Source organism: Anaerorudis cellulosivorans (assembly GCF_025943985.1).
In the GTDB taxonomy this organism is placed as follows: Bacteria; Bacteroidota; Bacteroidia; order Bacteroidales; family Dysgonomonadaceae; genus Anaerorudis; species Anaerorudis cellulosivorans.
Map to the genome: position 1 here is coordinate 115,344 of NZ_JAPCWE010000006.1, position 57,671 is coordinate 173,014.

At 40.2% G+C, this 57,671-nt stretch carries 37 protein-coding genes and 1 tRNA gene (1 of these 38 only partly in view); 17 read left to right on the forward strand and 21 right to left on the reverse strand.

Annotated elements, in window-relative coordinates:
- From alaS to OLM34_RS04985, 3 genes are all read left to right on the forward strand, one after another.
- Positions 1-1,802, forward strand: the 3' portion of a protein-coding gene (gene alaS, locus OLM34_RS04975; protein ID WP_264405649.1) for an alanine--tRNA ligase. The gene continues 817 nt to the left of window position 1, outside the view; the window shows 1,802 of its 2,619 coding nt (coding positions 818-2,619); its start codon lies beyond the left edge, outside the window; it ends in the stop codon at positions 1,800-1,802.
- Between the two features lie 101 nt (positions 1,803-1,903).
- On the forward strand, positions 1,904-2,917 hold the full coding sequence (locus tag OLM34_RS04980; protein ID WP_264405650.1) for a LacI family DNA-binding transcriptional regulator: 1,014 nt from the start codon (positions 1,904-1,906) through the stop codon (positions 2,915-2,917).
- Between the two features lie 136 nt (positions 2,918-3,053).
- Positions 3,054-4,589 (forward strand): MFS transporter, encoded by a 1,536-nt coding sequence (locus OLM34_RS04985; protein WP_264405651.1) that lies wholly within the window; start codon positions 3,054-3,056, stop codon positions 4,587-4,589.
- 98 nt (positions 4,590-4,687) lie between these two features.
- Here the strand turns inward: OLM34_RS04985 and OLM34_RS04990 are convergent, their stop codons facing one another.
- The 6 genes from OLM34_RS04990 to OLM34_RS05015 form a co-directional block, all read right to left on the reverse strand.
- Positions 4,688-4,909: a DUF2795 domain-containing protein gene (locus tag OLM34_RS04990; RefSeq protein WP_264405652.1), complete on the reverse strand. Its 222-nt coding sequence runs from the start codon at positions 4,907-4,909 to the stop codon at positions 4,688-4,690.
- Positions 4,910-4,979: 70 nt separating this feature from the next.
- Positions 4,980-5,531: a cob(I)yrinic acid a,c-diamide adenosyltransferase gene (locus OLM34_RS04995; RefSeq protein ID WP_264405654.1), complete on the reverse strand. Its 552-nt coding sequence runs from the start codon at positions 5,529-5,531 to the stop codon at positions 4,980-4,982.
- Between the two features lie 24 nt (positions 5,532-5,555).
- Positions 5,556-6,194 (reverse strand): O-methyltransferase, encoded by a 639-nt coding sequence (locus OLM34_RS05000; protein WP_264405655.1) that lies wholly within the window; start codon positions 6,192-6,194, stop codon positions 5,556-5,558.
- A 14-nt stretch (positions 6,195-6,208) separates the two neighbouring features.
- Positions 6,209-6,688 (reverse strand): 2-C-methyl-D-erythritol 2,4-cyclodiphosphate synthase, encoded by a 480-nt coding sequence (ispF, locus tag OLM34_RS05005; RefSeq protein ID WP_264405656.1) that lies wholly within the window; start codon positions 6,686-6,688, stop codon positions 6,209-6,211.
- A 99-nt stretch (positions 6,689-6,787) separates the two neighbouring features.
- The gene (locus tag OLM34_RS05010) at positions 6,788-7,402 is read right to left on the reverse strand and encodes a fumarylacetoacetate hydrolase family protein (RefSeq protein ID WP_264405657.1); all 615 of its coding nucleotides are present in this window, start codon (positions 7,400-7,402) and stop codon (positions 6,788-6,790) included.
- Between the two features lie 11 nt (positions 7,403-7,413).
- On the reverse strand, positions 7,414-8,064 hold the full coding sequence (locus OLM34_RS05015; RefSeq protein WP_264405658.1) for a redox-sensing transcriptional repressor Rex: 651 nt from the start codon (positions 8,062-8,064) through the stop codon (positions 7,414-7,416).
- A 126-nt stretch (positions 8,065-8,190) separates the two neighbouring features.
- Between OLM34_RS05015 and OLM34_RS05020 the strand changes: the two genes are divergently transcribed.
- Positions 8,191-8,781, forward strand: a complete 591-nt coding sequence (locus OLM34_RS05020; RefSeq protein WP_264405660.1) for a uracil-DNA glycosylase family protein — start codon at positions 8,191-8,193, stop codon at positions 8,779-8,781.
- Here the strand turns inward: OLM34_RS05020 and OLM34_RS05025 are convergent.
- The 4 genes from OLM34_RS05025 to OLM34_RS05040 form a co-directional block, all read right to left on the reverse strand.
- Positions 8,778-9,203, reverse strand: coding sequence for a putative quinol monooxygenase (locus OLM34_RS05025; protein WP_264405661.1), 426 nt, complete (start codon positions 9,201-9,203; stop codon positions 8,778-8,780). The genes OLM34_RS05020 and OLM34_RS05025 overlap by 4 nt on opposite strands.
- A gap of 17 nt (positions 9,204-9,220) precedes the next feature.
- A complete protein-coding gene (locus OLM34_RS05030) occupies positions 9,221-10,030 on the reverse strand; it encodes a DUF3108 domain-containing protein (protein ID WP_264405662.1) in 810 nt (269 codons plus the stop codon).
- A 46-nt stretch (positions 10,031-10,076) separates the two neighbouring features.
- Positions 10,077-11,996 (reverse strand): Ig-like domain-containing domain, encoded by a 1,920-nt coding sequence (locus tag OLM34_RS05035; RefSeq protein ID WP_264405663.1) that lies wholly within the window; start codon positions 11,994-11,996, stop codon positions 10,077-10,079.
- A gap of 98 nt (positions 11,997-12,094) precedes the next feature.
- Positions 12,095-13,369, reverse strand: a complete 1,275-nt coding sequence (locus OLM34_RS05040) for a DUF2851 family protein (RefSeq protein ID WP_264405664.1) — start codon at positions 13,367-13,369, stop codon at positions 12,095-12,097.
- 154 nt (positions 13,370-13,523) lie between these two features.
- Here OLM34_RS05040 and gpmA point away from each other — a divergent pair, with 154 nt between their 5' ends.
- A complete protein-coding gene (gene gpmA, locus OLM34_RS05045) occupies positions 13,524-14,270 on the forward strand; it encodes a 2,3-diphosphoglycerate-dependent phosphoglycerate mutase (protein ID WP_264405665.1) in 747 nt (248 codons plus the stop codon).
- A 38-nt stretch (positions 14,271-14,308) separates the two neighbouring features.
- Here gpmA and OLM34_RS05050 read toward each other — a convergent pair whose 3' ends face one another.
- From OLM34_RS05050 to OLM34_RS05090, 9 genes are all read right to left on the reverse strand, one after another.
- Positions 14,309-18,118 (reverse strand): family 78 glycoside hydrolase catalytic domain, encoded by a 3,810-nt coding sequence (locus OLM34_RS05050; protein WP_264405667.1) that lies wholly within the window; start codon positions 18,116-18,118, stop codon positions 14,309-14,311.
- Positions 18,119-18,142: 24 nt separating this feature from the next.
- The gene (locus tag OLM34_RS05055) at positions 18,143-19,600 is read right to left on the reverse strand and encodes a glycoside hydrolase family 140 protein (protein ID WP_264405668.1); all 1,458 of its coding nucleotides are present in this window, start codon (positions 19,598-19,600) and stop codon (positions 18,143-18,145) included.
- An 8-nt stretch (positions 19,601-19,608) separates the two neighbouring features.
- Entirely contained in the window at positions 19,609-20,817 is a 1,209-nt protein-coding gene (locus OLM34_RS05060) for a glycoside hydrolase family 88/105 protein (protein ID WP_413777192.1), read from the reverse strand.
- 13 nt (positions 20,818-20,830) lie between these two features.
- Positions 20,831-23,284 carry a glycoside hydrolase family 95 protein gene (locus OLM34_RS05065; RefSeq protein ID WP_264405670.1) on the reverse strand — a complete coding sequence of 818 codons (2,454 nt, stop codon included), beginning with the start codon at positions 23,282-23,284 and terminating at the stop codon, positions 20,831-20,833.
- Between the two features lie 8 nt (positions 23,285-23,292).
- Complete coding sequence (locus tag OLM34_RS05070) at positions 23,293-25,236, reverse strand: 6-O-methylesterase (protein ID WP_264405693.1); 1,944 nt, start codon at positions 25,234-25,236, stop codon at positions 23,293-23,295.
- Between the two features lie 60 nt (positions 25,237-25,296).
- On the reverse strand, positions 25,297-26,889 hold the full coding sequence (locus tag OLM34_RS05075) for a glycoside hydrolase family 28 protein (RefSeq protein ID WP_413777193.1): 1,593 nt from the start codon (positions 26,887-26,889) through the stop codon (positions 25,297-25,299).
- A gap of 24 nt (positions 26,890-26,913) precedes the next feature.
- Complete coding sequence (locus tag OLM34_RS05080) at positions 26,914-29,616, reverse strand: glycoside hydrolase family 78 protein (protein ID WP_264405671.1); 2,703 nt, start codon at positions 29,614-29,616, stop codon at positions 26,914-26,916.
- A gap of 14 nt (positions 29,617-29,630) precedes the next feature.
- On the reverse strand, positions 29,631-32,900 hold the full coding sequence (locus OLM34_RS05085; protein ID WP_264405694.1) for an MGH1-like glycoside hydrolase domain-containing protein: 3,270 nt from the start codon (positions 32,898-32,900) through the stop codon (positions 29,631-29,633).
- Positions 32,901-32,986: 86 nt separating this feature from the next.
- Positions 32,987-33,922: a glycoside hydrolase family 43 protein gene (locus OLM34_RS05090; RefSeq protein WP_264405672.1), complete on the reverse strand. Its 936-nt coding sequence runs from the start codon at positions 33,920-33,922 to the stop codon at positions 32,987-32,989.
- A gap of 287 nt (positions 33,923-34,209) precedes the next feature.
- Here OLM34_RS05090 and OLM34_RS05095 point away from each other — a divergent pair, with 287 nt between their 5' ends.
- The 4 genes from OLM34_RS05095 (at position 34,210) to OLM34_RS05110 (ending at position 42,440) form a co-directional block, all read left to right on the forward strand.
- Complete coding sequence (locus OLM34_RS05095; protein ID WP_264405673.1) at positions 34,210-37,635, forward strand: SusC/RagA family TonB-linked outer membrane protein; 3,426 nt, start codon at positions 34,210-34,212, stop codon at positions 37,633-37,635.
- Positions 37,636-37,670: 35 nt separating this feature from the next.
- On the forward strand, positions 37,671-39,917 hold the full coding sequence (locus OLM34_RS05100) for a RagB/SusD family nutrient uptake outer membrane protein (RefSeq protein ID WP_264405674.1): 2,247 nt from the start codon (positions 37,671-37,673) through the stop codon (positions 39,915-39,917).
- Between the two features lie 149 nt (positions 39,918-40,066).
- The gene (locus tag OLM34_RS05105) at positions 40,067-41,758 is read left to right on the forward strand and encodes a polysaccharide lyase (RefSeq protein ID WP_413777194.1); all 1,692 of its coding nucleotides are present in this window, start codon (positions 40,067-40,069) and stop codon (positions 41,756-41,758) included.
- Positions 41,759-41,771: 13 nt separating this feature from the next.
- Positions 41,772-42,440, forward strand: a complete 669-nt coding sequence (locus tag OLM34_RS05110) for a DUF3826 domain-containing protein (protein ID WP_264405675.1) — start codon at positions 41,772-41,774, stop codon at positions 42,438-42,440.
- Positions 42,441-42,588: 148 nt separating this feature from the next.
- Here OLM34_RS05110 and OLM34_RS05115 read toward each other — a convergent pair.
- Both OLM34_RS05115 and OLM34_RS05120 read right to left on the reverse strand, forming a co-directional pair.
- Positions 42,589-42,661: transfer RNA gene (locus tag OLM34_RS05115), tRNA-Gly, on the reverse strand.
- Between the two features lie 178 nt (positions 42,662-42,839).
- Positions 42,840-43,793 carry an aldo/keto reductase gene (locus tag OLM34_RS05120; protein WP_264405676.1) on the reverse strand — a complete coding sequence of 318 codons (954 nt, stop codon included), beginning with the start codon at positions 43,791-43,793 and terminating at the stop codon, positions 42,840-42,842.
- 358 nt (positions 43,794-44,151) lie between these two features.
- Here OLM34_RS05120 and OLM34_RS05125 point away from each other — a divergent pair, with 358 nt between their 5' ends.
- The 8 genes from OLM34_RS05125 to OLM34_RS05160 all read left to right on the forward strand — a co-directional run bounded on the left by OLM34_RS05125 (position 44,152) and on the right by OLM34_RS05160 (position 57,619).
- A complete protein-coding gene (locus tag OLM34_RS05125; RefSeq protein ID WP_264405678.1) occupies positions 44,152-44,751 on the forward strand; it encodes an RNA polymerase sigma-70 factor in 600 nt (199 codons plus the stop codon).
- Between the two features lie 121 nt (positions 44,752-44,872).
- On the forward strand, positions 44,873-45,895 hold the full coding sequence (locus OLM34_RS05130) for a FecR domain-containing protein (RefSeq protein WP_264405679.1): 1,023 nt from the start codon (positions 44,873-44,875) through the stop codon (positions 45,893-45,895).
- A 186-nt stretch (positions 45,896-46,081) separates the two neighbouring features.
- The gene (locus OLM34_RS05135) at positions 46,082-49,429 is read left to right on the forward strand and encodes a TonB-dependent receptor (protein WP_264405680.1); all 3,348 of its coding nucleotides are present in this window, start codon (positions 46,082-46,084) and stop codon (positions 49,427-49,429) included.
- Positions 49,430-49,450: 21 nt separating this feature from the next.
- The gene (locus tag OLM34_RS05140; protein WP_264405682.1) at positions 49,451-51,115 is read left to right on the forward strand and encodes a RagB/SusD family nutrient uptake outer membrane protein; all 1,665 of its coding nucleotides are present in this window, start codon (positions 49,451-49,453) and stop codon (positions 51,113-51,115) included.
- A 157-nt stretch (positions 51,116-51,272) separates the two neighbouring features.
- Positions 51,273-52,805, forward strand: coding sequence for a hypothetical protein (locus OLM34_RS05145; protein ID WP_264405683.1), 1,533 nt, complete (start codon positions 51,273-51,275; stop codon positions 52,803-52,805).
- An 86-nt stretch (positions 52,806-52,891) separates the two neighbouring features.
- Complete coding sequence (locus tag OLM34_RS05150; RefSeq protein ID WP_264405696.1) at positions 52,892-54,052, forward strand: glycoside hydrolase family 27 protein; 1,161 nt, start codon at positions 52,892-52,894, stop codon at positions 54,050-54,052.
- 400 nt (positions 54,053-54,452) lie between these two features.
- Positions 54,453-56,504: an alpha-galactosidase gene (locus OLM34_RS05155; protein WP_264405684.1), complete on the forward strand. Its 2,052-nt coding sequence runs from the start codon at positions 54,453-54,455 to the stop codon at positions 56,502-56,504.
- 155 nt (positions 56,505-56,659) lie between these two features.
- On the forward strand, positions 56,660-57,619 hold the full coding sequence (locus tag OLM34_RS05160; RefSeq protein WP_264405686.1) for an IS4 family transposase: 960 nt from the start codon (positions 56,660-56,662) through the stop codon (positions 57,617-57,619).
- Positions 57,620-57,671: the final 52 nt, after the last annotated feature.

Genomic DNA, 57,671 nt, shown 5'->3' on the forward strand with positions numbered 1-57,671 from the left:
GATATGGAGAGGACCCTCAAAAAGATGTTGCTATGCGGGTCGTTTCAGACCATGTTCGTGCCATTGCTTTTTCCATTACAGACGGACAATTGCCTTCTAACGCCAAGGCGGGTTATGTGATACGTCGAATTTTGCGTCGTGCTGTTCGGTATGGTTATACCTTTTTGGGAATGAAAGAACCTTTCATGTACAAACTTATTCCTACCCTTATTGATGTAATGGGTGAGGCATATCCCGAATTGATAGCACAACAGAAGCTGGTAGAGAGAGTGATTAACGAAGAGGAGGAATCTTTTTTGCGGACGCTTGAAACCGGTATGCGCCTGCTTGATAAACAGATAGAAGAGCACAAGGCTGCAGGTAAAACCCAACTTGAAGGAGCAGTAGCTTTTCAGCTTTACGATACCTATGGTTTTCCGCTCGATCTTACTGAACTGATTCTTCGCGAGCACAGCATGACGGTGGATACTCAAGGGTTCAATTTGGAGATGAAGAAACAAAAAGATCGTGCGCGCAATGCTGCTGTCATTGAAACAGGCGACTGGGTGCAAGTTCATGAGGGTGAACCGGAATTTGTAGGTTATGATTTGACAGCTTGTGAATCCCGGATCTTGCGTTATCGAAAGGTTAAACAAAAAAATAAGCAGTTTTATCAGGTCGTTTTCGAAAAGTCCCCATTCTATGCCGAAATGGGTGGGCAAGTTGGGGATAGCGGTGTCTTTATTGATAAAGACGGGAAAGTATTCCGGATTTTCGATACGAAAAGGGAAACCAATTTGGCTGTGCATTTGTGCAATGAAATTCCGGCTGATCCTACCGGTATCTTTCATTTAGAAGTTGATATTGAAAAACGTACGGCAACCGAGTGTAATCACACGGCCACACACCTTCTTCATGAAGCGCTTCGCGAAGTGCTGGGTAAGCATGTTGAACAAAAAGGATCATATGTATCGCCCGATGTGTTGCGTTTTGATTTTTCGCATTTTCGAAAAATGACCCCTGAAGAAATTCGAGAGGTGGAACGACGTGTGACAGAAAAAATTCGGCAAGATCTCAAGCTGGAAGAGCATCGCCATGTTTCTATTGATGAGGCTAAGGCTTCCGGGGCAATGGCTCTCTTTGGAGAAAAGTACGGAGATGAAGTTCGTACGGTTCGTTTTGGTACATCGATTGAATTGTGTGGAGGAACCCACATTTCCTCTACGGGACGTATCGGCACATTTCGTATTGTGAGCGAAAGCGCTATTGCTGCGGGAGTGCGGCGTATCGAAGCCGTTACCGCAAAAAAATGCGAAGAATATCTTTACGCTATGGAAGATACCCTGAAAAGCGTTAAAAATATGTTGAACAATCCACCCGATGTAGCGCAGGCATTGCAGCGATTATTGGATGAAAACATCGAGATGAAAAAAACGATTCAGGAGTTCGTGAAGGAAAAAGCAGAACAGCTGAAACAAGCTGTTATTGCGGACAAGGAAATCATTAACGACATTGCTGTTTTCAAGCTTACCGGATCCGATATCTCTCCCGATGTGGTTAAAGATATTGCCTTTCAGCTGAAAGGGCAATTTCCTGAAAAAATGTTTTTTGTTGCCGGAACTTCAATGAAAAGCAAAGCCAATATTACTGTTATGCTCAGCGATGATTTGGTGAAAAAAGGTCTGCATGCCGGAAATTTAGTTCGTCAGGTTGCAAAGTTTATTGAGGGTGGGGGTGGAGGACAACCTCATTTTGCTACAGCCGGAGGTAAAAATGTCGATGGGCTGTCAGCAGCTATGCAATTGATACTGAAAAATCTGTGAAATTAATTTTAATCGTGAATAGCGGGAAACGATCGTTTTCCGCTATTTTTTTGTCCTTTTGTAGGTTTTTTTGTTTATTTTTGAAGAAAATACGTTTTACTATGGATAAACGGCGAATCACGCTCAAAGATATTGCCAAGGCGTTGAATTTATCGCCATCTACCGTTTCAAGGGCAATGAAAAATCATCCGGCAATTAGCCTGGAGACGAGGGATCTTGTGCAAAAATATGCCGAAGAACACAAATACAAGCCTAATCCAATGGCTATGCGCTTACGCATGAATCGAAATAACGTTATAGGGGTCATTGTTCCCGAAATTGTTCATTACTTTTTTTCCACGGTTCTTGCCGGAATTCAGGAAGAAGCTGAGAGACAAAACTACAATATTCTCATCTGCCATTCCAATGAAAATTACGATCGTGAAGTGAAGAGTATCGAAATGTTGCTGGATGCCGGTGTAGATGGTATTTTAGTTTCGCAATCGAAAAGTACCGTAAAATATGATCATTTTCAGGAAATTATTGATAATGGCATTCATTTAGTTTTCTTCGACCGTATTTGCACAGGGATCAATACCGATAAAGTGGTTGTGGATGATTATGTTGGAGCATTCCATGCAGTTAACTATCTCATTGAGACAGGTTGCAATCGGATTGTTTTTCTCGGTGCTAATCCCCATCTTCCGATTTCAACCAATCGCAAAATGGGTTACGAGGATGCACTGCGAAACCATCGGTTGCCGCTAGAAAATGAGTTTATAGCCGTATGTGATACGCCGGATCTCGTTCAGGAAGTTGTCCCTCGGATGTTAAGCAGACAACCTGTTCCCGATGCCTTTTTCTGCATTAATGATGAAGTTGCGGCTTATTGTCTTCAATTGATTAAATCAGCAGGGTTTCGTGTACCTGATGATATCTCGATTTGCGGATTTACCAATTCTTACATTACAGAAGTAACCTCTCCAACCTTGACCAGCGTTGACCAACATGGTTTTGAAATGGGAAAAGAATCTGCCCGTCTTTTGATTAACCGCATAAGTGGATTGGAAACCAAAAGTGGTGTGGTCAGTAGAGTTATCAAAACGGATCTAGTGGTCAGGGAATCTACACGATAATTAGAGAAAATAGATATGGGTGCAAGGTATTGTTTTATGCAATCGTTTGCATAAAAAATCCCGAGTTAAATTTTGCATTGTATGTCAATAAGATAAGAAGCATTGTAAATTTGTTCAATAACATATCTGGATATACATGGAAAAAAGACGTTTGTCCTTTTGGGAAATTTGGAATATGAGTTTCGGATTCTTGGGAATTCAATTTGGTTTTGCTTTGCAGAATGCTAATGTTAGTCGTATTTTCGAAACTTTGGGTGCAAAAGTAGAAGATATCCCTATTTTATGGATTGCCGCTCCTATTACCGGCTTGATCGTTCAACCTATCATTGGGCATTATAGCGATAAAACGTGGAACCGGTTCGGTCGGCGTCGTCCCTATTTCACTGTTGGAGCCATTTTTACCACACTGGCATTGTTCATTATGCCTAATTCGCCCGTTCTTTGGGTAGCAGCCGGTATGTTGTGGATTATGGATGCCTCCATCAATATTTCCATGGAACCTTTTCGTGCCTTTGTGGGTGATAATCTGCCAACGGAGCAACGCACAATGGGTTTTGCCATGCAGAGTTTTTTTATCGGTACGGGAGCAGTGATTGCCTCAATTTTGCCTTATGTACTTACCAACTGGTTCGGCGTTTCCAATATAGCGCCCGAGGGTGTTATTCCGAAATCCGTTAAGCTTTCGTTTTACATCGGTGGATTCTTTTTGTTGAGTGCTGTTCTTTACACTGTTTTCACTACGAAGGAATATTCCCCTGAAGAATTGGTTGCTTTTGAAAAGCATAAAGAAATAGCTACCGGGATAAAAATCGAACATAAACTGCCTGTAACTTCTTCGCAATTCATAAAAAACGGGATATCTTGGAGTGCTATTGGTTTAATCATTACGTTGCTGATTACTGCTTTCCATCTTGATGTTCAACTTTACATTATTTCCGGATTGTTGCTAATTTTCGGCCTTATTTTGCTCATTTCGGGTTTGATTGCAAAGAATAATGACAAACCTCAAGGAATGACTGTTATTATGAACGACTTGCTACACATGCCGAAGACCATGGCGCAACTGGCCATCGTTCAATTTTTTTCGTGGTTGGCTTTTTATGCGATGTGGATCTATACGACTCCTGCTATAACTCAACATGTTTATGGGGCCACGGATTCAGCTTCGGAGCTTTACAATCAGGGAGCCAATTGGGTAGGTGTTTTGTTCGGTGTATATAACGGAGTTTCGGCTGTATTCGCTTTTTTGCTGCCGTTGCTTGCGAAACAAATCGGGAGGAAAGCCACCCATGCTTTTGCCCTTACCATTGGCGGAATTTCCTTTATTTCATTTTTCTTTATTCATGATCCTTTGGTTTTGCTTATTCCGATGATCGGTATCGGATTTGCATGGGGGAGCATTCTTTCCATGCCATATGCTATTCTTACAGGTTCTCTTCCTGCAGATAAAATGGGGACGTATATGGGAATTTTCAATTTTTTTATCGTTATTCCACAGATTCTTGCAGCAAGCATTTTGGGATTCGTTACCCGTGATATTTTTGGCGGAAAAGTAATTTTTACGATGGTTCTCGCAGGATGTTCACTTATTTTGGGCGCATTGTCCGTATTTTTTGTGCAGGATAAAGACGATGTTTTCCGCTTAAAAAAAGGGAAGGCCAAGAGTTATTAATGCAAAAAAACCTGCACTTATAGGAGGGCAGGTTTTTGTTTGCTATCTATATTGCTCGATGGTATTCTATTGAGGATTAGCTTCACTCTCCGGCACGATTAGTATTCGTCTTCGTTGAAAAAGAAATCTTCTTTGCTCGGATAATCCGGCCATATGTCTTCGATAGACTCGAAGATTTCTGTATCTTCTTCAATTTCCTGCAAATTTTCGATAACTTCCAACGGAGCACCAGAGCGTTGGGCATAATCAATTAACTCATCTTTAGTGGCAGGCCATGGAGCATCTTCCAGTTTTGAAGCTAATTCTAATGTCCAGTACATATGCTATTAATTTTTTTAATAAACAGTCGTTTTTTATAATAGGCGCAAATATAATAAAATTACCCATAGATTATTGTTCCCAATACATTTCTTTACCCGATTTATGATTTTCTGTTCGGGCAAGGACAAAAAAATAGTCGGAGAGACGATTTATAAAACTCAGAATATATTGATCTACGGTATATTTCTCTTTCAGTCGGTAGATTTCTCTTTCGGCACGACGGCATACCGTTCGACAGATATGTGCTCTTGCGGCTGCCTCGTTTCCTCCCGGAAGAACAAATCGTCGGAGTTTGGGTAGCAAGGCGTCCAATTGATCAATCTCTTTCTCTATGGTGGAAATATCATCGGCGGTAATTCCACATTTCCTTTCGACGGGTGGATTTTCTATGTCCGTTGCCAGATAAGAGCTTACATTAAAAAGCTTGTGTTGGATTAACGACAGGAAATCCTTAGTTTCCTTTTCTTCTATTTCACACATTAACCATCCGATGAAACTGTTGAGCTCGTCAATCGTTCCATATGATTCAATCCGGATGTGTGTTTTTGGGACGCGGTTGCCGCCTACAAGCGACGTTTTTCCGTCATCTCCGGTTTTTGTGTACAACATACTCTTCCCCATTATTCTCGAATGATAAGATTATGATCAGATCAAATAGTTTAATTTCTGATATTCGGAATTTAATATAACGATACCAAAATGTTTCTTGTCAAAAGAGAGTCTTGTTCTCTCATCAATTTTGATTTTTCTCCAAATTGCCTTTGTCGCTTTGTTTTTATCGATGTTCATTATCAGCCAAAATGTCTGATTATGGCTGTGTTCAATAAGCAATTTCACCAGATCGACACTTTTCTGCACTTTGTAATCCAAATTGCAGAAAATAGCGTCAAAAGTACAGTTCGGTATTGCATTTTTTATCTCGGTTTGATTTTTTTTATGATATTGCAATTTTTGTGCCACCGCAATTTTGTCGAAATCGGTCTCAATGCTGACGCAAGTGATTTTATTGGAAGGAGCAATGAGAAAAAGTGTATTAATTCCTTTTCCGGAACCTATTTCTAAAATATTCTTAGGATGAAAAAAGTTTACCAATCGAAACGAGAGATAATGAATTTCAGAAATCTCTTTTGGTCCGATGTTGTTTTTCGTAAGGTGATTGTGGATATCGAAATAGGCATTGTAGGGCAGTTTTTCATTGATAACTTTGGTAATGAAGGAAAAAGCAAAAGGAGAGTGCACTCCGAAGCCTTTTGCCGTTCGTTTTCGTTTTAAAAAAGCGAGCATTGTGATAAATTTTCTTACTTTTTACGGATTAAAGTCACTGCATATGCTGCTATGCCTTCTTCTCTTCCTACGAATCCCATTTTTTCAGATGTTGTGGCTTTAATGGAGATATTATCTACATCGGTTTCAAGAATTGCAGCGAGAGTTTGTTGCATTTGTGGGATATATGGATTCAGTTTAGGTTGTTCGGCACATACTGTTACATCAATATTACCGAGCTGATAACCTTTTTCTTGAATAAGACGATAGGTTTCTTTCAACAGGATTTTGCTGTCGATATCTTCATATTCCCCGGATGAGTCAGGAAAGTGAAATCCGATATCGCGCTGGTTGGCTGCTCCAAGTAGAGCATCGCAAATGGCATGGATGAGGACATCGGCATCGGAATGTCCCGCTAATCCCCTTTCGTGTTCAATTTTTATTCCCCCTAGCCACAGTTCTCTGCCTTTTTGCAGACGGTGCATGTCGTATCCAAAACCGATTCGTAGATCCATTGTATTTAACGTAATAAGTTTTTTGATTTTACCGGTGTTTCAGTAAATGATGCAAAATCAATTTATTTGTTTCGTTGTAAATTGATTGTAAGTAATGGTTTATTTAATCCTGAAATTGAGTAATTTTTCGTTCCCGATATACCCCTCGAGGTGATCATTTATGGCAACAGGTCCTATTCCGGCAGGCGTACCCGTAAAGATGAGATCGCCTATCTTTAATGTAAAGAACTTGCTGATATATGAAATAATTTTGTCCACAGAAAAGATCATGCCGTCGGTATTCCCTTGTTGAACCGTCTTTCCGTTGATATTGAGGTGGAAATTGATGTTTTGCATATCGGGAAATTTCTCCTTTGGGACAAAATTGCCGACAGGAGCAGAGCCATCGAAACTTTTAGATATTTCCCAAGGCAAGCCCAATTGTTTTTGGCGTCGCTGAAGATCGCGTGCTGTGAAATCGATGCCTACTGTAAGTTCTTCATAATATCGATATGCAAATTGTTCTGCAATATTTTTCCCTAGTCGGTTGATTTTTATTACGATTTCGGTTTCATAATGAATCTCGTTTGAAAAATCGGGAAGAAAAAATGGCTTCCCGTCTTTTAATAAAGCTGTATCGGGTTTCATGAAGATAACCGGTTCGTCACTTTCGAAAATGGATTTCATTTCCTCATTATGAGAGGCGTAATTGAGTCCGATAGCAAAAATCTTCATGTTATTTAATTTTATTCCGGCAACTGTTTTAAACGATTGAACATAACTGCCAAATGAGCATATATCGATGTGTTTTGCAACACAATGCCCTCAGGTACACGAATGCGAAATGGAGTAAAATTCCATATTCCGCGAATGCCTCCTTCTATTAAAAAATCGGCTGTTTGTTGTGCAATATCTGCCGGTACTGTCAATACGCCGATTTCTGCCTTTATGGTTTTTGTATTTCTCTCCACAAATTCATTGGCATGATAAACCGGGATATGATTGATCATAGTGTTTACGACTGCATCTTTAACATCGAAACCGGCTAAGATTTTCAATCCATATTGTTCCAATCCCGAATCGGCCAGTAAGGCTGCACCTAGGCTCCCTACTCCAAATAAAACGGCTTTATGAACGTATCTGAATCCGAGAAATTCTTCCAAAACATTGATAAGTTGGTCAATCTCATATCCTACACGTGTTTTGCCGGATATATTCACATAGGAAAGGTCTTTAGCTATTTGGGTAGGAGACACATTGATTTTTTTTGCTATTTGTGTTGAAGATACGTACGATTCCCCCTGTTTTTTTAAGAGCTTTACATACGCAAGATACCATGGGAGTCTGCGTAGTGCAGGTTCCGGAATATTTCGGTGAAATGGAGTAGGATCAACCATAAGATGATTGTTAAACTTGTGCAAAGATATGTTTTTTTGTGGATTTTAGGTAAAAAACGAGCACAATTTGCGATGAATAGGATGTTCTTTTTAAATTGCTTATCTTTGCGATGAATAATAAGTTTTATGATTGGTTTTCAGAAAGAAATTCATCCGTTTGAACCATTTTTGCCGGAAAAAGCAAAGGCATTGATGCTGGGGAGTTTTCCTCCACCAAAGGCAAAATGGAAAATGGATTTTTATTACCCAAACTTTCAAAACGATATGTGGCGAATATTCGGGTTGGCATTTTCCGACGATAAAGATCATTTTCTCACAAATGATAAAACATCATTCGATAAGCAACGTATCACTGTTTTTCTTAATGAAAAGGGAATTGCTCTTTATGATGTAGCTTTTGAGATTGTTCGGTTGAGAGACAATGCTTCTGATAATTTTTTGGAGATTGTTCAGCCGATTGATCTTTATGCAGTGTTGGCAAGGATTCCTTTGTGTCGAACGTTGGTAACAACCGGTGAGAAAGCGACTAACACGTTATGGTCGCTTTTGCCGGTTAAAATTGAAAAACCTTCTATTGGGTGTTACGAAAAAATTGAACTCGATGGAAAGATTTATCGGTTCTACCGTATGCCTTCCTCTTCAAGGGCTTATCCAAAGCCTTTATCGGAGAAAACTGAAATCTACAAACATTTTTTCGCCGAAATAGGCTTGTGCTAAGGCTCTTCATCAATGAATCCTTCTAGCTCTTCATTTACAACAGGGTATAATTTTATTATTTTGCTTCCTTTGATATATCGGGGTAATTTGTTAGAAACAATTTCCTTATAATAAGGAGAGTTATTGTGCTTTTTTTGAGCTTGTGTATTTTCATAGTTTTCATACAGAAAAATTTTGTTGGGTTGTTCATCGCTTAATAAAATATCATAGGCAATGCAACCTTCCTCATTTTCCAGCGTTCTAATCTGCATTTCTTTCAGTAAAGCGAGTGCTGTTTCCATATTTTTTTGATCCAATTCGAACTCCACAAAAAGGACCACACCTTTTTCGTCATTCAGCGTGACTTGTGCAAGCGAAGGAGAGACGTTAATTAATGCAATAGCAAGGGCAACTAAAGCAATTTTAAAAATCTGTTGTTTCATAAAACCTGAATATAAAGTTAATTAATTGGATATCTAATACCGGAATAATCGTTAAGGACAACACGCATAGCGCCGATTTTTAAGTTTATTTCGATAATGAGCGGCATTCGGTTAAGATCGTTTGTCAAAGAAACCTTCATTGCTTCTTCCTGATCGGCAAAAGCTTTGTCAAGAATCATTAGCGACAATTGGATAGCATCATACGTTTTTCCGTCATTTGCTTTGACCGATGTTATACCCTGATAGCGGATATACATGTTTACAATTTTTCTACCCGAAATAAATTGGATATGTGTATTTTCACCCGGCTTCATGTCGGAATAATCGAGATTTCGGGCATAGTTCAGAACCGACACATAATCGTAGGTACAATTTTCGGTTGTCACGGTTTCATCAAACGCTTGTTTGCCTTTTTTATACCGTATAACCCGAATAGCTATCTTCCCATTTTCGTATGAATAGGATTGTCGTTCGATACGGTAGTCGCCACCTTCATGAGTTTCTTTCGTAAAAAGAAGAGGTACCAACTTCATGTCCATGTACCCGGTAAGCGTATCGTGAATGGAATACATGTTATCGGCAAAACCTGAAGTATTTGCTCTTAACTGTGTTTTGTAAACGCTTTTGCCATTTAGGTTAGTTGTTGTTGTGTTTAGAGTGCCGGTGCCGGCTTTTGCGTTGATGACGCCCAGTTTGTAGTATAAATCATAGATAATTTTTTCTCCGCTTTGAAAAGCAGTATTGTCTATTTCACATTGTGCGAATATATATTGTACAAAAAGGACGGACATCAAAACAGGTAAAATGAATATTAATTTTCGATTCATTATTTTGTCTTATTGATTGTTTTTAAAACAGATTTTATCTCCCTCCTCAAGGATTTTGAAGAAAAGGATTTGTGCTTCTGCTCGATGAAGTATTTGTGCGTTGCTCTTCATTCGGATTCCTTCTTTTCTTAACTTCCGGTTTATTTTTCGTTATTTCCAACGGTTTTTGTCGGGTTACAGGCACTTCGTTCACGTCCCACGATTCTTCATGGTCAGTAAAAGCTCTGATTTCATATTGCCGGGGATAGTAATAAACTTCTTCCGGTTGGCGTTTTTGCTCATAATTTCCGGTTGTCCATACTCCGTCTTTGTTTTCATCAATATATAGTCGGGCATAATAAGTGCCGGGATGTAGATCCTGAAATTTGGCTTCATTGTTTTTGACCATTATTTTCCTGACAGGTTTATCGGATTTATCCAAAAGTTCGACATGCACGGTTTTGTTTTCCGGCAATCCAACCATTTCGATCAACAAATTGCCGTATTGTTCGAGCGATTTCACTGTAAAGGTCTGTTCTATTTTGTTGTTCCATAAATCGTAATAACTCTTGAAAGCTGCGGAATCTACTACAAATCGGTATTTCCCGCCCGGTTCCCATCGAGGACGAAGCTCATATTTCCTGATGTTGAGGGAGTCTTTTATTAATCGGTAATTGACCAGAGTAAAAGTGGAGTCTTTTTCGATGAACAGTTTAACATGAGTGGAATCGAATGCAATGACGGGTTGCTCGAATTCGAGTCGTATAGGTTGGTAAATTTCGTGATTGCTCTGAATATTGTGCTGTAGCCCCAAAAAACGTAAGGATTCCTCTTCCTTTTCCTTTGATGAAGATGTTTTTTTAACTTTAGGTTGCTTGTAAGTGAAGCGAAGTGTATCTGTATAGATAGAATTGCGATTGGTAGAGTCAGTCCGTACATAGTTGATCTCCATGTGGATAGAATCGGTTTTATAGATTAGTGAGTCAGTTATCCATAGCGTAATTGTATCGTTATGCCGAGTAGATTCCTTGACAAACCAGTTATTGTTTTCTATCGGTGGATTAAGCAGCCTAAAAGACGGGAATGTGGTTGGTGCCGCAAAATACAGCATCAGTTTATAAGGTTCCGGGCGTTCATGTTTTTGTAAATATTGACGTTGAAAATCACTTAAGAATGAGCGGAGTAAAATATTATCCGGCAAAAATCGGGTATAATGAATGGTTTTTATTGTATCGATTTTTGTGCTGTCAACTTTGTTGAAAATAGTGTCTTGGCGTATGTCAGGTTTAGTTGTTGGAATGATGAGAGAATCTGAAAAAGCAATTGCTTCCTGTGGATTATCGTATTTATAATCGCGATTAAGATCGTTCAGAGCATAGATTTTATATTTTCCCGGTGCCATTCCTTTTATTGTAAAATCACCTTTTGAGTCTGTTCTGGAAATGCGTTCGAAGGGTATTTTTGTAAAGGCGCTATCATGAAGGTTGGAGTGAATGCCGACATAGATTCCTTTTACAGGTTCCAGATCGTTTGCTGAGAGCACTTTCCCCGAAACAGCCAGCGTATCGAGTCTGTCTCCGGTGGAAAAAGAGAGCGAAAAATTTTCCAATGGATTCCCTTCGTTATTATCGACAATCGCATCGGTAAAATCGATTGTATAGGTAGTATTGGGATGCAATTCGTCTTCCAATTCCACAATGGCTTTTTTGCCGATGGATTTGATGACGGGAAAACTTTTTTGAGGGGGAGTAATGATCACTTTTTCCATCGGTTTTTCGATTTTGATGTTTTCATCAAATTCAATCACAATGGTTTTGGTTGTTACATTCAAGCTGTTGAAAGCCGGAGAGGCTTTTTTTATTACTGGAGGCACAATATCATATTCACCCCCACTCGGTGAAGCAATGTTTGCACAAGAATGCAGAATGATGAGCATTAAAGTCATCAAAAAGGAAGCGCAGAGGAATAATAAAAGCTTATGTTGCATTTTTATCGGTTTCTGAAAATAATCATTAATAGCCACAAAAATACAATGTTTATGAGAGTTTTAAGAACCAGGAATCTGAAAAATAGTAAAAAACATTTTTATTGAGATAGAATGGCATGTCCGATTCGACAAAACAGGCATTTCCGTTGATCGCAATATTCCTTGCGTAATTGGATAAGTGCCTGGGTATCAAAAGCATTTTCAGGGATTATCCCTGCCGATTCAAAATCTTGTATAATTTTGTTTTTCTCCGGTTTCACCGATTCCAAAATTTGGATCGCACGATCACAATATTTTTCGATATTGTTCCTTTTTCCATAAGCAAAAAGCAATGGTACAACCGTGTTGATGAGAATAATATCCAAAGAATTATTACCAAGGTGTTTTGGAATTTTTTGCGATTCTTTTCCGAAAGTATAGTGCGTTTGCCAATATTCCGAAGCATTTACGCGAAAGAGTATGCGCATTTGCTCGTAATCGTCTGTCTCGAGAATGGCTGAAAATACTCTGCCGGCGTGTTGTACTACCGCAGCCAACTCCGCAATGCGTAGTTGTGGGAATCCCCGAGGTCGGGTACGCAATGATTTGAATAATACATTGTCGAGACTTTTCAGCGAAAACTTTTTTCTCAAAAAATCATATTCTTTTCGTAGCAAAATATAATAGTCGTCGGTAATGGTTTCTTCTTTCAGCATACCAGCCTGGCCAAAAAACAATGCTTCCACCTGAAATAAGTTGTCGGCATGTTTGAGAATATAATTATAGGGAAGACTTAGCGCCAGTCGTTCAAATTCGTCGGAATTCAGTCCGAAACCGAAATTTCGAGTCAATAGTACATAAAACGTTTCATCCCACGAGTTATTAAATCGTTCCAAATGTCGGAAGATGTCGTTTGTTTTTCGTTCCAGTCGCTCCACGGTCAATGCATCTAGCCACGAGCGCATCTGTTTATTCGAAATTTCGTGTAACGAGTGATGGCACGGAACATTTACATTGCTGAAAAGCAAAAAATCGGCATTATCTCTTATTTTTTGCGAAACTGAAATGCGGAGCTGCGAAATTTTTTGTCCCTTTTCGTTATAAATTTCTTCGTTAACGTTTTCTACTACATGAAGGATAACAGAATTGTAAGCTTTGTCGGTGTGATGCCTGTGTTTTGTCCATTCGTTTGAGGCGCGGTGAATTTCAACATTTCCTGCCCACAATTTGTTGCCGATTTTGATCTTTGCATTAAAAAAATCCGGACCGGCATCGCTGTTGGAGATTCCAGGATCAATCACCTCTACAAGTACACCTTCTGTGGTGCGCAAATTTTCGTGTGGATACAGTCTGTATTTCCAGATATAATGTAATAATTCTTCTTTATCTATCATCGATGCCGGCTTTTATGTGCTCAAATTTAAAATTATTTTATGGTATTTCAAAAATACAAGGATATTTTACCTGATAAGTATAAGGCTATTTCGGGTTTTTTTCATAGTTTTGTCGGGGAAATAGAAAAACAATCTCAATATAAAATTTTAAAGTATGAAGAAAGTTGTTTTACTTCGTCATGGCGAAAGTGTGTGGAACAAAGAAAACCGTTTTACGGGCTGGACTGATGTCGATCTTTCGGAGAAAGGGATTCAGGAAGCTCATGATGCAGGGAGACTGCTAAGAGATGAAGGTTATTTTTTCGAAAAAGCGTATACTTCGTATTTGAAAAGAGCCATTAAAACATTGAATATCGTTTTGGATGAAATGGATTTGGATTGGATACCGGTAGATAAAACATGGCGTTTGAACGAGAAACATTATGGAGTACTTCAAGGGTTGAATAAAGCGGAAATGGCTGCGAAATATGGAGAAGAACAAGTGCATATCTGGCGCAGGAGCTATGATGTACCACCTCCACCGTTAGCTAAAGATGATCCGCGTTCTCCTTTCATGGATCGTAGATACAAAGGAGTTGACGAAAAAGATTTACCCCTTACTGAAGCGTTGAAAGATACGGTAAATCGTATTCTTCCTTATTGGAATGATGTTATTTTGCCTAGCCTTCGAGAGCACAATGAGATCATTGTGGCCGCTCACGGGAATAGTTTGCGCGGCATCGTTAAACACCTGAAAAATATTTCTGATGAAGATATTCCGCAATTGAATTTGCCGACAGGAATACCCTATGTTTTTGAATTTGACGATGACCTGAACGTAGTAAAAGATTATTTCTTGGGCGACCCCGAAGTCATCAAAAAGCTGATGGAAGCAGTAGCCAATCAAGGGAAAGCAAAATAAAGCTATCGTAAATATTTTATTTTCTCATGTCGATCTTTTTATGGACCGACATGATTTTTTGTTGCAGGCCACATTTCGTTTTTTATCTCTGCTACGGTTAATTTTTTGGGATCTATTTTCATGTATTTAATCCGTTGCCTTCTCCAGGTATACACCACATGAACAAAACCGTTCTTACCTTGGATAACAGAAGGATAGGAATATTGGCTTATAGGAGAATCTTCCAGAATTAACGAAGCATACCAAGTTTTCCCGTCTTTCGAGAGCGAGACATTCAAAGGTGTACGTGCACCCTTGGCCATTCCTTCAGGAGGTTTAACGTGGTTATAAACCAGCAATTGTTTTCCATCCGTTAAGGTAACGGCATCTATTCCTGAATTGTTGCTTGGCATGGCGGCAAGTGTCATTTCGCTCCAAGTTTCGCCCTTGTCCATCGACCATGATTCGCTCAAGGCGCGATTTTTAGTTCGGCAAAGTATCTGCAATGAACCGTTTTTATAGGACAATATCGTAGGTTGAATGGCTTGAATGTTTTTAACATCGTTTATGGGACCGATTCTTCGCCAAGACCTGCCGTTATCTTCCGTGATTTCGAAATGAACCCTCCATCCGGGGCTTCCCTCCAGACTCGATGGGCAAATCAGTTTCTTACCGATCATGACCGGTTTGTTTTTGGAAGGACCGATAAAGCCATTCGGCAGATTTTCGGGCTTCGTCCATGTCAAGCCATTATCATACGAGCGGATAAGATGACCAGTCCAGTCGCTGACGGAATTTCCAACCTTGTAAAAGAGCAACAGTTCGCCGTCGGGAATCTGGTAAAGTACCGGGTTCCAGCAGGCTTTTCTTAAGGTATCGTTGATAACGCCATTGGCTACTTCTTGCGGAGCTGTCCATCCCTTATCGGTTTTTCTGCATATCCAAATTACACAATCGGGGTTACGTTCTTTCGTGCCTCCGAAAAAAGCGGCAACCAATCCTTTTGGCGTCTCCGCAATGGTTGCGGCATGGCATTCAGGGAACGGGGCCTTTTCATACAGAAATTCCTCTTCCACGATCCCTTCTTTCCATTCCCCTTTTCCCACGTTGAGATCGACCGAGAATGTATACTCTCCCGATCCGATTTCCCACATGTTTGGATTTTTTACATCCGGTTGTCTGATCCCTTCGACCTGCTCGATGGGTTTACCTCCTTCATTTATTCGTGAGCTGTTGTTAGGAAAGTGCACAACGGCCCGACTGTTCGGAGGTACGGAAATGTGCCATTCCAAATGGCTGAAATTCTTTTTCCATTGGCTTGTTACATCTCCATAAGGGGCCTTATATGAAGCTTTTACATAACTCAATTCTTGAATATCGAAATTGGGGTTCATAATGATTTTTTTAAATCCCACCTGTTCGGTGTCCGATTTGATGCCTGCAAGATATTGGTAGCAGAAAGGGATGAAATCGCCAAGAAGCATCACATGATTATGCGAATTCATTTCGGGATTTGCCGTATCACCGTTCCATAATTCCCAGATAGTGGTTGCTCCTTTTTTTGCCATATATCCCCATCCGGGATAGGTATCGGTCGATGCCAGCAGAAAGGCCAGATCTGCCCGTCCCATTTTGGACAATTCCCTTAAGATCCACTGTGAGCCAATCACACCGGTGCAGATATGACCATTGTGATCTTTAATGATTTTGTCGACGATTTGTTTTTCAATGGTGGACACATAATTTTCCGGAACCATACCGAAGGCTAAAGGAAGGAGGTTTGATGTTACCGAATTGTTCCCGTAAAATAGACTATCCTGATTGAAAAATTTTTGGTTGAAACTTGATTTGATTTTTTCCGCCAATGATGCAAAATACTGCGCATCTTTGTTTTTCTCTTGCAGTAGCGCGAATTTTTCCATAAGACCGAGTATTTTATAATAGTACGCCGTAGCGAGAAGCTTACCGTCGGTTTGTCGTTTGGGATCGCGTGAATGGATGAGTTCGGGCGATTCGGGAGGAACGCACCAGTCTCCGTATTTATCGCATGTGATAATGTGATCTTCAGTCATGTATTCTTCTTTGATGTGTTTGAGCCATTTTATCATGGCACGGTAATTTCTTTTTACCGGGAGGAGGTCGCCGAACTGAGTGTATATCATGTCTCCGGCAAATACAAATGCGGCAGGCCATGTGACATTATCGGTATAGTAATTCCAAAATGGGGGAGCCACGTCGGGGATACAGCCGTCTTCACGTTGAGCCTCACGGATGTCGTTCATCCACTTGCTGTAAAGATGAACATTTTCAAAGATAAAACTTTCACCAGATGAACCCATCGTTCGGTCTCCTAACCAGGGCTGACGTTCATTCCTTTGCGGACAATCTATAGGCATTCCTTTATAATTACCGCGAATACCCCAATATGCATTTTTCAAAATTTGGTTAATCATCGGTTGGGAACATTCAAAGGAACCGATCGTTTTCATATTATCATTCACAACCTCACCGATAAAGTTTTCTTTCGATATTTTACCCGGGTAACCCGTAACTTCCACATAGCGAAAGCCATGATATACGAAGCGGGGAGCCCATTCTTCTTCCCCCTTTCCTTTCAAAATATAAATATCGGTTGCTATGGCGTCGCGCAGATTTCGGGTGTCGAGTTCACCGTTGGGCAGCAACGTTTCGGCAAAACGAAGTTTTACCGAATCTCCTTTTTCCCCTTTTACTTTCATCCGTATCCAACCCACCATGTTTTGTCCCATGTCAAGGATGTATTTGTCGGCAGAAAGTTTGGTCAGCGATATCGGGGTTATTTTCTCCACAACTCTTATCGGGGGCATCATCTGAGCGCGGAGTGTCCCTGTGGGAATAGATACTCGTTGTGCATTTTCCCATGCGCTGTCATCATAAACGATTTCATTCCATCCCGGAAGTTCTTTTCGAGCATCGTACTCTTCTCCGTCGTATTCGTTATTGCTTCTGATAGGTCCGTCGGCTGTAAATTTCCATGAAGTATCGCTTCCGATGACCGCTTTTGTACCGTCCCGGTAATCGATAATTAATGTCAGCCGCATTTTCGGATAACCGAAAGTATTTATTTTATAAGGCTTATAGGCTTGACGCATAGCATAGAAACGGCCGTTGCCCAATGTAACCCCTATGGCATTTTTTTTGTTTTGAATATGGGAGGTTATGTCGAAACTGTTATACAAAATGGTTTTTCTGTAGTCTGTCGGCGCCGGGGATAATACGTTATTGCTTATTTTTTTACCGTTGATGTAAAGCTCATACAAACCCAATCCTGCGATATGCACCATTGCCTGTTTGACTTGTTTCTCAATGGTAAATTCTTTTCGCAGGTAACGAGCAGACAAACGAGAAAATTGTGTTTCGGAATCCCATGGATAGGCTTTGTCCATACCGATCCATTGCCCCTTCCATTCGTTTTCCGAAAGCAACCCCATGCTCCATAGTGCAGGGTCGCTCCAGCTTGTTTCGCCTTTGTTTGTCGTAACTTTTACTTTCCAGTAGTAATAGGTATTGCTTTTCAGTGGTTTTCCGGCATATTCGATCCATTGTGACTGATCGGAATCCATTCTGCCCGAATCCCATATATCTCCCAGGTTCTTTTCAAGTTGTTCTTTTGTAGAAGCCACCAGGATGTGATATGAGAGTTGCTGTACGTTTCTTTCCTGAGAAGCGAATATCCGCCAGCTGAATCTGGGTTTGCTGCTATCGATCCCAAGCGGATTTTCCAGCATTTCGCATCGCAAATCGCCGATGGTTATGGTGGCATGAAGCAGTATTGGCACAAAGAAAAGAAGTGCCAAAATCGGGATTCTTATTTTTGATTGTTTTGACATTGAAATTTTCCTGTTTTATTTGTTCTATTCTTCTTGGGCATCGGGTAAATTAACCCACTCCGGTTTAATATAATCTTTTGTTGTGTCAATGGCTATCAATACTTTATCGTTTCCGCATCGGTAGCCGGTTTCATCTATGAAGTGCGTGATTTTGTTTTCGAATTCTCCCAAATATTTTAACGAGCCATTTACGGGACTGTACCACCAGACGTTCTTTTTTTGTCCCGATATTTTGGTAAGATCGATATCCATTGGTCTCCCCATGTAGTTATAAACCAGCAGATAGTCATTCCCTCGTGTGGCTATCAGGTGTTCATAGCGCACACCATTGTCACCTGCTATGACAGACGGGTCGGGAATTCTTTCAAAAAATGGGAATGTCAAGATCAGATTTTTCAGATATCTCATTTGATTCATGCCTGGATCGTTCAGTGCCTTGTACCATGGTTTTTTTGCGCCATAAGCTCCACCGATCCCGTCTTTTTTCATTTGCATGATAGAATTATTTCCATAAGTGTGTCCGAAAGCGCCGGCAAAAACCGACCAGTAAGCATAACGGCGGACATCGTGGTCTTTCCATAACACTTCATTAGGATCATGGAGCCCTTGCGGGATGTTTTCGTAAGAGGGTTCGCCATCGATGACCGGTTTTGTCGGTTCCATAGCAAGGCTTTTCTCTACATACCGCCAATTGTCTTCTTCGGTATAATCTTCGATAGGATAGTTTATATCGTTCATGCGCTGACCATATCTTCTGTGCCCCGACTGAAACATGTTGAAATCCAGCCAGGGAGCCTTGTTAAACCATGTGGAGGACATGGTTCTTCCGCGGGGATGAAAAGTCATGAGATGGTTGTTGTCGATAGACTTGATGGTTGTAGCCAGGGTATTCCAAATCTCGGGTTTTATGTCTCCCGGGATATCTCCTCCCATAATCCAAACAATATTGGGTTGTTCTTTATATCTGTTTCCTAAAAACTCTCCATATTTTTTTGCATCTTCTACGGTCATTTTCCCTTGTTTCACAGGACTTCCCCAAACACATACCATGCCGATATATATGCCTTTTCGTTCGGCCGTTTTAAGAATATAATCCATGTGATCCCAATAGCCGTAATCTCCTTTTTTGTCAATTTCGTTGAAATTGAAACCGTCGGTCAGTGCCCATTTTCCATAGGTGTTGATGGCCGGGATCGTGTTCATGACCATAACTTGAACCACGTTAAACCCTTTTTTCCTGCATTGTTCGAGGTAATGTTCCGCTTCATCCCTGTTTAATCGAACAGGAAGATACCAGCCGGTTTCACCCAGCCAGAAGAAGGGTGTACCGTTTTCGTGTCTCAAGTACCGCTTCCCTTCGTCAACCACCAGTTTTCCGTTATTCCAAGGGATATAGGGTTTATTTTCGTCTTCTTGTGCTGAAATTTGTGGGATAATAAACAATAAAGGGAGTATCATCCTTAAAAATGCTGATTTTTTCATTGCAGGAATTATTTATTCGTTTTTTCAAATTTTTCGTATTCGATAGCGGCCAAGATAAAGGCACCGACCGATTTTGGATCATTTTCTATCACCGGTTCACTAATATAATATTCGAAACTTCCGTCACGATAAACCTTTTCGCCACCTAAACCGGCTACTGCGCAGCAATTTGTGATGGTGTATGTGCCGTTTTCCTCTTCTTTTATGAAATTTTCAATGATACCGTCGAAGCCATCCAAGGCAACTTGCCGATAACGTTGATCGATGTAGTTGTTGTTTAACGATTTGAAAAGAAAATACACAAAAAACGCAGAGCCTGAAGATTCCAAGTAATTGCCTTCGCGGTTTCCCTGATCCGTTACCTGATACCAAACTTTCGATTGAGGGTCTCGATAGTTGGCAATGCCTTTCGCAAGGGTGTTGACAATGGTAAGAAGACTGTCTCGGCCTTCCATGTCAGGGGGAAGAAAATCGAGCACGTCAACAACACCGGCGGCATACCATCCGATGCTACGCGACCAAAAATTGGGTGATGTTCCGGTTTTCTCATTTGCCCATAACTGTCGTTTGGATTCGTCCCAGCCGTGATAGAAGAGGCCGGTTTCTTCATCGTAGGTGTGTCGTGCAATGATTTTGATTTGGTTTACGGCATCGGTCAAAAGTTCAGGCTCATTAAAAGTTATACCATATTGTGCCATAAAAGGTGAGGCCATGTAAATGCCATCGAGCCACATTTGGTGAGGATAGATCAATTTATGCCAAAACCCTCCTTCCGATGTGCGTGGTTGTCTTCTCAACTGTTCGCGGAGTGTATCCATGGCAATTTTGTAGCGATGATCGTGTGTCTGTTCATAAAGGTCGAATAGGATTTTTCCGGCATTGATATTATCCAGATTGTATGCCTTCATGGAATAAGTCTTGATCTGCCCTTTGTCGTCAATCAACGTATCGGCATAAGCTTTGGCATAATGGTTGTATTTTTCGTCACCCGTATGTTTCCACAATTCGATCATCGATTTTCCAATCAGTCCGAACGTATAGCCCCATCGGGGAGTTTTCGCATTTTCCGTCATCCATAATTCAGGATAGTGTTTCATTTGGGAATCGGCCATTTTTACAGACCACGTCACGTTCGTTTGTTTTTTCCCTTTGCATGCCATGAATAGTGGCGACAGTAAGCATAAAATGCATATTTTCAATATTGGATGAATTTTCATAACTTTTTCCTTTCTATTTTTTATAGAGAAGGTATTCTTCTCCGGGTTTGGTGTTTAAATCGTATACATAGGTTTTCTTTATTTCAGGAGAAGGAATGGGATCTTTGGTATGGATCAGCGGTTCGGGAACAACAGGTACTTCGTATAATTTATTCGGATTGTTTCCTTTGGCTTTTTTCAATCCATTCCCCTTCAATTCAGTAAGCGAACGCAAACGGCAATTTCCTCCCTTTTCGGAAATAATTTTCACTTTACTTACTTTTCCTTTTTCCCACTCGATATCCAATAAAAATCCGCCCCGTGCGCGTAATCCGCTGATGTGACCCTCTTTCCAGAGAGACGGTAGGGCGGGGAGAAGATAAATAAATCCGTCGTAGCTTTGCATCAGCATTTCGGCAATGCCGGCTGTACAACCGAAGTTGCCATCGATCTGGAAAGGTGGATGTGCATCGAAAAGATTGGGATAAGTTCCGCCACTACCATTATTGTCTCTGACCAAACGTAATTGATCGGTTATCAATTTATACGCATGATTGCCATCAAGCAGTCGGGCCCACAGACAAACTTTCCAGCCCATTGACCAACCGGTGGATTCGTCGCCCCGAGCAATCAATGAGGTTTTGGCTGCCGAGAACAGTTCCGGCGTACGATAGGGCGATATCTGGTTACTTGGGAATAAGCCGTATAAATGCGATACATGACGATGATGATCGTTAGGGTCATCCCAATCGTGCATCCATTCCTGCAATTGTCCCCAGCGTCCAATCTGCATGGGAGCCATTTTCGTCAACCTTTTTTTCAGATGTTCGGCATAAGCTTCATCCGTTTTCAGGATATCGGAAGAAATGATCACCGCGTTCCATAAATCAAAGATCAGCTGGTTATCCATTGTGCATCCTGCAGCAATCGTTGCTTTTCGATTACTACCGGCATGCACATTTTCGGGCGAATTTGAAGGGCAAACCACTAACCAGTTGTGCTCAGGTTCGTAAACCATGGTTTGATCGAAAAATAAGGCAGCATCTTTAATGATGGGATAAATTTGATGTAAGAAATCTAAGTTCCCTGTATAAAGGTAATGTTCCCAAAGATGTCGGCATAACCATGCACCTCCCGATGGCCACATGCCTGATGCCGCTTTATCGACCGGTCCGGTTATGCGCCAAATATCGGTATTGTGATGAAGAACCCATCCATCCGATCCATACATGATTTTTGCCGTTTCTTTTCCGCTTTCAGAAACTTCCTTAATCAGTCGGAACAATGGTTCGTTTAATTCTTGCAAACAGGTAACTTCGGATGGCCAATAATTCATTTCGAGGTTGATATTGCAGGTATATTTGCTATCCCATGGCGGAAGAAGTTTATCGTTCCATATCCCTTGAAGTGTAGCAGGTTCTCCTCCGGGTTGTGAACACGAGATGAGTAAATATCTGCCAAATTGAAAGTAAGTGGCCACCAAATGGGCATCATTGGTTTCTTTAAAGCGAAGGACACGGATATCGGTCGGTACATCCGGATACTGATCATTACCCAGAAAGAAGGCGACACGTTCGAAATATTTTCGATAAAAGGCGATATGATCTTTTTTAGCTGCATTGTAATTTAGTGCTTTGGCTTTTGCGAGTGTATCGGCCGCACGTTCCACTTCATCACCGCTGATGTCTTTGTAATTTAAGACATTAGTGGCAATAGAGACATAAAGGATAGTTTCATCGGCATCTTTTACAGACAGGACACCATCTTTATAAAAAACATTGCCATTTATAATTTTAGCGGAAACCCTGCCATGAAAATTGACCTTCCCCTTGAGTCCTTCGTGTGAAGATGAAACGCCCGACAAAGAAATATAATCGTTTCCTGTTGCGATCTTCACATCGGGGTGAGGGGAGGTTAACTGGGCATTGAAGGTAATAGAGCGGTTTTTATCAGCCGTTAGCCGAATGATGATCACCTGGTCGGTAAACGATGAAAAAATTTCTCTTGTGTAATTGGTATCGTTGACTTTATAGCGGATAGAGACCTTTGCCGAATCCAAATCCAGTTCTCGATAATAATTGGTGTAAGCCCCGTGTCCGGGAAAAGATAGGCGCAGGTCGCCGAAGGGTTGAAACGGCATACCCGAATTGGTTTTCGACATCACTTTTTCTGTTGCAAGGTCTTGAGCTTCGACATATTTACCTGCAAATACCAGCTCCCTTATTTTGGGCAGATATTTCGATGCTTCTGGATTGGGATTGTTATTTGGTTGCCCTGCCCACAAGGTTTCCTCGTTCAATTGAATTTGTTCGATAACAGGATTGCCAAAAACCATTGCACCTAATCGGCCGTTGCCTAATGGCAGAGCTTCAGTCCATGTGGATGCAGGTTTATCGTACCACAATTTATACGATTGTCCATACATTTCGGGCGATATGCACCCAAGCAGGATGAGAAAGGAAAATTGTATAGAAAAAAAACGTTTCATTTTTTGTATCATTTAATGTTTGCGCCTTGTTTTGCAGCTTTTTCGGCTTTCACTTTTTCGACGTAGTCTTTGTAAAGTTGACGCCAGTTTCTGCCGTTGCTGTTTAAATATTGCTCGCATTTCGTTTTGTAGATCTCAAAGATAGCCGATATTTCTTTCATGTTTTTGAAATCTATCGCCTGTTCGCGTGCTTGTTTCAAGTAAGACAAAAGAACAGTTTCCTCTTCCTTAGTGAGATCCGGCACAATGGCTTTGTAACCTTTCATTGTAAAATCCACCTTGCCGACGGTATATTTATCCAAAATTGCCTCAACTTGATCCTCGGTCAGCACTTTTCTAAGACCGGCCATCAGCTTATCATGAACTTCTTTCGGCATAGCTGAATCGGCAATCAACTGACGTTCGAGCTCTGTAAGGGGTTTTCCGGTTGTTGGATTGATTCCCGCCGGGACAAGGGTATAAGGGTGCGTATTATGCCAGTCTTTTACCGTTTTCAGGTGATTATAGATGAGTGTTGTTAAAAATGCTGCATCTGTTTGGTTAGGCAATTTCAACGAAGCTATCCATTCGATGGCTTTCTTTTCGAGCGACAAATCGGAAAGGAGTTCAGTGTACCGTTTTTTGTCGAAATAAACGGATAATTCTTTAAAAGATCGAATGGCATTTTCGGGGAGTAATTCGCCGTTTTTACCGAAGATTTTCAAATCGTCTTCGGATTCGATGGTTACTTTTTTCTCGTCGATTTGTGTTTTATCCAATGAGAAGACTGAAGCAAAAAAATCGTATACAGCTTTTCGTTTGTTTATACCGAAATCGTGTCCTTCATCAGGTAAGTGCACGTTTTTGACATTTTCTTCACTATCGTAAAAACGATAGATTTCTTTAAGATAAGGAAATTCCAATGTTGGCACGCTGGAAGTCCAGTCTTTGCCGTCCGAAACAATTAAAAGGGGGTGGGGTGCAAACAGAGCGGCTAGTTCCGCATTATTGGTACCGCCGCAAGCCAATGTAACAGGCAGTCCACTTTCGCATGGACATCCGCCATCGAAATGCGAAGCAAGGCTTACAACAGGAGCTGCAGCAGCATAACGGTTGTCGAGTACGGTCAGCAATACGGTTTGTGTTCCACCGCCCGAACCGCCATTAACACCAATCCTTTTTTTATCTATGTTTTTTTGTGTCAACATGTAATCGAGTATGGTAATACCGTTCATTGCCTGAATAACCTGAGCGGCACTCGAGCGGTGAGCTGCATTTCCTACCTGAAGAGCCGATTCGCCCCAGCCGAAAAGATCGTAATCTACACATACTGCTCCCATGCGAGCCAAAGTGGCCATTCTTAATTGCTGGTCCTCGCGATAGCGGCCTTCACCGAAATGGCCATTCGGACAGATAATTAGTGCATGATTTCCTTTAGAAAGAGGACCATAAATAGATCCCGCTACATATAGTCCGGGCAATGTTTCTAAGGCAAAATTCTGAACAGTATATCCGTCAAATTTTCTTTTTTCGGATAAAATGGGCTTCTTTTGTACTCGTTTTGCCAGTAAGGAGTCGATATCGAGAATCTTCCTTACCTCTTGATGCAGACATGATTTGCGTTCTTCCCACTTGTCTTTATCGGGATATAACAACCTCAGATAGGTCAGCATCTTTTCCCCTTCTTGAACCGTGCGACGATAATACTCATATGGTTTCAACTTATAATGATTATTCCCCTGTTTTTCAAATTTATAATCGAAAGGGGATAACACATTCGTCAATGATTCTTCCACCGAAAACGGTCGGATTCGGAAATCGGCATACGGAAGTACTTTGCCTATCGTATCAATGTTATAAGTTAAGCGAATCCCGAATCGCTGTGATATTTCTGTTAAAACATTGCTTAAAGGACGGCGAAATTGATTTTCGACCGTTAGTTGAGCATTGATCAATGGAATGCAGCAGATCATGCAAATGATTGTTGTTTTAAATTTTTTCTTCATCATCTACGGTTTTTTAATGATGGTTGTTTATTCTATGATCAGATTTTTTCGGTTGCCCTTACTTTCATTATCCACTGTTTGGGGCAATCTTTTCAAGTAATTATTTTTTAAAATAATGGCATTATTTTTTCCTTGCATTCGCAAGAATGCCTTGTTGCCTGCTCGGGGAAAGCATCCCTGTATGTATATTTCTTTTGAATCATTGATATTTATTAGCGAAACAGAAGTATTCGGTGTACCGGTAGCCACATTTGTCAATACCGCATTTTCAACGTTTGATAAAACGTATGGGCTTCCCGTTGATGCATCGATACGGACATTGTTTAATACAATATTTTTCGCTCTGTTTATATCCAATCCTATTTTTGATTGGATATAAACATTCGAAATTGTGATATCGGAAACGGGCATTTCTTCCAATCCCAGTATTTTAACGGCGGCATTAACCTTCGTTCCGGTAAGATTTGAGATATGGATGTTACGGAAAACGGGTGTTCTTTCCGAAACCGGCTCAGGATCCATTTTGGTGTAAAACAGATTGAAAACGATAGCTTCGTCTTTTATGTCTTTCATTACAATGTTGTTTACGCTGATTTCTTCCACAATGCCGCCACGTCCTCTGGTCGATTTGATGCGGATGCCACGGTCGGTGCCATCAAAGATGCAATTGGATATTACAACTTTTCGCACATCTCCGCTCATTTCGCTGCCTATTACAACACCTCCGTGGCCTGCCAGCATGGTGCAGTTGGTAATGGTAATATTTTCGCATGGTGTTGCCAAGTCGCGACCTTGCTTGTCGCGTCCCGATTTTAAGGTGATGCAGTCGTCACCCACGCTGATATGGCAGTCGGAAATGTGGACATTTTTACACGACGAAGGATTGATACCGTCTGTATTGGGAGAAAGTGGATTATTGATAGTTATCGCCTTAATCGCTACATTTTCGCAAAATTCGGGATTAATGGTCCAAAAAGGTGAATTGATAATGGTAACTCCTTCCACTAAAATGTTTTTGCAACGAATAGGTTGAAAAAGTGGCGGGCGGAAAAACCGTCGCTGTAATGTGCTTTTATAATCTTCGTTAAGGTCATTATAGAGTTTTTTCACATCGTTTTCTTTTTCCCAGAGCGGTTGGTATTTGTTGATTTCCCTGACACCGTTTTTCTTTATGTCTTCAATGACACGATAAAATTCTTTCCACCATTTTACTCCTTGTCCATTGATAGTGCCCCGTCCCTTAATTGTAATATTTTCCTCATCAACTGCATATAATAGAGGAGAAAAACTTTTCATTACAACCCCTTCGTGTCGCATTTCAACAAAAGGGAGATAATCGTCAAAGTTGTCTGAGAATAACAACACCGCGCCGGATTCTAATTCAATGGTAATATTGCTTTTGAGTTTTATTGCCCCCGTCAAATATATCCCTGCAGGAAAATAGAGTGTTCCTCCGCCTTTTGATGACAAATCAGTAATGGTTTGGTTGATGAGCTCTGTATTGAGTTTTTTCCCGCAGTCGTCTGCACCTTGCAATTTCATGTTAACATTTTCCGAATAGCTGTTAACGGACAGAAAAAAGAGAGGGAGGATAACGAATAAAGATGAGATATGTTTCATAAGCGCATGCATATATTAATGTGATTACATTTTTACTCTGAAAGAATATTTTCCACTTCCCACAGTATGAAATGATTTGTCAGGCAGAATGATCTCAGCCTCAGTGTTTACCGGGATGGAGACTTCCAATGTGAAGCGGTCGTTTTCTTTTTTCCAATCTACAGAAATTTTTCCGTACAGAGTTTCCGTAGAGGCAGAAATATAGTTTAAGTCGCCTACTACTTGGGGGTTGATGATAAATTTCTTGAAGCCGAGAGAGGATCGATCGGGGCGAATTCCGGCAAGCCATGCAAAAAACCATTCGTCGATATGTCCCATCATAAAATGATTCCATGAGGCTCCCTGGCGCGGGTCCCATTGTTCGGTAAGTGTGGTGGCTCCGAATTTCAGCTGAAAACCGTATCCCGGTACCTCTTCGTGATTATTCATCGTATATATCAGTTCGTTCAGGCCATTATTTGCCAATGTCTGAAATAGATACCTTGTGCCTATGTCTCCGGTAGTCAATCGGTTGCCATGCTTGCGGATATCTGCCACCAAATTATCCAACACGGCAGATTTATTTTGAGGATCTACAAGACCGAAAAAGAGAGAGATAGCGTTAGAACACTGACTGCCTGTACCGTATTGACTGGCTTGTTCATTGAAAAAAGTGGCGTTGTAGGCGTTTTTTACCTTCTCCGATAATTGCGCATAGTATTTTTCGTCTTTTTGGTTGTCCATTATTTGGGCAGCTTTACCAAGCAACACGATATCCATATAGTAATGAGCCGTTGCCACCAACGGCACCGGCGTGTTTTTCGAAAATCCGGCCCTTTCCCCTGTATAATCGTACCAGTCGCCAAGTCCGTGAGAAATAATATGATGATCTGCCTTTGACGAAAGATAATCCACATATTTTTTCATCATATGATAGCATCGTTTTATCAACGATGGATCGCCATAATAGAGGTGATACATCCATGGAACGATAACGCCGGCACTTCCCCATGAAGGGGCATCCCTGAACGCTCCTTCAAATTCCACATACTCAGGAGCTATATTGGGTATCAATCCGTTAGGGAGTTGTGCATCGACAATATCCTGCATGATTTTGGGAATAAAGGTTCGTAAATCGTAGTTGTAAAACAGTCCCGGTCCATTCAGGTGAACCTGCTCCAGCCAGCCCAACTTTTCTCTGTGCGGACAGTCGGTAAATACTCCCTGCATGTTGCTTCTTACCGCTTTACAGATGATGCAATGGGTATCGTTAAAAATACGGTTCGAACAGTTGAATGAAGCAATATTTTTTGCAGCATTGTACACAAAACACGAGTTGATTTCTTTGATTCTTGGTAGAGAAGAGGATTGGTATTTCTCGACCGTTGCTCCTTCGACCTGAATATATCGAAATCCATAGTAAGAAAATCGTGGATGCCAATATTCATCTGTATCGCCTTTTAAAATATAGGTATAATAGTGCTTACTTCCTGTCTGTTTTTGGTTTACCGATCCGTCTTCGTTCAACGATTCGCCCACGATCAACCTAACAGTATCGCCGCGTTGACCATTCACCGTAATTTCGGGAAAGCCTGCCAGATTTTGTCCCATATCAAGCACATATTTTCCTTCCTTTAGTTTGTGAATTTTTTTCATGCTATATCGTTCCATGATTTTGACAGGTGTTGTTTGCTGAGGACGTAATGCCCCCTTTGGTGGGTGTTGAACGACAACAGGTTTCCATGCAGAATCATTAAATCCGGGTTGATTCCATCCAGGCTGTTCGCGTGTGGCATCGTAATCTTCTCCTCCGTAAATGCAATTAAACGTAATAGGGCTAAAACTATATTTCCAGTTCTCGTCGGAGATAATTTCGTGTGTCGTACCGTCTGTATAGGTAATGATCATTTTAAAAAACAAAGTTGGAGGACCAAAACTAACAAGTAATTTGGTATATCTTCCACCCTGGACGTTATAAAATCCGTTCCCAAGTAATATGCCGATAGCATTCGATCCCTTTTTTATCTCATCGGAGAGATCATAAGCATTATAATAAACAGTCTTATCGTAATCGCTATTCAAAGGGGAAAATTCACTGTCTCCTATCTTTTGTCCATTAAGCGAAAATTCGTAAAGACCCAGTCCGCACACATAAGCCATTGCATCCCTGACTTCCTTGTTCGATTCAAAAATCTGTCTAAGATAAATACTTTTTTTCGATATAGGGTTGACGTTGTTCCATAAGCCTTTGATTTCCGGCTTTTTCAGTTCTGTGGCATGAAAATTTCTTCCTTGTGGGAGATTTGCTTCTTCTTTTGAAATAGCTCCGATCCATTTGGCATTTAACCAATCCCCTCTTGGAGCAACGCGAAAGAAAGCTTTTTTACTCCAGGGCGAAGGCGCGTCTTTTTCGTTCCATATTCGCACGCGCCAGCTATATTTGGTGAGTGGTCTTAATTTTTTGCTGCCCTCATATACGATAAACTGACTTTCTTGTGAGGGGATTTTCCCGGTTTCCCATAACAATGTTTCCCTGCCGTTTTTCCACTCATACAGTTCAATGGCGTATGCGGTTTGATAAGTACCGTTTTCTTCGGATACGATTTGCCACCCGAAACGCGGGAAAGCTTCTGTAACGGTTAAGGGAGACTCGCTCATTTCGCACGAGAGATTAACCACTTCCAATGCATGAACAGAATAGAAGTGAAGACATAAAAAAAAGGATAAAAAGAAGAGTTTTTCTTTCATTATTGGTGCGTGCTTTATAAAACGTCTTTACAAACTATTTTTTCCAATTTATCGGATTTGCCCACCTCAACACCATCGACCAGAACCTTGAATCCTTTCCCTTGATGATAGCGGTCGCCATTTTTATCCCATAGGATGGTAAGGATTTTTCCGTGATACAGCACATTATCGAGGCAAAACCAATCCCACTTGTCTTTCGGTAGTAAAGGGTTAACTTCTATCGTATTGTCTTCACGTGGACGAAGACCGATCAAACCGGTTATGATCAAGTCGTTGAAAGTGGAATGGTTATAATACCGGCTTCTTTCCTGATCGCCTTTCAACCAGTAACCATGGACTTCATCGAGATATTCTCCAATATAGGGGCGACCACGGTGGTACTGACATTCTACATAAAGTTCCATCAATTTGAAATAAACGCTGCCGGTGAGGATGTCTTGCCGATAATTGTTCATGAAATTGGCCATAGCTGTCATCGTCTGAGCAGTTGCAAATGGCCAAATAGCTCCATCCCATTCGCAGTTACAACATCCTGCTTTGCGGAAAAGCGGATGCCGGCGTTCGGCAGTGGTCAATCCATAAGGAGCCAGAAATCCTTCTTCGTCTATTACCTGTTTCCATGCCACCTCAAATTTTGCCGATGAAGGTAGATTGAAATACCATGGCAGATATCCGATGGCTTCTCTCACATTTGCAAGCGAGTCGCCACGAAGCGTCTCAAAAAATTGATGATCTTCGTTCCAAAGTTTTTGTTCAACCAAGTGTTGTATGGTATCGCTTTTTAATCGGTATTTTTCTGCCAAGAGGTTGTCCCCCGTCATGGTATACATTTTTGAAAGTGCACGAGCATTTCCATACATGTAACTGTTAATGGTTGGGCGTGCATATTTTTTTCTCCTGCCGCCGCTAATAGACTCTTCCATTCCGTCTCTCACATCCTCCTGCCAGAATAAGCCGTTTTCCAAACGGTGGTCGTTCTCCCAGCTGCGATATTCCTCATCGAGATCGGGTAACATATCCAGAAGGAATTTCTTGTCATTATTGACCAGAAAACGGTTGTATAAAGCATCGGCTGTCCACGAACTGAATTTTCTAAACTTTTCCATAGGTTTACCTTCGTTGCCTCTATACCATGCGTGCACGTACTGGTCAAGATATTGGGGCTCATGGAGCCATCGTGATTCGTAAATGTGATGTCCGAGTGCGCAAGAGATCATATTATATTTATCGGCATAAGACCTATCTACAAGAAATTCGGTCATTACATATCCGATGGGGGTTTTTTTGATGTGTTTTCTTAGTGTCCACCAGCGAAAATAATACATTTCTTCGAAATTGTCCTGAGGACATTCGAACAACGGAATGTTTTTCTCCATCCATTCGTTGGCTTTGCTGTTGGGGATAGCCTGAACGATATTTTCGTCTTCCATGCGGTTGAAATAATCCACATAGTGTCTGAAGTTCTCGTATTTTAAAATTGCAGACGGATGATTGGTTTTCGAATCGGAAGTTTTTAAATCGCGGATGCGATACACAGCCTCTTTCTCCTGTTCACCTGCTCCGGGCAGGTCATAATCCTGATCGGCCGGTGTCTCGGGGGTAGGAAACTCACGAACCGTTCCTGTTCTGAAAACGATCCTTTCAATCGAATGGACAGGTGCAAAAAACATACTTTGACCTATTTTTTTGTCGTTCACATAAACTGTGATGTTGCGATCGGCAACGGATAGGTCGGCCTTTATTTCGTATATTTTATCGGCACTGTAACTCATCAAGTTTGAATAGCGGGCGCCTTTTTTTACCCTGAAAGAGCCATCCGGAGTGAATTCCAGTCGTGAGCAGGCAATACCATTATCATCCAAGAATTCTATTTGCAGGGTACCATGTGAAGATTGTTCTGCCATGCATTTGAAAGAAACGCTCAACTCTTTCGTTTTGGGGATTTTTCTTTCGATTTTTGCATAATCAAAAGGATCTTTATCTTTTAATGTCAGCCATATGTTGTCGTTTTTTTCTTCCAGCAATACCGGTGCCCACAATGGAGAATAGATATTCCACTCCGTTAATTCCGATAGTTTTTTCTTTGTATCAAAGTGATCATTGGCATGGGTGGGCTGATTTAGTCTTACCGGAACAGGAATTCTTGAAACCCAGATATCTTCTTTGTTCATGCTGTACGTTATCCATAGGTTGCTGTCGGGGGGGATACCGTTTCCTTCCTGAATACCTCTCGTGTATTGTGGGCCGTAGGATTTATAATTTCCGCCATACCGCATCGGGGGAATTTCACCCTCAACAAGGTTTAATGTGGTATATTCCAATCCATCAGTGCTAAGGGAAATGCCTAACGGCCATCTGTATTCGGACGGATTGTAAACGGTAGCATACATGCCGTCTGTCAGGCGTTGTCCCCATATTTTTGCGTTGCTGTTGACAAACCCTTTAGCTCTTTCCACCGGTTCTTCCCATGTCCAGCCGCCGTCTTTACTTATGGAAGTTAAAGCATGCTTCCATAATCCTACCACGTTGCCATTAGGCAAATGATAGTAACAAAAAGCTTTATATTCCCTTTTCAGGGGGATCAAGGGATCATCTCGATCAGCTTCTTCAACCCATTGCATCATATAAAGCGGGTTATTTAATATTTCATCGCATGCTTTTACGAATTCTTTATCTTTGCTGCTTTTATAAAATGGAAAGTCGGTATTCTTTTCGTTGAACCCGTGATTATAGTGGATAAAATATATCGGACCGAATGAACCGCCTTTTTTGATTTCACGTACCACTCGCCCAATGCCATTTCCGTCATTAGGATCGTCTTTTTCATCTAGTGCAACTCCATAATAGCCCATGGCTATTAGTCGGTTCGATTTGGAAACATAAAAACCCACCCGTTGATGCATAACGGCCTGTAAGTTTTTGGCCACATGTGGATTGTTAGGCTTAGTGTAACCCTCGGGTACGTTGTAGGTAGGAAATAAAACTACGGGATTTGTCCAATTATAACCATTTTTCGATGTTACCAGCATAGTCTGGGAAGGGGGGACGTGTTCGTGCTTAATATCCGATATATAATGCACAAAGAATTGTCCGTTCCAATATGCCATCATGGGTTGATGGTTGTATGTCCATCCATTGCCATTCGACGTATCGGGATATTCCCTGTTGGCTCTCATAATCTGAATATTATGAACGCCTACCACAGGCGATAATTGTCCATCGTGATAGGCAGGATTCGAAAGTTCGTTTCCTGTATAATGTACTCTTTCTTGTGCATTGAGCATTGTCGAAAGACAAAACAATAAACAAAAAAGTGAAAATTGGTGTATCGATGTATTCATCAGTTTTTTCTTTTTAGGGCGTAAGAAATTTATTCTTTCAGGTGTTTTAAATTTTCAACTATGAAAAATGGGACTTTTATTATGGTGCCATGTTTGTGGCCCTGTGGTATTCGAATCTCGTTGGTGATATTCTTAAAACGGATAAAATCCCGGGTTTTCACCGCACCATAAATTTTTTCCCTGTATAAATCAAAATAGATGAGATAATCATCTTTTACTTTAGCAACCGTAGGACCTTCCGAGAATTCTTCAGTAAAAGGTTCCGATATATTGAAAAAAGGGCCTATAGGGGTTTGGGCAAAAGCTACTCTGAGATTCCTGTTGGGCCTTGTATTGTCTTTAAATACCAATACATAATCGTTTCTTCTTTTCACGATTACCCCATCAATCACACTAAATCCGGGATCAAAGAAAAGTTTTGTTTCCGAAAAAGATTGAAAATCGTTGGTTGTAAGATAATATAATCTGTGATTGTTGTTATCTTCTTCCTCGCCGGCAGGAAATTGTCCGGGGATACACGACGCCCAAACGATGATAAATTCTTTTTCTGTATCATCATAAAATATTTCGGGAGCCCACACATTAACGGCAGTTGGTTCGTGTATCATTGCAGGGATCATTCTTTGTTCAGACCAATGAATCAGATCTTTTGAAGAAGCATATCCAAAACCCAAGTCCCCTTTCCAGCTGGTTGTCCATACCAAATGGTAAGTTCCGTCAGGACCTTTTGCAATAGAGGGGTCACGCATTAATTTCTCTTTTCCCAGCGTAGGTTTTAACCAGATGCCGGGGATACTGTCCCAATGAACCCCGTCTTCACTATACAAAAAACGCAAGCCTTCATTTGCCGGTTCATGGAAAGAAGTAAATAAATATACCTCTTTTCCCTGTTTTTTTTGTGCACATGCAGATACAAAAATAAGAAAAAAGCCGAATAAGAAAAGTGACAAAAAATAATGTTTCATGCTGTTTTGATCTTAACAATCTTGCCAAAAATTAAAAATCACACGTCAAAGTGACGTCCAACATTTGATCTTGTACTCAATGGATAAGAAGAGGTATATTTTTTTATTTTTTAAAAATAAAAAAACAGGATCTAATGAGTACAAAAAAATAGAGGTATCGTCCTATTTTTAGAGAATGAAGTTTTATGGAGATAAAAATTTATTAATGAAGATGATAGCAATATTCTAATAGAAAATGAAAATCAATTTAAGTAAGTAAGCGACATTAATTTTAAAAAAATGAAAGAATGAAACAACAACATGTATTAAATCTGGAAAAAGGAATATTGTTCACCTTGCTGTGGACCTTTTCCTTATGTGTTTTTTCCCAGAATTTGACCGTAAAAGGATCGGTTAAAGATGAGAAAGGTGAACCTCTTATCGGAGCGACCATTCAGATTCAAGGGACTTCTATAGGTACCGTGACGGATATGGAAGGAAACTATACATTGCTTAATGTTCCACGTAACGCAAAACTCGTAGTATCTTATGTAGGTATGGAAACAGAAGTTGTTGATGTGAATGGCAGAACAACAATAAATGTGGTTTTAAAAGAAGCTGCAGAAGTGTTGGAAGAGGTGGTAGTTGTGGGTTATGGTACCCAACGCGTCAAAGATTTGACCGGTGCAGCTGCTCCCGTGCCGGTTGAAGAGGTTGCCACTTTACCGGGTGCTTCCATTGCTGATGCATTAGCCGGTCAGGTGGTAGGACTTCACGTGTCAACCAGTAGTGGGCGTCCGGGATCTACGGGATCTTTCACCGTAAGAGAACCTGCTCCGCCTTTTGCAGGAGGTGTAAGTTATGGCCCGTTAATCGTAATTGATGACGTTGTTCAGGTGAATGAGTTGGGAGAACCCGATATGACAACCTTCAACATGTTGGATCCTTCCGAAATCGAAAGCATGACCGTCTTGAAAGATGCTTCTGCTGCTATTTATGGTTCACGCGCTTCACAAGGGGTAATTCTCGTAAAAACCAAAAGGGGGAGAGTTGGTGCCCCACAGATTTCTTATTCCTTGAAGTTGGATAATTCTGATGCAGTGGGTCATGCTCAAACCATGAGTGCCTATGAAACCGGTGTTTTCACAAATAGGATGATTAATCAAATTTATGCAAACGGCGGAACTAATTATACCAGTTATCTGTATTCGGAAGATGAGTTGAATGCAATGAAAAATTTGAATTATGATTGGTTGGATCGTGCGTGGCATTCTGCATTGTCTCAACGCCACTCATTGACCGTGAATGGAGGAACAGAAAAGATTACTTATTTCGGTGGTCTCTCTTTTCAGGATCAAGAAACCAATTTAGGTAAAGTTCAAGATTATGGGAAATGGACGTTTCGTACAGGTGGAGAGGCAAAGGTTGCTGCAGGACTTAGACTTTCTGCTTCCATTGCCGGATATAACAATAAAAAAACCGGCATAAAGGAACAGGCAAAAATAACCTCCGGTCCTTGGGGAAGCCAATCTCCGTCTCAAGACTATCCGATGTTGCGTCACATGCCGAAGTTTATTCCCATGGAAGTAACCATTACTGATCCGGAAACGAACGAGTCAAAAAACTATTGGGTTTCGCCATGGGTTGGTCCTCACTATGTGAATACTTCTACCAATGATAATATTGGTTCAGGCTATGCGGTTTGGAATTTTTTTGTGAATGAGGCTTCCAAAGCAAGAAAATACAATGAAGAAAATGGCTATAATGTCAATTTTTCTTTGACATACGATGTTCCTTTCATCAAAGGTTTATCGTTGAAAGGGATGTATGCCGTAAATTATGCTAATGCGGTAAATACGGATGTAGGACATTATTATCAGTTAGCTCGTGCCACCAATACCAATCAGCCGGGCAAGCATTTGATAGGGGAGCATACCACATGGGATTTTCCACAATTCGGTAGAGGTGCCAACAACAAACCCTCAGTTGTTTACAATAAAGATACTTATAAAAGTGAACAATGGAACTTTATGGTTACCTATAACCGTACGTTTAATCAGCATGATATTGCATTTACGGGTGTAATCGAGCGTGCCGAATCAGAAGGAAATACAAATCAAATCTATTATGATGGTCCATGGGATTCTTATAATGGCGTAAGTAATTCTGCAGGGACATTAAATACGGATGGAGCCAAAACCTATTTTACGAAATCAGAAAGCGGTGCTTTATCCTATATCGGGAGATTGAATTATAAATATGCCAATCGGTATTTGTTCCAATTTCTTGTTCGCACAGATGCTTCTACGAAATTTGCCCCCGAAAATTATTGGGGAACATTCCCTACCGGATCAATTGGTTGGGTGGCATCGGAGGAGAAATTTTTCAAAAATAGCAAAATAGGCGAGTATGTCGATTATTTTAAATTGCGTTACAGCCTTGGGAAAACGGGAAAAGATAATGTTCCTGCATGGTCATGGATGCCGGCATTTACAGTGAATCCGACCAGCGGTCTGGGCTTTGGTGCCATCGATGGGGCTCCTTCTTTCGGTGCAATTTTTAATGGAACGGTAAACAGGAATATCAGGTGGGATACGACAATTAAACAGAATTTAGGTATCGATCTGAATATCCTTTCGAATAGATTAAACGCCACCGTCGATTATTTTTATGATAAAACTCATGACATGATCATGAAAGTAGCCAACCCCGATGAACCTATATACATTGGCGCAAGTCTTCCTTATTTAAATTATGGTAAAGTTGACGCGTGGGGGTGGGAATTTTCGCTGAAATGGGCCGACAAGATTCAACAGAGTTTGATCCCTTCAATTGGTCCTATCAGATACGGCATCGGTATGGATTATTCAATTTCATGGCATAAAGTAGTATTGGGGGAAGAACCCTATTTCGATTATCCTGCTGAAGTTAATAATGCCGGCAGCAAAACCGGTTACCGAAGCCCGGACAATCAATATGGATTAAAAGTATGGAAAGAAACCGGCAAAGGTGACGGTATATTGCGTACTCAAACCGATATCGATAACTATTGGCAGTACTTAACCGACCTGGCTACTGCTGCGGGAGGGAAACCGGAGTATTTGGGTATTACTACGAAAGACAAAATGTATCCCGGCATGCTTGCTTATCAAGATATCGCAGGCGATATTGATGTTGAGAACAAAACAATTGCAGGTCCTAACGGGGTAATTTCGACAGATCATGGACAGGATTATGCAAAATTGGCCAATAATAGAACACACAATATTAATACAAAATTAAATCTGCAATGGGGCGATTTCAGTTGGAATGCCATGCTTTCTACTTCATGGGGCGGTTACCGGGCAATATATCATGATGTTTCACAATCTATTAATAACAGCACAATTATCTGGTCGCAATTTTCTTATGTGAACGATATGTTCGATCCTACAGATAATCCGAATGGAAAATATCCGAGCATGGCAGTTTCCGGAGCTTATGGCGGATATTCCGATTTTTGGATGGTGCCGACCTTTCGTTGCTATGTTAAGTACATGACATTTGGCTATTCGCTACCCAAGAATTTTTTGAAAAAAACAGGAATAGATAACTTACAATTGAGTTTGACAGGCAATAATTTGTGGGATTTTTATAACCCCTACCCTGATCATTTCATCAATATGTATGACAGCGGCAGAACGGGGTATCCAACTCTTAGAACATGGACATTCGGTTTGAATCTCACATTCTGAAATAGTTAAATAATCAATCGAAAAAAATTAGAAAGATGAAAAGAAAATGGTTTACTATACTAATATTGGGAACATGCTTGCTTTTAAATACAGCATGCAGTGATCAGTTCTTGGAAGAAAAAAGAGATTACAGTGTATTTGGTCCCGAAGATATTTTCAAAGATCCCAATCAGGCGAATGCGGTATTTGGGAGTATTTATAAAAAGATTTTAGGGAAATATAATTCTCCATTATGCGGATCAGACATTCTTATGAGACAGGATCAGGACAATATGGGAGGAGCAAATTATATGCTTACCGAAGAATTGGCCAGTGGATATCCCATTGGCATGACAGGCAATAATAAATATAAAGGGGTTCATCATAAAACGACTAAGGCCGGGAATCATTTGGGTAATCCGCATTACTGGAATTACGGTAAAAACTCAACGGGGAACTATAATAATTTCAGCAAAGATGTTTTATTCCCTTCTATTTATCTTATTAATTGCTTTATTGATGAAATAGAGCGATATCGTACCCAGTATTTAGACGATACTTTCTGGGATAGGTTGAAAGGACAGGCTATTTTTGCCCGTGCATGGTTATATTTAGATGCCGTCCGCTTGTTTGGCGGGGTGCCCTATTACAGCACGAGTTTGGAAGATACTCCATCTGTGGATGATCGTTCTCCTCGTATGCCTATTGATAGTTGTATAGAAAAGATATGTGCCGATTTTCAACAAGCGGCATCTTTGTTGCCCCCCAAATGGGACTCGGAGAATATGGGACGTTTTACCTCCGTGGCTGCTTTGGCTATGATCAGCAGAGTTCGTCTTTATGCTGCCAGTCCGGTATTCAACGCAAGCTGGGATAACCCTCAGAGCAGGCGCTGGAAAGCGGCACTGGATGCAGGTTTAGCAGCTGAACAGGCTGCTAATGAAGCAGGGTATGGTACAAGTGTGAATGACATCAATGCATGGGATCAGATGTTTTATGCGTATGCTGCAGGTTCGTTTAATCCGGAAGCCATCATTATGATTCCGAAAAACTCCAATACCATGTATGATGCTACCTATTCCAATAAATGGGAAAAATACATACGTCCTCAAGCCATAACCTCAGCTTCGGGATCAGGATTTCCGGCACCAAAACAAATGATTGATCTTTTCCCGATGAAAGATGGTACTCGTCCCGTAGCAGGTCAAAATTATGATCCCCTAAAGTTTTACAGAGACAGAGATCCGCGGTTTTATCGAACTTTTGCTTTTTCGGGTTGCGAATGGCCGGGAACCACAAAACAACTCTGGTTGTATGTTTACAAGTATGGCAATGAATATCGATATACCGATGGTACACCTGGTGACGCCGGAGCGCAAAAGAAAAGTAAAGCGATTGTCTGGAAGATGTCTGACCCCACGGTAGCAGTTGGATCAGAAGATTATGCAGGGACCGATATACTCGAATATCGGTATGCCGAACTTTTGTTGAATATTGCAGAATGTTATGCTGCAACGGGAAATTCCGGTAAATGTATCGAATATTTGTCACGCATTAGACAGAGAGTTGGAATTAATTCTGCCAACAATTATGGGATAGGAAATCCTTCAAATAAGTATGCATTGATTGAAGCCTGTTTGTATGAGCGGCGTGTGGAGTTGGCTTACGAAGGAAAACGTTCATGGGATATGCGTCGTTGGTTGTTGTATGAAGGTGGTGCAGGATTCGATCCCGTATTAGCCGGTGTGGACGGCAAAAATTATTATAATCCTGAAAATGCCTGGGGGCTGGGTTGGAAACTTTATGACGGTCAAGCAGGAAGGGCGAATTATTCGAAAACAAATAATATTCTAACTATGTTGGGACTTAATCGGTTTTCAGGGACGAAACATGTGGGTGAGATTTGGGGATATGACCTTTCTACCCCTCAACCGACTGAGAGTGATCCATTGCAAAACAATGCGGCTAAATTGGCGGTTCCGCACATCAAAAAAAATATGACTGATGCAGAACGAAATGCAGCATTCGACAAGTTGGAGGCATTTTATACGAGTAATAGTTTGGTAACCCAAAATGCCATTAATGCTATGGGGCCTAAATACGGCATGGATTCAGGTACTTCCGACTCTGACAAGAATTGGTTATTTTCTTGGAGAGGATGGTATTATGTATATCCATTGCATTACGATTTGTATGATGCTTCCAAAGGCAATACCTGGCTTGAACAAACTGTAGGCTGGATGGTCGCCAACGCCAACGATGGCGAACAGGATGGCACCTATGTGTATTGTACTGCAGAATAGTAATTTCTACAATCGATAGTCAACTCGATAAAAAACCTTTCCCTGATATAAAGGAAAGGTTTTTTTCGCTTATTTTATGATTACAAAATCACTTTCGATATGTCTTTTTATAAATGAATCATGTTCATTAAAAAAATGGAGATACTAAGATGAATAAAAAATTACAGATCATGGCTTGTTCAATAGTCATAGCATTGCCTTGTCCGCTATTGAAAGCCCAATATCCCGATGTTCCGAAAGAGGTACAGGAAGAAACCCAAAAAATGATGGATGAAGCGCAACGCCAATCCGATCTTGCCTGGGAAAAAGCATTACCCATTATAAAGACAGAAGCGGAGAAGGGAAAGCCTTATGTGCCTTGGGCTTCACGCCCAACTGATCTTCCTCAAGCCAAAATTCCGGCGTTCCCCGGTGCTTATGGAGGAGGCGCATACAGTTTTGGCGGACGTGGAGGTAAGGTAATCACTGTAACCAATCTGAACGACAGTGGCCCGGGTTCGTTTCGTGAGGCTTGTGAACAGGGTGGTGCCCGCATTATCGTATTCAATGTAGCCGGCATAATTCGTCTGAAAACTCCTCTCATCATTCGCGCTCCTTATATTACCATTGCCGGGCAAACTGCTCCGGGTGACGGTATATGCATTGCAGGCGAATCGGTATGGATCAACACCCACGATGTGGTTATTCGCCATATGCGTTTCAGAAGAGGAGAAACAAATGTAGGCAGAAGGGACGATGCTCTTGGAGGTAATCCCGTTGGAAACATCATTATCGATCATTGCTCCTGTAGCTGGGGCCTGGATGAAAATATTTCGGTTTACAGACATATGTACAGTCCGGGTGAAGGGTATAAGGAAGAGAAATTGCCCACGGTGAATGTAACAGTTCAAAACACCATTTCGGCAAAAGCACTGGATACGTACAACCATTCTTTCGGGAGTACAATGGGAGGCGAAAATTGTACTTTCATGCGAAATTTATGGGCATGCAACACGGGACGCAACCCTTCCATTGGATGGAACGGTGTTTTCAATTTTGTGAACAACGTACTTTACAACTGGGTCCATCGTTCGGTTGACGGAGGAGATTACCGAGCACTGTACAATATCATCAACAATTATTACAAACCGGGTCCTTTGACGCCGAAAAACAGTCCTGTAGGGCATCGCATTTTGAAACCGGAATCGGGCAGAAGCAAGTTGGATTTTCTCTCTTTCGGGCGAGTGTATTGCCATGGCAATGTAGTAGAAGGAAATGAGCGGGCTACGCAAGACAATTGGGCCGGAGGTGTTCAAGTTGAAGATCAACCCGATACCGAAGGTTATACGGCTTCGATGAAATGGAATGAACCTTTTCCCATGCCGTCGTTTCCTGTCTTTTCGGCCAACGATGCTTATGCCTATGTGTTGGCAAATGCGGGAGCTACGTTTCCCAAAAGAGACATTGTTGACGAACGCATCATTGAAGAGGTGAGAACGGGTAAAGCTTATTATGTCGAGGGTCTCGATCCTGATTCTTTCTATCAGTTTAAATACCGTCGGTTGCCTGCCGATTCCTATAAAAAGGGGATTATTACCGATATCCGACAAGTGGGGGGATATCCGGAATATAACGGACAGCCTTATAAGGACAGTGATAAAGACGGCATGCCCGATGCTTGGGAGAAGGCACATGGCCTGAATCCCAATGACCCTTCGGATGCCATTAAAGACTGCACAGGCGATGGTTATACAAATATTGAAAAGTATATTAATGGGATAGATCCCAAAATGAAAATTGATTGGACGAATCCTATCAATAATTACGACACCTTGGCAGGAAAATCGTCTTTGATGGAATAAATAAATAGCAGGCATGAAAATCGTAAAATTGTTCGTATTTTTTTATGTTGCCTTCATATTTGGCTCTTTTGCGACAGTCGTTGACCTTGACTCGGTAAATAGAAATCCTGCCTATGTCGAAACGATTATTGCCAGATCACAAAAAATTGTGGATAAACTGAATTTGCCGGATTCTGAAGCGGTTCTTTCGGTGCGAAACATCATCGCAAATCGGTATTTCGAGTTGAATGATATTTACGAAAAACGGGATCAAGCGTTAAAAGCTCTTGAGAACAATTCGATGTTGTCCACTGAACAAAAAAATGTAGAAAGGGAAAGAATCACAAACGAGAAAGATGCAGCATTGTATCGCACTCATTTTGCCTTCCCGGCCAATTTGTCCCTTTTTTTGACATGCGAGCAGATCGATATGGTTAAAGATGGCATGACATATGGGGTTTTAAGGGTGACCTATGATGCCTTTCTCGATATGATTCCTTCCTTGACTGAAGAAGAAAAAAAGCAAATTTATGCATGGCTTCTTGAAGCAAGAGAATATGCCATAGATGGTGAGAGTTCGTCGAAAAAACATGAAATTTTCGGAAAATACAAAGGACGGATCAATAATTATCTCTCAAAAAGGGGATACAATCTCACTCAGGAAAGGATCGAATGGGAGAAAAGGAATAAAACAGGGAAATAATCAGCGATTAATTATTGTGCCTTGTGTTTCTCATTTTTTAAGTTCGCAAAATACGGGATATGTTCGTTCCGTATTTTGTTTTTTTATGGGTATTATTGTTGCATCAATATGCAAAAACGCCACGATTATTAAATCGCAGCGTTTTCAGAGCGGAAAACGGGACTCGAACCCGCGACCCTAACCTTGGCAAGGTTATGCTCTACCAACTGAGCTATTTCCGCAAAATTTATTTTGTAATGTCCCCTTTCTCTATATTATAAGATTATAAGGGGACTTCTCTTTTTTCCCGGTGTATTTTTATAGGGGAGATTTTTCCCCACACCTTCTCTTTTCTCTTAATTTTGCGAGTGCAAATGTAAGCATGTTTATCGATTTTTCAAAAGAAATGGTCGATTTTTTTCAATTTAAGATACTGTCTATATGTTCCAATTCTTCTTGGGTGAACGACAAATTGTCCAATGCTTTCAAATTATCCTTTATCTGATTTACGTTTCGTGCGCCTATAATTACCGATGTTACCCGTTCATCGCGCAATATCCATGCCAGTGCCATTTCAGCCATTGTTTGTCCACGTTGGGTAGCTATCTCGTTCAGCTTTTTCACTTTTTCTATCAATTGGTCCGTCACCTGTTCTCTGCGCAAAAAGCCGGTTGGGTCTGCTGCGCGAGAATGTTCGGGAATACCATTCAAGTATTTATCGGTCAGTATCCCTTGTGCCAACGGTGAGAATGCAATGAATCCCGCTCCAAATTTGTTTGCAATATTCAGTATTTCTTTTTCCGGTTCACGCTGAAACATGTTGTATCTATCCTGAAAGATAAGGCAGAGCACATCGTGTTCTTTCAGATACGTCATGGCTTCGATAGCCTGCATTGGCGGATACTTTGAGATCCCCACATAAAGCGCTTTACCTTGATGGACGATATCTACCAATGCCTGCATGGTTTCTTCAACCGGCGTATGGGGATCGTAACGGTGCGAATAAAAAATATCGAAATATTCCAATCCGGTTCGTTGCAGACTTTGGTCGATACTTGCCATGAGGTATTTTCGCGATGAACCGTCGCCATACGGTCCGGGCCACATCAGGTGACCGGCCTTGGACGAAATGATCATTTCGTCGCGATGGGAAGCAAGGTTCTTTTTCAGTATTTTCCCGAAATTTGTTTCAGCCGATCCGGGAGGCGGACCATAATTATTGGCTAGATCAAAATGGGTGATTCCTTGTTCAAAAGCATAAAGAATCATTTGTTCGGCTGTGTCAAAATCGTCAACAAAACCAAAGTTATGCCATAACCCCAATGAAATGGCGGGTAACTGCAATCCGCTACGTCCACAAAATGAATATTTCATACCTGCATATTTTTATTGTTTCCTCAGAATAAATTAAACGTTTCAGTGGTTCATAAAGTTTTTCCTATTTTTTTACTTTCTCCGAAATCGCAAATGAATGCTAAATTTTAAGCCTTGTCAATTTTTTTATAAAACATTCCTTACTGTTTATTTCTGTTTCGATTTGATTATGTTATTGGATTTCGTTTAAATCTGATTTTCAATATAGATAATCTTTTTCAACAAAAAGAGGGAGAACGACAAGTATTTGATAACTTATATTTATGTTAAAAAAGTGTTTACTATTGTTGTTCTATTTTTTTCACTTAATTTTACAGCATAATTGTGTTGCGTTTAGGTAATTTTTATTCATGAATGCATGAAAGACAGTGTTTATATAGAAAATCTGTTTCGTAAGGTCGCGTTTAACGACGATCAACAAGCATTCAAGGAACTGTTTTTTGAATTTTATCCTGCGCTTTGTGTGTATGCCGAACGTTTCACCAATTCCAAAGAAACGGGGAAAGATTTGGTTCAGGATACTTTTTTGAAGATATGGAAAGATCGGAAATGCATAACGATTACTTCTTCCTTTCGCAATTTTTTGATAACTACCGTAAAAAACACCTGTCTCGATTATCTTCGCAAACAATCTTTGCAGCAATCGTATGCCGAAAAGGAAAGTCGATCTTCTCATTTACCCGATTCGCCGGAAGAAATCTATACGTTGAAGGAGTTGGAAGACCTGATAAATCGCGCGTTGGATAAATTGCCCGATAACATCAGACAGGCTTTCGAAATGAGTCGTTTTAAGGAGATGACGTATAACGAAATCGCCGAAAAGATGCAAATCTCCCCTAAAACCGTTGAATCTTATATCAGTAAAGCATTGGTTCTATTACGGATAGAACTAAAGGAATACTTTCCCTTCCTTCTTCTTTGTTACTTTTTTTGCGTGATCTGCGTTAAAGATATATAAATAAAGTTATTTTTCATAGGGTGTTTCTTCATTGGTTCGTCAATTAAGAAAGATGTGAAAGAATTCAATAAATTTAGTCAAGGGTACAAAGTAAATCGATTTTATCAGGTGGATCAAGAACATGAGTGAAATTTTTGATGAGTCGCAAATTTTTTCTTATCTCGACGGTAACTTATCGCCGGATGAAAGAAAACGTGTTGAGGAATTGCTTCAATCTTCTCCCGAATTTCGTGCAAAATTTCAGGAGATAAGTCATCTTTATCGCCTTTCGGAGAATTACAGAAAGCAAAAAAGTATCGATGTTTCTGCTGCATGGAATACGTTGTCCCGTAAAATTTCGTTTTTGACTTTCAGAGAAAAAGTTTGGAATTTCACCCGCACGGCCGCTGCCATTCTTCTGCCATTGTTTTTGTTGTATCAATATGTTGTGGAACCTGTCGTTAAGAGAAATGTTCCGGAACAAACGATAACCCTTGCTTCTATGCCGGGAGTAATTACCAAGGCAGTTCTCCCCGATGGCAGTGAAGTTTGGTTGAATTCGCAAAGCAAGCTGACTTATCCGCATCAATTTAAAGGGAAAGAGCGCACAGTAATGCTCGAAGGTGAGGCTTACTTTAATGTCGTTTCCGATAAAAAGCATCGATTCAATGTGCTTACGCCACATCAGATGACGGTAAGTGCATATGGTACAGAATTTAATGTGAATGCTTATAAAGATAATAGTCGCTATAAAGTCACCCTGGTTCGGGGACATGTTGAGGTAGCAGCAGCAGATTCACCCGAAAGAAAAGAGTTGGAGCAAGGAGAACAGGTGCTATTTATGCCAGAAACAAAAACAATAACCACAGCAAAAGCAGATACCTATGTAGAAACGGCATGGAAGGACGGAAAATTGGTCTTTCGGCGCGAAAAGTTTGAAAATCTTACCGAAAAACTTACACGCAAATTCGGCGTAACCATTGTTCTGCAGGATGAAAAGTTGAAAGATTACGAATATACGGCGACCTTTACGGATGAGTCGTTGGAAGAAATTTTGGAACTGTTGAAAATGTCGGCGCCTATCACATATACCATTTCCAAACAGCAACAGCTTGACAACGATACGTTTACCAAACGGGTGATTACCATTAGAAGTAGAAAATAAATCCATTAATATCGGGAGGAATGCCTATGAAAACAGGATGATAATTTACGTAAACAAAAACGGAGGAATGAATTCCCATTCACTCCTCCTCCAAAAATTTACGCTTACCGTCTCGGAAAATTCCACCTCCCCGTAAGGTAAGCAAGTTACTAAACCCAATAACAAATTTAATAACAGAGCAAAAATATGAATAAATTATTAATCGTCAAAAAAATACCTATCGCCATGAGGATAACGTGCCTATTACTCTGTTTGATTGTATTTCAATTACAGGCAGAAGATGTGTATTCTCAGAAAACGAAGATTTCGTTGGACATGAAAAATACAACCATCGAAAAAGTATTGCAAACCATTGAAGAAAAATCCGACTATCACTTTCTTTACAACAACAAGCTGGTGAATGTTGACCGAAAAGTGAGTGTGCGAGTAAAAGATGCTGCCATTGCCGATGTGCTGGATAAATTATTTGCATCGGAAGATGTGGAATATCAGGTAGAAGGCAATCAGATCATTTTGTCGCCTAAAGAAAAAGTAGCTGAATTAGTTTCCGGTGTGGAATCTGCCCAGCAACAGCAAAAAACCATTACCGGTAAAGTAACCGATACCAATGGTGAACCCATTATTGGTGCAACTATCCTGGTTAAGGGAACTACTATCGGGACAGTGACCGATACTGATGGTAATTTTTCACTACGTATTCCTGTCAATGCTCAAACGCTACAGGTTTCTTTTGTGGGAATGAAGACTCAGGAAATTCCCATTGCTAACCGAACAACTTTTAATGTGGCACTGGAAGAAGAGGCTATAGGATTGGAAGAAGTTGTGGCGGTTGGTTATGGAATTCAACGTAAAGTAACAGCAACTTCCGCTGTAACCAAAATTGAAGGCGAAAGAATCGAGAAAATGACAATGGTAAACACAATTAAAGCTTTGCAGGGGTTAAGTCCCGGAATTACGATAGTTGATCGAGGAGGTGCACCTGGAAGCGACAATCCGGAAATTTATATACGAGGAGTGGGTACAACAGGCAATGCAACACCTGTAGTAATAATTGATGGGATTGAAATGTCATTAGCTTCATTAAGTCAACTTCCTGCTTCTGAAATAGAAAATATTTCGGTATTAAAGGATGCAGCATCTACATCAATTTATGGTTCACGAGGGGCACATGGTGTAATTTTGGTAACGACAAAGCGAGGTAAAGAAGGTGATGTACAATTATCATATAACGGTTCAATTGGGCTTCAGGACAGAGCTATTAAAGCTAAACAAGTTACAGCCCGCGAATATATGACAATGGTAAATGAAGCGCTAGTGAATGCAGGAATGCAAAGTAAATATTCCGAAGAAGATATACAGATAACGGAAACCGGAACTGATCCATATCATTATTCTTTTACTAATTGGCCAAATGAAGTTTATAGAAGCAACTATATTACACAACATGCCTTAAATCTTGCAGGAGGGGGAAATAAAGGACGTTATCGACTTTCTTTTGATTATTTGGATCAGCCCGGATTAACAGATAATACTAAATATCAGCGATATAATTATCGTGCAAATACAGATTTGAATGTCGGGAAAATGTTGAAGATCAACAGTGACATTACTTATCGGCATGTGGATCGTTTATGGCCTGAAGGGTTGGGTGATGCTTTAGCCGGAGCTTGGAGTATGTCTCCCACAGCACCTCTTCGTTATAAAAATGGAGATTATGCTTTAGATGATCAGTTAAATAATGTAATATCCTATTTAGACCTGAATGTTGTAGGTGAAAATCGGTATAACCTCGATGTTATTTTTGGACAAATTAAAGGTGATTTTGAACCTATTAAGGATTTGGTATTTACAGGCATAGTTGCGCTAAATGGTTCATGGGACAGAAATAAAATCCATTATAAGAATCATAAATATTATAATGAACTTGGTGAGTTGATATCTCAACGGAATCCTACGAATAGTGTAGTGGATAGACGGAATAATAATTATCAAATGACGCTACGTTTCTTAGCCAATTATAAAAAAAATTTCTACAAGAAACATAATTTAGCTATATTATATGGCATGGAACAAATATCGTATCGTAATTATTATTCTATGGCTCAAAGAAAGAATTTGATATCAGATGCTTTACCTGATGTTTCTTTGGGTTCTGCAGGAAGTCAATTTGCAGAAGGATATCCTTCAAAGTGGGGAATTAATTCCTTTTTTGGGAGAGTGAATTATGGTTTTGAAGATAAATATTTGTTTGAAGCTAATTTTCGTAGTGACGGTTCTTCACGTTTTTCCAAAGAAAATAGATGGGGAACATTTCCTTCCTTTTCTGCTGCTTGGCGCGTTTCAGAAGAAAGTTTTATGAAAAACCTTTCATTTATAAATAATTTAAAGTTAAGAATTTCATGGGGACAGAATGGTAATGAGCGAATAGGCGAATTTAGGTATTTGCCACAATATAACACCTCAAATGTTGTAATGAATGGCGAACTCGTTACTGCTGTATATCAACAAAGAATGGCTAATCCAGAGATAACGTGGGAAAAAGTAGAACAAACAGATATAGGTTTAGATTTTAATATTCTGAATAATTCTATCTATAGTGAAATTGACTTATACAGAAAAGATACAAAAGATATTTTATTAACGTTATCTATTCCTAAATTCATAGGCTTAGATCCTCCTGAACAGAATGTCGGAATTGTACGTAATTCTGGAGTAGAGGCAATGATTGGTTTTCGGCAAAAAATTAAAAGTTTATCATTTAATACCTCTGTCAATTTAACTTATAACAAAAATAAATGGGTAGACAGGGCAGGTGATGATAACCATATATCAGGGTGGACAATCGAGCGAGTAGGTTCGCCATTAAACTCATTTTATATTTATCAAGCTGATGGTTTAATTGCTAATGAAAAAGAATTACAGGAATATAAGACTAAATATGAATCGGATCCTCGAGGTATGTCAGTCTTACATGCTGGTGACGTAAAACTTGTTGATGTAAATGGGGATGGTGCTATAAATCCTGGAGATAGACAGGTGTTTACTTCTAATATACCTAAATTTACTTATGGATGGAATATTAATGTCGGATATAAAAATTTTGATTTAAGTCTTTTACTTCAGGGCTCAAGCGGCGCGAATCGAATGATATATGGAGAATGGATAGAGGGCCCATCTTATGAACAATTTACAGGTCTTCATTTTCGTGATAGATGGACAGAAAAAAATCAAAATAGGAATGCAAAAATGCCACGTATGGAAGCTGCTAATAATCGGAATGCTTCAACTTATAATTCTTTTTTTCTAAAAAAAGTGAATTATCTCCGGTTAAAGAATGCTCAATTGGGATATACTTTTTCTGATAATGTAGCAAGTAAAATGAAAATTTCCAAGCTGAGATTTTATTTGACAGGATCTAATCTATTCACATTAAGTAGTATGGATCAGGGATTAGATCCCGAAGCAAGAAGTGGTAGAATTTCAGACTTCCCAACATTAAAGATCATAAATTTCGGTATGAATATTACTTTTTAATTTAGATAAATTAAAAATATTATGGAGAAAATAAATTTATATAAAATATTGGTCTTAGTATCAATTATTTGTTTCGTGAGTGGTTGTGATAGTAATATTAATCTTGATCCTGAAGGTATTATCACCGCAGAAGGTTATTTTAAGTCTGCAGAGGATTATGAAAAGGCATTAAATGCTTTATATTCTCGATTAAATGTAAATGCCTATGATCTATGGCTAGATGCCGTTACTGATAATGGACTTGTGACCCATAGTTGGAATAGGGGATACGATTTAGGACGGGGAATCGGGAATACTTTTTCTTCTTTTCCTGAGGAAAAATGGGTAAATGGTTATATTTCGATTCAACGAGCTAACAATATTATTAATAATATTGATAAATACGAATGGCCTGGTGGAAAAAATGACATTGAACGTAGTCGTGTATTAGGAGAAGCCCAAACTTTGAGAGCTTATTTTTATCTTGATTTGGTTTCGATTTTCGGACATATTATGTTTTATACGGAAAATCCGAATTCTGTAGTAGAGAGTGAAAAGGTGAAGCAAATAGAAAATCCTAAAGAGGTTTTCGATTTTATTTTGGATGAGTTAAAAGCTGCTATTCCAGAATTACCAGAGAAAGCTGCTAATAAATCTAAAATTGGTAAGCCCGCAGCTCGTTTGTTGCGTGCTCGTGCTGCTGCTTATGCTGCAGGATACTTAAATGACAAATCATACTTTCAAATTGTATTGGAAGAAACAGAACCTTTAATTGTTTCTGCTCCTCCACTTGCTGATTTTAGTAAACTCTTTGTATTGGGAAACGAAGATTTGGACGAGGTTATTTTGGTTCGAAGTTACTCTCCCGACGCTCTTAACTATTGGGGAGATTGGTATAATCAGTCAATCGGAGGATTTTGTGTAACTACACCTGTAAAAGCATTGGTTGATGCATTTGAGTATATCGGAGAAAAGGATGAAAAGATGCCTTATTTGAATAAAGATCCTCGTTTCTATCAGACTATTTATGCTCCAGGCATGGTACTTCGTGGTAAGTATTACAATACAATCCCTGATAATGTAGTGGAAAAAAATGGGAAATTTTATTTTGATCCTAATAAAGATTATGGTTCTTTACAAGATAAAGAAGTCATGATTGGCGATGTATTGGGCGAAGGTGGTGGATCAGAATGGAATAAAACTCCCACAGGTTTTAGTTGGAAAAAATATTTTCAGGAACCGGAGACATGGTATACTTATAATTCTTTCATTATTTTTCGTTATGCAGAAGCTTACTTATTTAGAGCTGAAGCATTAGTTGAAACAGGTGGAAGCTCAGAAGAAGCTAAGAGATTGATAAAAATAATCCGAAATAGAGCTGGCAATACTAATGATATTGATAAAATTGTTGCTGAAAAATATAATGGTAGTTTATTAGATTTAATTCGCAACGAAAGGCGAGTAGAATTAGCTGATGAAGGGCTTCGTTTTTATGATATTCGTCGTTGGAATATTTTATTGGATGTCATGAATAAACCAATCGAAGGAATTGAATATCGTGATTTTTCATTTGATCCTCCCAAAAATGTTGTCTATACACCTGCTATTAGAGAACCATATAGCGAAAAAGATTTTTGGTGGCCAATTCCCCAGAGCGAAATTGATTTAAATAGAGGACGCATTAAACAAAATGACGGATGGAAATAATAATTTTGAGTTTCTAAATAAAAATAAAGATACACATCTAAAGCTTGCTCTGAATTTTTTTCAATGCATTGGAAAATTTAATTTTAAACATTATCAACTCTAAAAATTTTCCTTGTAATTAATTTTTCAGAGTAAGCTTATTATTAAACTTTAAAACATGAAAAAAATTTTTATTCTTTCATTTTTAACATTGTTATTAGCTTCTTTTTGTAGCATTAGCAATAATAACGATAAAATATCAGAAGCAACTGAAAGTGTGAGAGGGCTGATAACTTTTCATTCATCTGACAGCACATTAAACAAGATATTTATATGGGCAAAAAAACAGGCTCTGGATTATGCATTTATGAACGACCCAGTAGGTTTATGGTATGAAGCGGCTCTTCCAGGTCGGGAGGCCTTTTGTATGCGGGATGTTTCCCATCAGGCGATGGGAGCCCACTTTCTCGGTTTAGATTCCTATACTAAGAATATGCTTTACACTATGGCAAATAATGTAACGGATGCCAGAGATTGGTGTAGTTTATGGGAAATAAACCGTTACGGTGCACCTGCATTACAGGATTATCTTAACGATGATGAATTTTGGTATAATTTGCCTGCTAACTTTGATATCTTAGATTGTTGTTTCAGGATGTATAGATTTAGCGGTGATCAAGATTATGTGCAAGATTCTGTATTTTTGAATTTTTATAAAAAGACCGTTTACGATTATGTGGATCGATGGAATCTTGGTATCGATAAGGTGATGAAACGGGAGCACATTATGAACATTAGGCCACGCAACACAAGAAAGTTCAGGTGGGTAAGAGGTATTCCGGGTTATGATGAAGGGGATGGCAATTATATTGCTTCTCTCGATTTGTTAGCAACCGAGCAGGCGGCTTTCGAATCTTATGCGCGCTTGCAGCAGCTTGGTGGTGATGAAGAGGAAGCATTTAAATTTTATGGAAAAGCGGAGGAAGTAAAAAATTTTATAAACGCAATTTGTTGGGATAATCAAACAAAAAGGTATTACTCCAAAATTAATAAAGAGCATCAATTGAACAGTCGAAATTTTGATTATTCTGTTCTCTATTGGGGCAACATAGTGACGGATACCATAAAATTACGATCCACAATCAAAGCTTTAGTTGACAATTTACCTACAAAGACAACCGGAACCAGTATCGAAGTTTTATCGCATCTGCCGGAAATTCTTTATAAATATGAACAAACCGAAAAGGCATACGAAATGCTTCGGTTCATTATGGAAAATGATCGTCGGGAATATCCTGAAGCATCTTTCAGCACCATTGGAGCAATTGTTACAGGTTTGATGGGGATTGAAATGGAATTATATCCCCAAAAAGAATCGCTAGTAAATGGTCAATATGGAGAGCAAGCGTTTATCACAAAGTCAAGGTTAAACGGGGAAACAAAATGGGCGGAAATCGATCATGTTCCTGTCAAAGGGAATATCATTTCGGTGCGTCATGAAGGCATTAAAAAAACGATTTTTACCAATAATTTGGGTCCACAAATACAATGGGAGGCATATTTTCCGGGCACTCATAAAAATTTATTGGTGAACGGTAAGCCCGTGAAAGCAAACGTCAAAGAACTATTGTCCAATGGGGAAAAAGTATCGTGGATAAGAGTAAGTGTTGGAGCGGGAGAAAGGATGACCGTTCAGACTCTTGATCAATAAAACTGCGAAGAAAGTTATTTTGCTATTAAATATTGCACTATTAAAACAAATCTAAACAAAAGATAAAAATGAAAAAGACATTATGGATGATTTTTTTCTTTGCCTTATTGGCAAAGAGTGGTTCGGCGCAAAAGTTCGAACAATTGGCACAGACGCCACCCATGGGGTGGAACAGTTGGAACAAATTTGGGTGCAACGTAAGTGAGAAATTGATCATGGAAGTAGCGGATGTCTTGGTGCAAACGGGCATGGCCGATGCAGGGTACGAGTATGTGGTGATAGATGACTGCTGGCAGGTAGATCGGGACGAAAACGGGGAGATTGTGGTAGATAAGGATCGGTTTCCTCATGGGATGAAATATCTGGCCGACTACGTACACTCCAAAGGATTGAAATTCGGGATTTACTCGTGTGCAGGGACAAAGACCTGTCAGGGAAGACCCGGTAGTAGGGGTTACGAATTTCAAGATGCGTGTACCTATGCAAGATGGGGAGTAGATTATTTGAAATACGACTGGTGTCACTCGACCACCCAGAATGCTCAGGCATCCTATACTCTGATGCGGGATGCACTGTATAAAGCAGGGAGGCCAATTGTTTTCAGCATTTGCGAATGGGGATCGAACAAGCCATGGGAATGGGCAACGGATGTCGGGCACTTATGGCGCACAACGGGCGATATTGTGGACCGTTGGGATGCCATGATGGGGATTTTCGATGCGCAAAAGGATTTGTGGAGATATGCCGGACACGGCCATTGGAACGATCCTGATATGTTGGAAGTAGGAAATGGGGGAATGACAACAGAGGAGTACCGCACACATTTTTCGTTGTGGTGCATGCTTGCCGCGCCTTTGATGGCAGGCAATGATATAAGAAACATGGACAAGGAGACACAGGAAATTCTGACTAATAAGGAGATGATAGCCGTCAATCAGGATAAGTTGGGGAAACAGGCCTTCTGTTTCAGAGATAATGGTGATTATGAGATATGGGTTAAAAAGCTGAGCGGCGAAGAAAAAGCAGTCTGCCTTCTGAATCGTAGTGACGAAGCTAAAACAGTGGAAGTCAATTTTTCCGTCGTATTGAAAGCTTCGGATTCCTATTGGTCAACGGACCCATATCAATTGAAAGATTTCCGGATAAGAGACTTATGGCAGCATGAGGAAATAAAGCCGAAGGGAGAGGTTATGGAAGTAAAGATGGTGCCGCATTCGGTTAAAGTTTACCGATTTGTAAAAAAGTAGAAGAACTCGAAATATTTCGTTGCAATGATAATGAATTCGTTGAAAAACAAAATATTTTGTCTTTTCCTGAAATAAGCTTACAGTAAATATAAACAAAATCAGGACGATTCAAATGGCGAATGGTGATTATTTGGAGGAACCGTATCTGGTAGGCAAAAGAGCAGGTGAACGAAAAATGTATTGGGATTATTCCGACAGGTCTGTGGTTACAAAAGTAACTTTTTGGTAATCCTTTTTGTATATGTCCGAGAGGCGATAACCGATGTTGCGAAGTCGGGCGGATTTCAAATTTTTAGATTTTTATTAATATATTAGCATAATTTTTTCAATGAGAACTACTGAGTTTTTATTTTACTTTATAATTTTTTTTACCTTATTTTCTGTGGGTGTAGAAAATTATGTGTTTGCGATTGATAAGCAGGAAGGAGTTTCTCCAGCCAATGCTCCTTCACAATTAAAGTTGGAGGGGAAAACTCTCTCTATTTACTATGACGGACAAGAATTGTTTAAGGGAGAATTCGATTATATGGATTCGACTATCCTATTTAGTCAGATTATAGATGAATCGGAAGGGAAAATAAACCAGGTTTACAAATGGACAGCACACAGTCGACCTTTGAAATTAACGGGAATGATCAGCGCAAGCGTTCAATCTTTTCCGTGTCAGGCTGATAATCCTCACGATTCCAAAAAGATTGTGAGGCATTCTATCGGATTGAGTAATAGTTCTCTTAACCATGCTGTTTATGACCGTAAAAGCGATTGGGTGTTGTCTTTGGATTTCCCGACAACAGTTCGTATTATTCCTGTTTTGGATGATGGAAATGTTCATCAATTTAAGATCGAGATTTCCGGGAATATTATTTCACTCCGATTCCGTCCTCGTTATTATCAGAAACACAGGGGGCTAAGTTATTTCGAGCCTTGGAATTATGATGTATGGAAACCTTCTGTGGCGGGTTGGTGTTCTTGGTTTGCCTATTTTAAAGATATTTCGGAAAATAAGATCAAACAAGTGGCGGATGTGCTTTCCAGTAAGCTTGTGCCGTATGGTTTGGATTATTTGCAGATTGACGACGGGTATCAACGAGAGCCGGCAGGTTTGCCTTCCAGTTGGTTGGAGGGAAATGATAAATTTCCCTCGGGTCTCGGAAACTTGGCAAGCTATATAAAAAGCAAAGGTTTGATGCCCGGAATATGGACTTATACAAGTTTTCACCAGAAAGAATTTGCACTTGCACATAAAGATTTATTTGTAAAAAACAGTGAAGGGAACCCTGCATATGGAAATTGGGTAGGATATATTATGGATGGATCAAATTCAAAAACCTTAAACAAGCTTATAAAACCTGTCTATCAAGGATTGCATGAGATGGGTTGGAGTTATTATAAAGTTGATGCATTGAGGCATTTGCGATACGAGGGATACAATTCATACAATGAATATTTTTCTAAAAAAGGTATCGACCGGGAAAAAGCATACAGAAATTTGGTTCAGAGCATTCGGAATGAAATCGGGGAGGGAAATTTTATGTTGGGATGCTGGGGCATCCGGCCCGAACTGATAGGAATTATTGATGGTTGCAGAATCGGAGGAGACGGTTTCGGATATGCAGGATTTGCGCAATACAATTCTTTCAATAACGTAGTTTGGCGGAATGATCCCGATCATATTGTTCTTTCTAAGGAAGATGCATATTCTTCCTGCATGGTCACATCGTTAACAGGATCGGTGTTTATGTTGACAGACAAACCGGAAGTGTACGAAACGGATATTGTGGATGCTGCCAGGCGAAGCATACCGGTCATGTTTACCCTACCCGGCCAGCTTTATGATGTGGATCCATCACGTTCGTCATACATTTATAGAGTGAATAGTGAACTTAATGGCGATGGACCAAGGGTTTTTGATGCAGGACAAAATGATAATAAAGATTACCTTTACTTGCTCGAAATCAATGAACCCTATGAAAACTGGATGTTATTGGGGAAAATAGGAGGGGAATCACAAACGCTTACATTCAGAGAATTGGGTTTGGATGACACAAAAAAATATCTGGTTTTTGAATACTGGACGAAACAGCTAGCAGGAAGCTTTTTCAAAGGATTTTCCACAAGAGAAATTAATCCCGATTATAATTGCCAATTATTTTGCATTCGTGAACTTAAGGATCATCCCCAGCTTCTTGCTACTGACAGACATATAACATGCGGTGCTTATGACCTGATAGATTTAAAATGGCAAGATCTGACATTAGAGGGGAAAAGCAAAGCTGTCAATGGAGAAGAATATAAGTTATATATTGTGGAGCCGTTAGGCTACAATTTCGTAAAATTTGATTGCACTGATGCGCATCTTATTTCAAATAAGAAGAATGGGATAGTGAGGGAGATTTCTTTATATGTAGATACAGATAAACCATTACTTTGGTCAGTAAGCTATAAACGATAAAATCTCTTTGAAAATTAATAAAGAAAAGACATTAGTCTCCCGTTAAAGTGATGAATTTTGTTTAGAAGTATTTTATATTTAATAATATGCGTCCTGTTTTTTTCTACACGATTTGAATTGGTTACTTTTGCGCTTCCCTTCAAATAACGTACGACATGAATTCCGGCAAAACAGTTTTCTCACAAATTATGCAGCTCGTACCTCGTAGAGAATTCAACGAAACAGTAGCCAGATATAAAGGTGATTTTCTAGTCAGGAACCTTTTCTGCTGCGACCAATTCTTTGTTATGTGCATGGCTCAATATGCAGACAAGAACAGTCTGCGTGATATCGAAGCGACCCTGAACGCCTTGGCAGCAGTACGAAAATTGTACCACTGCGGCATCAGTTATGTAGTTCCCCCGAACACGTTGGCAACAGCCAATGAGAACAGTGACCTGCACATCTATGCCGAGTTGGGAGAAGTCCTGATTAAGAAAGTGCGGCCGATTTACGCCAAGGACAAGTTCAGGCTTGATATTGATAATATGATTTATGCTTTCGACAGCACCACCATCGGTCTGTGTCTCAAACTCTGTCCATGGGCCAAGTTCCGCAAGAACAAGGGAGGCATAAAAATACATGCACAAATTGACTTGAGAGGTAATCTCCCTGTTTTCATCCATCTTGCAAGAGCATCTGTGTATGATATCAGTGAAATGGATGAGATGTGCATCGAGATGGGCGCCATCTATTTGATGGATAAGGGATACGTTGACTTCTTCAGGCTCTTCAACAACATCCATAAGAATGGCGCTTTCTTTTTAACCGGGGCAAAAGATAACATGCAGTACGAGGTTGTTTCTTCCGGGGCGGTTGACTCGCAGACAGGTGTAATCAGTGACCAGATAATCCGTCTGACCGAAGAAGCATCTATTGAAAAATATCCGGATGAACTCCGTATGGTTGTCTATGAAGACTTTGCCGGTGGGAACGTGTATCGCTTCATAACGAACCATACCGGCTACGAGGCACTCACCATTGCCGAACTTTACAGGGAAAGATGGAACGTCGAACTTTTCTTCAAATGGATAAAGCAGCAGCAGCATAATCAAATCATTTTACGGTACCTCTGAAAATGCCGTCTCTACCCAGATATGGATAGCCGTATGCGCGTTCTTGCTTTTG

Bases quoted from the DNA above. Each gene is read 5' to 3' on its own strand.
- gpmA (WP_264405665.1), top strand. From the start codon at position 13,524: ATGAAGAAAGTTGTTTTACTTCGTCATGGCGAAAGTGTGTGGAACAAA.
- ispF (WP_264405656.1), bottom strand. From the start codon at position 6,688: ATGGATCTACGAATCGGTTTTGGATACGACATGCACCGTCTGCAAAAA.
- OLM34_RS05160 (WP_264405686.1), top strand. From the start codon at position 56,660: ATGAATTCCGGCAAAACAGTTTTCTCACAAATTATGCAGCTCGTACCT.
- OLM34_RS05135 (WP_264405680.1), top strand. From the start codon at position 46,082: ATGAATAAATTATTAATCGTCAAAAAAATACCTATCGCCATGAGGATA.
- OLM34_RS05085 (WP_264405694.1), bottom strand. From the start codon at position 32,900: ATGCTCAATGCACAAGAAAGAGTACATTATACAGGAAACGAACTTTCG.
- OLM34_RS04995 (WP_264405654.1), bottom strand. From the start codon at position 5,531: ATGGGGAAGAGTATGTTGTACACAAAAACCGGAGATGACGGAAAAACG.
- OLM34_RS05130 (WP_264405679.1), top strand. From the start codon at position 44,873: ATGAGTGAAATTTTTGATGAGTCGCAAATTTTTTCTTATCTCGACGGT.
- OLM34_RS05095 (WP_264405673.1), top strand. From the start codon at position 34,210: ATGAAACAACAACATGTATTAAATCTGGAAAAAGGAATATTGTTCACC.
- OLM34_RS05020 (WP_264405660.1), top strand. From the start codon at position 8,191: ATGATTGGTTTTCAGAAAGAAATTCATCCGTTTGAACCATTTTTGCCG.
- OLM34_RS05030 (WP_264405662.1), bottom strand. From the start codon at position 10,030: ATGAATCGAAAATTAATATTCATTTTACCTGTTTTGATGTCCGTCCTT.
- OLM34_RS05100 (WP_264405674.1), top strand. From the start codon at position 37,671: ATGAAAAGAAAATGGTTTACTATACTAATATTGGGAACATGCTTGCTT.
- OLM34_RS05070 (WP_264405693.1), bottom strand. From the start codon at position 25,236: ATGATCTGCTGCATTCCATTGATCAATGCTCAACTAACGGTCGAAAAT.
- OLM34_RS05000 (WP_264405655.1), bottom strand. From the start codon at position 6,194: ATGCTCGCTTTTTTAAAACGAAAACGAACGGCAAAAGGCTTCGGAGTG.
- OLM34_RS05140 (WP_264405682.1), top strand. From the start codon at position 49,451: ATGGAGAAAATAAATTTATATAAAATATTGGTCTTAGTATCAATTATT.
- OLM34_RS05040 (WP_264405664.1), bottom strand. From the start codon at position 13,369: ATGATAGATAAAGAAGAATTATTACATTATATCTGGAAATACAGACTG.
- OLM34_RS05080 (WP_264405671.1), bottom strand. From the start codon at position 29,616: ATGAAAGAAAAACTCTTCTTTTTATCCTTTTTTTTATGTCTTCACTTC.
- OLM34_RS05125 (WP_264405678.1), top strand. From the start codon at position 44,152: ATGAAAGACAGTGTTTATATAGAAAATCTGTTTCGTAAGGTCGCGTTT.
- OLM34_RS05065 (WP_264405670.1), bottom strand. From the start codon at position 23,284: ATGAAACGTTTTTTTTCTATACAATTTTCCTTTCTCATCCTGCTTGGG.
- OLM34_RS05055 (WP_264405668.1), bottom strand. From the start codon at position 19,600: ATGAAAAAATCAGCATTTTTAAGGATGATACTCCCTTTATTGTTTATT.
- OLM34_RS05025 (WP_264405661.1), bottom strand. From the start codon at position 9,203: ATGAAACAACAGATTTTTAAAATTGCTTTAGTTGCCCTTGCTATTGCA.
- OLM34_RS05150 (WP_264405696.1), top strand. From the start codon at position 52,892: ATGATTTTTTTCTTTGCCTTATTGGCAAAGAGTGGTTCGGCGCAAAAG.
- OLM34_RS05110 (WP_264405675.1), top strand. From the start codon at position 41,772: ATGAAAATCGTAAAATTGTTCGTATTTTTTTATGTTGCCTTCATATTT.
- OLM34_RS05015 (WP_264405658.1), bottom strand. From the start codon at position 8,064: ATGGTTGATCCTACTCCATTTCACCGAAATATTCCGGAACCTGCACTA.
- OLM34_RS05145 (WP_264405683.1), top strand. From the start codon at position 51,273: ATGAAAAAAATTTTTATTCTTTCATTTTTAACATTGTTATTAGCTTCT.
- OLM34_RS05060 (WP_413777192.1), bottom strand. From the start codon at position 20,817: ATGAAAATTCATCCAATATTGAAAATATGCATTTTATGCTTACTGTCG.
- OLM34_RS04980 (WP_264405650.1), top strand. From the start codon at position 1,904: ATGGATAAACGGCGAATCACGCTCAAAGATATTGCCAAGGCGTTGAAT.
- OLM34_RS05010 (WP_264405657.1), bottom strand. From the start codon at position 7,402: ATGAAGATTTTTGCTATCGGACTCAATTACGCCTCTCATAATGAGGAA.
- OLM34_RS05120 (WP_264405676.1), bottom strand. From the start codon at position 43,793: ATGAAATATTCATTTTGTGGACGTAGCGGATTGCAGTTACCCGCCATT.
- OLM34_RS04985 (WP_264405651.1), top strand. From the start codon at position 3,054: ATGGAAAAAAGACGTTTGTCCTTTTGGGAAATTTGGAATATGAGTTTC.
- OLM34_RS05075 (WP_413777193.1), bottom strand. From the start codon at position 26,889: ATGAAACATATCTCATCTTTATTCGTTATCCTCCCTCTCTTTTTTCTG.
- OLM34_RS05035 (WP_264405663.1), bottom strand. From the start codon at position 11,996: ATGCAACATAAGCTTTTATTATTCCTCTGCGCTTCCTTTTTGATGACT.
- OLM34_RS05105 (WP_413777194.1), top strand. From the start codon at position 40,067: ATGAATAAAAAATTACAGATCATGGCTTGTTCAATAGTCATAGCATTG.
- OLM34_RS05050 (WP_264405667.1), bottom strand. From the start codon at position 18,118: ATGTCAAAACAATCAAAAATAAGAATCCCGATTTTGGCACTTCTTTTC.
- OLM34_RS05090 (WP_264405672.1), bottom strand. From the start codon at position 33,922: ATGAAACATTATTTTTTGTCACTTTTCTTATTCGGCTTTTTTCTTATT.
- OLM34_RS04990 (WP_264405652.1), bottom strand. From the start codon at position 4,909: ATGTACTGGACATTAGAATTAGCTTCAAAACTGGAAGATGCTCCATGG.